Origin of the sequence: Marinobacterium lutimaris, assembly GCF_900108065.1 — a bacterium.
In the GTDB taxonomy this organism is placed as follows: domain Bacteria; phylum Pseudomonadota; class Gammaproteobacteria; order Pseudomonadales; family Balneatricaceae; genus Marinobacterium_D; species Marinobacterium_D lutimaris.
The window spans coordinates 633,552-691,222 of the sequence record NZ_FNVQ01000002.1; the positions used below are offsets into that span (position 1 = coordinate 633,552).

Below are 57,671 nucleotides of genomic sequence, written 5' to 3' on the forward strand. Positions count from 1 at the left end.
GGTTCTGGTTCCGGCTCTGGCTCTGGCTCTGGCTCTGGCTCTGGCTCTGGCTCTGGCTCTGGCTCTGGCTCTGGCTCTGGCTCTGGCTCTGGCTCTGGCTCTGGCTCTGGCTCTGGCTCTGGCTCTGGCTCTGGCTCAACAGCCTTCGATGCGACTGCATCGGCGTCAAGCGTCTTTTCTACCGAGTCATCGTCCAGTGGCATCGTGCCGGCCGCTTCTTCCGCGACGCCGTTTTCCTCCGGAATCTCCGGAGCTATCTCATCGGAAGCATCCACCATCTCAAGATCCGGGTCTGCGAGCAGCGCTTCGATATATTCGAATACGACTTTCTTCTGATCAGCCATTAGCCTGACCCTCTCTGCGCTGTTCCAGCAGGTTTCTCAACAGCTTCGCATAGGCATGAACACCGCGGCTGCCCGCATCCATCGATGAAGGCACCAGCCCCTTCAAACTGGCGTTACGGAACTTGGTATCCACAGGCACCACCGCGGTGGAGATGTTGTCTTCATAACGCTTATGCAGCTCACGCAGACTACTGACAGAAGCCTGGGTGCGGCGGTCGTAAAACGTGGGGATAATGGTGTACTCCAACTTGTTGCGACGCGCACGATTGACCATTTCAATGGTGCGCACCATGCGCTGAAGGCCTTTCAACGCCAGAAACTCGGTCTGCACCGGGACCAGCAGGTGATTGCACGCCGCCAGAGCGTTGACCATCAGCACACCGAGTACCGGCGGGCTGTCGATCAATACAAAATCATAGCTCTGCTTCTGGGTGGCAAGCGCCTTGGCCACCTGCAGCCCCATCCCCTCTTTACCTACAGCGCGACGTTCCAGAGTCGCCAGCGCGGTGGATGCAGGCATCAGGTCGATACCCGGCTGAGAACTGGGCAGAATCAGGCTTTTGGTGCGTTTCTCATCCACCTGCAGCTGCTCAAACAGGTCGTAGACACTGTGCTCGAGCTCATCCGGATCAAAGCGGAAATAACTGGTCAGGGAACCATGGGGATCCAGGTCCACCAGCAGCACCTTGTAACCCACATCGGCCAATAATCCCGCCAGGGTTACCACCGTGGTCGTTTTACCGACCCCGCCTTTCTGGTTAGCAACAGCCCACACCTGCATAGCAATTTCCCGTTAGTCTTCCGGCCTGGCCTGACGGATCAGAATGCCGTCTTGCGTTTCAACCTGTTCCAGCGCCGGCGGCGCCTTCTCTTGTTCCTGCTCGGTCAGCATTTCGCTGACTGCATCATTACTGACCTGCTCACTGCCGAAAGAGGCCACCGCCCGACGCACTTTCTCATCACGAGACACAACAATCACTATGCGCCGGTTCAGTCTCCGCCCCTCAGCGGTACGGTTGCTGTAGGCGGGCTGAAATTCACCATAGCCAACGGCAGCCATCTGCTGCGGCGATACGCCGTTCATCGCCAGCAGCCTGACCACCGCTGCCGCCCGTGCCGCGGACAGCTCCCAGTTGGAGGGATAGCGGTCGGTAGAGATCGGCTCGTTATCGGTAAACCCTTCGACGTGGATGGGGTTTTCAATTTCGCGCAGTTCTGCCGCGATCTGCGACAGAATCCTGTCGGCCTCAATAGCCGGTATCGCTCCCCCACTCCCGAACAGCAGGCTGGAACGCAGTTCGATAGAGAACCAGAGGTCAGAGCCCTGAACCTCTACTTCGCCACCGGCAATCTCCTTACTGAAGTCCGCTTCCAGTCGCGCCCGCAGGTCATTCAGCAACCGGGTCTCGCCCTCATCGGCGGGACCAACCAGAGTCGCAGCGGCCTGCTCCCGGCTCTCACCACCTTCGAGAATACCGCTGCCGCCCTCCACTGCGGGGCTTGAGCCTCGCATCACTCCCGGCCCGGAAAACACATCGGACAGAGCTTCCGTCATGCGCCGGTATTTCTCTTCGTTAACCTGGGAGATGGCGTACATCACAACAAAAAAGGCAAAGAGCAGAGTGACGAAATCCGCCCAGGAAAGCACCCAGCGATCCAGCGGAGCGTCCGGTTCAGGAGGCCTTCTTCGCGGCATAATCGGTCTCCAGGTAGCCCTGCAGGCGCTGGCGGATCACCTCCGGGCTCTGGCCCTCGGCGATAAACACCAGTCCGTCCATCAGCATCTCGTGATACTGCGCACGCCCCTGCACCAGCCGTTTAATCTTATTGGCGGTAGGGATCAGCAGCAGGTTGGCCAGGGCCACACCATAGATTGTCGAAACAAAGGCGGTGGCGATGCCGTGCCCAAGGGTTTCCGGCTCAGCCAGGTTCGCCATCACCTGGATCAGCCCAAGTACGGTACCGATGATCCCCAGCGTGGGTGCATAACCACCCAGGCTTTCGATCACCCGAACCGCCTGAAGGTCACGTTGCTCACGCGCAATCAGATCCACCTCCAGTATGGAGCGGATCATCTCCGGCGGTCGCCCATCGGCAAGTAGTTGAAGGCCATTTGCGACGAAGGCGTCCTCACACTTGCCGGCCTCGGCCTCAAGCGTGATCAGACCGCGCTTGCGGGCCTGCTGACACCAGTCGCGCAGCGCCTGGTTGCCGGCGTTGAAGTCCGGTTCATCGGTACGATAAGCCCAACCGAAGAGCCGCCAGGCACGGCGAAAGTCCTCTCGCGGCGACTGCACCATGGCCGCAGCCAGTGTGCCGCCAACGACGATCAGTGCCGCGGTGGGGTTATAGAGTTCAGACAGGTCGCCGCCGCCGACATAATTGCCACCGACTATGGCTACGAAAGCGACCAGTATCCCGAGGAATCCAAACATCAGCTTTGCCTGCACTGTTTAGCCAACAAAGGGCCTATATCCTCTAGATCAAGAATCTCGTCCGCCAGACCTGCATTCACCACAGCCTGGGGCATACCGTAAATTGTGCAGCTATCCCGGCTCTGCGCCCAGATCCTGGCGCCTTCGCGCTTGAGCAACTTGGCGCCATCGCAGCCGTCGGCGCCCATACCGGTCAGAATCAACGCCAGCACCTTGGCGCCGTATGCCTTGGCCGCTGACGCATAGGTCACATCCACACTGGGCTTGTAGGTCAGTTTGGTATCGCCTTCGAGAATACGGATGCGGTCGGTCTGGCGTGGATCGATCATCATCTGCAGGCCGCCCGGCGCCAGCAGGGCAACACCTGGACGCAAGCGATCTCCATCCGCCGCTTCTTTCACCTCCAGCGCACACTGCTGGTTAAGGCGCTCGGCAAACACCTGGGTGAAGGTTTTCGGCATGTGCTGCACCAGCAGCACGGGATAGGGAAAACCGGCCGGAATTGCTGTGAGTATTTTCTGTAACGCCGCGGGACCACCGGTAGAGGTACCGATCACGACGATTCGGCAGTCCGGAAACTTGACCTTGGCGGGGCTACTGGTCGGTACCGTCGCCACCGGAGGCGGAGCAGGCCGGGGCGCTGCGGCTCGAACGGGAACCTCCCGCGCTGCCGGCGAGGCTGTCGCAGTTGACGGAGTACGTACCGAAGTCTGGGCAGAACGCGGCACTCGGGCAGCCGGGCGCTCAGGCGTAGGGCTGTCAGGGCGGAAAACCATGCTTGACGAGGTGTTGGCTCTGGAGCGTGGATGACGATGCTCAAACACGGAGCCAGAGCGAAAACGCCGGTTAGAGCCCAGCGCCAGAATACGCTCCAGCAGCTGGGTACGGATACTCTGGCTCTTATCCATCCAGGCGCGAATATCCTTGGGCAGATAATCGGCTGCCCCCGCATCCAGGGCCTCCAGAGTGATACGGGCGCCCTCATGGGTCAGCGACGACAACATCAGTACATTCGTGGGACATTCCCGCATGATGATCCGCACCGCGTCTATGCCGTTTAGCTGCGGCATCTCGACGTCCATGGTGATCACATCGGGCTTGAGTTCACGGGCTTTTTCGACCGCCTCGCGGCCATTGACCGCGCTGCCGACCACTTCAACCCGTCTGTCGTCGCGCAAAATCTCTTCGATGCGATGGCGAAAAAAACCCGAGTCATCAACGACCAGAACACGAACCGTCATCTAGGCTCTCCAACCCGGGCTTTTCCGCGCACTCGATCAGGTCTGCGCATAACGTTTCAGCAGATTCGGAATATCGATGATCAGTGCAATCCGCCCGTCGCCGGTAATGGTCGCACCAGACAGCCCCGGAGTACCGTGCAGAATCGTACCCAGCGGCTTGATCACCACCTCTTCCTGGCCCACCAGTTGATCGACGACAAAGCCCACACGAGTGGTACCCACGGTCACGATCACCACATGGCCGTGCTCCGGCAGAGCTTCATTCTGCTTGCCATTCACCAGCCAGCGCTTGAGATGGAACAGCGGTATCGCCTGATCACGCACGATGATCGCCGCCTGCCCATCAACAATATTGGTCTTGGTCAGATCGAGGTTGAAAATCTCGTTTACGTTCACCAGCGGCAGCGCGAAGGCCTGGTTTTCGAGAATCACCATCAGGGTCGGCATGATCGCCAGTGTCAGAGGCACCTGGATCGCAATGCGAGTACCCTGCCCCATGACGGAATCGATGCTGAGTGTACCGTTGAGCTGGGTGATCTTGGTTTTGACCACATCCATGCCCACGCCACGACCGGAAACGTCGGAAACCTCGGTCTTGGTGGAGAAGCCGGCCTGGAAGATCAGGTTGAAACACTCCTGATCGCTAAGGCGACGTGCAGCTTCTTCATCCAGCATGCCACGTTTCACCGCCAGGCTACGCAGCTTCTCCGGGTCCATACCGGCGCCGTCATCCTGGATAATCAGCAGGATGTGATCGCCTTCCTGTTCTGCGGAGAGCAGCACATGGCCTTCACGGGGCTTGCCAGCTCGCGCACGGACATCCGGCGCTTCGATACCGTGGTCGACCGCGTTACGAACCAGGTGGATCAACGGGTCGGCCAGCGCTTCGACCAGGTTTTTATCCAGGTCGGTCTCTTCACCGCGCAGCTCCAGGCGAACCTCTTTCTGCAGGCTGCGGGACAGGTCACGGATCAGCCTGGGAAAACGCCCAAACACCTTTTTTACCGGCTGCATACGGGTCTTCATAACGGAAGACTGCAGATCGGCCGTCACCATATCCAGCGTACCGACCGCCTTGCCCATCTCCTCGTCTTCCTGGCTGACACCGAGACGTACCAGGCGGTTACGCACGAGCACCAGCTCACCGACCATGTTCATGATCTTGTCGAGCAGACGGGTATCAACGCGAACGTTGCTTTCCTGAGTCGGCTTATGCGCGGCTGTTGCTGCAGGAGCCGCCGCACGCGCGGCTTCAGCCGCAGGAGCTTTCGATGCCACGGGCTCTGCCGCTGCGGCCGGCTTAGCGGCTACCGGCTCAGATCGAGGAGCCGCTGCTCGCGGCGCAGGCGCACTCTCTGCAGGTGCGGCTCCGGAGAACGCCCCTTTGCCCTCTGACTGCAACTGATCCAGCAGGCTTTCGAATTCGTCTTCGGTGATCAGATCACCGTCTCCCGAAACCGCAGTTTCAGGCACACTGGCTGCCGCCACATGGGGCTTTTCATTGCCGGGAGCACCGCCGGCACCATGCAGATCATCCAGCAGAGCTTCAAACTCATCTTCGGTGATCAGATCCGATTCAGGCGTTCCAGCCGGCGCCTCGTTTGCCACGCTTTCGCTGGAGGCACCAGCGAGATCGCCAAGCAGCGCCTCGAAATCATCGTTAGGCGTGTTCGGATTCGTCGGCAGAGGCTCTTGCGGCTGAGCTGGCGGTTGTTTAGCCGCTGCAGACGCAGCGGGCGCGGAACTGGCCGGGCCACGTCCTTCCGCGAAGTCGATCAGCCGCTGTAACAGCTCGGGCGAGGCATGATCCGGCTCGATGCCGTTGCGGACCGAGTCGAACATGGAGTTGACCTCGTCCAGCGCCTGAAGCACCAGGTCCATCAGCTCCTGGGTAACGCTGAGCTCGCCGTTACGCAGTTCATCGAACAGGTTTTCAGCCTTGTGGCAGCAATCCACCATGGCATCGAGCTGCAGGAAACCGGCTCCGCCTTTGACGGTATGAAAACCGCGAAAAATAGCATTCAGAAGGTCGCGGTCTTCAGGGCGTTGCTCAAGGTCTACGAGCTGCTCGGACAGCTGCTCAAGAATCTCCCCCGCTTCGACAAGAAAATCATCGAGAATTTCCTGATCGGCATCGAAACTCATCGGGTACTCCTACTCAAAATCCTAGGCTCGAAAGCAGCTCGTCTACATCGTCCTGGTCGCAGGCAACATTGTTGTCGCCCTTCGGTACCTGAGGACCCTCAGCCTTCACTTCTTGTGTTTTCTTATCGTCACGTTTGCTGTTTTCTTGATCTTCAGCAGCGGAGTCCGATTTACCGAAAGACGCCGTGATATCAACGCCACTAAGGCGTTCCACCTTGGACGCCATGTCCATCAGCTTGACCAGCTGGCTTTCGACCTGCGTCAGCAGGGTAATCACGCGCCGAATCAACTGCCCGGTAATATCCTGAAACCCCTGTGATACGAGAATTTCGGTCAACGCCGAGCGCAGCTCTTCTATGGTCTTTTCCGATTCGTCCTTCAGTGAACAGGTACGGTCATAGACACCATCCAGCGCCTTGAACTCACCCTCAAGCTGACCGACCAGCATCAGCAGATCGCGAAAACGTGTGCTCTGCGTATCCAGGCGGTCAACGAGGGTCAGGGACTGGTCAACCCGGTCCATGGTCTTGTGCGCAGTTTCTTCGGTCAGCTCAATCACATAGGAGAGACGATCAGATGCATCGCTCATCGCCTCCTTGCCGGCCTGCTCATCGAGCTGACCGCCTACATCGCTGGAAAAGGATTTGATCGCTTCATGCAAACCGCGCGTCAGGTGACCGACTTCGTTGTAAAACACTTCATGCCGGGCGGTCTGCAGCTGATTGATCAGTTCGATAGCCAGGGGTAGTTGACCCGCTTCCAGCGCGGCCACCAACTCCTGAGCCTTGTCCTTCAGCATCTCTTCCAGTCCGTCCAGGTCTACCGTCTTATCCTGTTCAGCCATAAGCCGTTCCTCTGGTACCTAATTCAGGTCCTATCAGCCCTGCAGACGTTCGAAGATCTTGTCGATCTTCTCTTTCAGCGTCGCGGCGGTAAACGGCTTGACTACGTAGCCATTCACACCGGCCTGGGCCGCTGCAATGATCTGCTCACGCTTGGCTTCTGCGGTAACCATCAATATAGGGATATGAGCGAGGTTGGGGTCGGAGCGCACCTCTTTGATCAGATCGATACCGCTCATGCCAGGCATGTTCCAGTCGGTGATCAGAAACTCGATTCGCCCCTGTTTCAGGATCGGCAGCGCTGTTTTGCCGTCGTCTGCCTCATCCACATTGGTGAACCCCAGATCCCGCAGCAGGTTTTTAATGATGCGTCTCATGGTGGAGAAATCATCCACAACAAGAATCTTGATGTCTTTGCTCAAGACAGGTTCTCCCGGTTATTTACTCTACTTCGGCACCAGAAAAGGGTAGCCCCTTTATTGCCAGTCTCTTAAACGTGTCCTCAGCCTCGCCGCTGCCTGGCTGTGGATCTGGCTGACACGTGACTCGGTTACACCGAGCACCTGCCCTATTTCCTTGAGGTTTAGCTCCTCATCGTAGTACAACGCCAGCACCAGTTTCTCCCTCTCGGGTAGATTCTGTATTGCCTGTGCCAGAGCCGACTTGAAGGCGCTACCCTGGGTGGAATTTTCCGGCCCCGGATCATCGCCAGCGAACTGTTCCCCAACCGTGTCTTCGCCGGATTCGCTAAGCTCTTCAAAACTGAACAGCCGGCTATCCGATGAGTCCTGCAACAGGTTGTGGTACTCGGACAGCGAAACGCCCAATTCCGCCGCCACTTCTGCATCCAAGGCATCACGTCCGGTGCGTGCTTCAACCCGGGCGATCGCCTCACTTACCCGCCGGCCATTGCGATGCACCGACCGGGGTGTCCAGTCACCGCGACGCACCTCATCGATGATGGCGCCTCGGATCCTGATTCCAGCATAGGTTTCAAAACTCGCACCCTTGCCGGGATCATACTTGTTAAGCGCTTCGAGTAACCCGATCATTCCCGCCTGAATCAGGTCATCAAGCACCACACTGGATGGCAACCTCGCCATCAGATGGCGGGCTATCCGTTTCACCAAGGGAGCATACTGCTCAACGAGCTCCTGGCCTGACCTGAATTCCAGCTGGTTATACATGCAAGCTCTGCGCTCAGTACCTTAAGTACTGCCTAGACCCCTTGAACCAGACGCTCAACAAAGAATTCGAGATGCCCGCGTGATGTTGCCGATACGGGCCACTCATCTACTTTATTGGCGAGCTGCCGATATGCAAGTGCTGCCTTACTGGTCGAAAACGCTTTCAAAACAGGCGTTTGCTTCTGTACAGCCTTGCGTACCGCCTCATCATAAGGGATTGATCCCTGGTATTGAAGCGTGACATCGAGGAAGCGATCCGTCACCGTCAGCAGCTTGCTGAACATGTTCCGCCCCTCGGCTTCGCTACGTACCATATTAGCCAGCACCCGGAAACGCGTCATGCGGAAATCCCGGTTTAGTAGCTTGATCAATGCATAAGCGTCTGTGATCGACGTCGGTTCATCGCAGACTACCACAAGAACTTCCTGCGCGGCACGTATAAAACTCACCACCGATTCAGAAATGCCCGCTGCCGTATCCACGATCAATACATCGAGCTGATCGGCGATATCATTGAAGGCGTGAATCAACTCGGCATGCTGATGCACGCTCAACGCGGTCATCGCCTGGGTTCCCGAGGATGCAGGAACTATATGGAAGTTTTCACCGGCCCTGACCATCACATCCTGCAGACCGCAGCGGCCTTCAAGCACATCAACAATATTCTGTTTCGGTCGCAGCCCGAGCATCACATCCACGTTGGCGAGACCCAGGTCAGCATCCATCAACACCGTACGCCGCCCCATCTCACCCAGCGCCGCAGCCAGATTGACGGACACGTTGGTCTTGCCGACACCGCCCTTGCCGCCCGTGACCGCTACTACCTTGACCGGATGTGACTGTTTCATATTCATGCTCTGTATCAGCCGGCCCTGTAGAGATCACCGGAGCCGGACCGCGCCCGCTCGGTGTCGCGCTGAGCCGTCACCACCGCACGGCTGACCAGATCATGCCGCCGCGCCAGCCCGATATCGTCGGGGATTTTCTGCCCGTCTGCGACATAGGCGACCGGCAGCTGCTTTTCCACCGCCAGCGTCAACGCCTCGCCAAGGCTTCCGGACTCATCCATCTTGCTCAGCACACAACCGTGCAGCCCCAATGCCGAGTAAGTCTGCCAGGCACTCTCAAGCAGCTGCCGCTGGCTGGAGCAGGAAAGCACCAGTAGTTTCTTAACCCGGACCGACACGCTCTCAAGCATCTCAAGCTGCAGCTGACCCGAGGGATCCCGGGCATTCATACCGGCGGTATCGATCAGTACCAGGCGCTTGCCCTTGAGAGACTGGAGCACCTCATCCAGGCTGTGATTCTCATCCACGACCCGAACCGGCACGTCGAGAATCCGTCCGAAGGTTTTCAGCTGTTCATGTGCCGCGATACGAAAACAGTCGGTGGTCACCAGCGCCAGGCTGGAGCTGCCGTGCTGAAGCACATAGCGTGCAGCGAGCTTACCGATGGTGGTGGTTTTACCCACCCCGGTAGGACCGAGAAAGGCCAGCATGCCACCGCGCTCAATCAGCTCCTCGCCCACCACCGGAATAGAGTCAGCCAGGCGCGCCAGGGAGTTGCGCCAGGCCTTATCGATGGGTAAGCCAGGTTCAATCGACGCCAACAGCGAGCTGGTAAGACGCCCCCCCAGCCCCAGACGCTCAAAGCGATGCTCCAGCTGGCCCTTCACGCCACTTGAGCGCTCTCCGGCCCTTGCCATTTCGGCATCGCCGAATGCCTGTGAACGAGGTGAAGGCTGCGGCGCGCTTTGCTTGGCTGACAGCTGCTGCTCGAGCATTGAACGCAGCTGCTGAATTTCGTTTTGCATATTGCGGATCTGGGCGTTGTCCCGCTCATCGGCAGAGACACCCACCGATCCAAGCTCCGGCTCGTGCCGGGAAGCCTGAAGCGGCGCCGCACCGGGGCTGGCCTTGTGCGCCTGCGCCTGATGCGCATCACGGCTGCGCTGGCGTTCACGCAATGATTCCAGTATCGAGTGCAGCTCTTCGTCGTCGCCGTCGAGCTGGCGATTTGCGGTACGCGAGACCTCCGACGGCCCCTGACCCTCCTGAGCCTTGGCGATATCCAGGCGGGTGCGCTCGAGTGCCTGTTCCAGCTCACGGCGTTTGTCACCGCCCTGGCCCGCTGCGCTACCGGTCAGAATCCGCACCTGCTCTTCGCGGCGTCGGGCGCGCTCCTGCTTCAGTTCGCTCTGCGCGGCCTCGTACTCCTCTTCACGCGCAACAACGATCTCCACACCACCGGCAACACGGTGGTTGGATACGATAACGGCGTCGGGCCCTATCTCCTCGCGAACGCGACGCATGGCCTGGCGCATGTCCGGTGCAAATATGCGTTTTACTTTCATATTCGTCCCTTATCGGCCGCAAAGCGGAAAACTGTTAACCATTTTGCCCCCCGACTGTCGCCACAATGGTGACATTTTTGTTCTCAGGGACTTCCTGATAGGAAAGCACATGGATCAGCTGCTCTCCATAACGCACGAACTTGGCAAGCAAAGGACGGATCGGCGCGGATACCAGCAGCACCGAGGGCAGCCCCTTCATCTCCTGATTCTGCGCCGCCTGCGCCAGTGATCTCTGCAACCGCTCAGCCATTCCCGGCTCAAGAACCAGGCCGTCTTCACCCTGCTGACGCTGCTGCATGGAGCTAAGCAGCATCTGCTCAAGCTGCGGATCCAGCGTAATGACCGGCAGTTCGGCAGCCGAGCCATTGATCGTCTGCACAATCAGGCGCGACAGGGAAATTCTCACCGCCGCGGTCAGCGCCAGCGGATCCTGAGTGCGGTTAACCGCCTCCGCCAGAGACTCGGTGATGGTGCGAAAATCCTTCAGCGGCACCTGTTCCATCAACAGATTCTGCAATACCTTCAACAATACACTGATTGAGAGCTTTTTCGGCACCAGCTCTTCCACCAGTTTCGGCGACTTCTCGGTGAGCAGATCCAGCAGGTGCTGAACCTCTTCGTGTCCGAGCAGCTCATGCGCCTGTGCCTGAAGCACCTTGTTGATGTGCGTGGCCACCACGGTGCTGGCGTCCACTACAGTGTAGCCGAGGGTCTGGGCTCGCTCTTTCTGGGTTTTCTCGACCCAGATTGCATCCAGACCGAAGGCGGGGTCCTTGACCTTGATACCTTCAACCTCGCCGAACACCTGGCCGGGATTGATCGCAAGCTCACGGTCCGGATAGATCTCGGCCTCACCGACCACAACCCCCATCAGCGTTATCCGATAGGCGCCGGGCAGCAGGTCCAGGTTATCGCGGATATGTACCGAGGGAACAAGGAAACCAAGCTCCTGGGAAAGCTTCTTGCGTACACCCTTGATACGGTTGAGCAGCTGACCGCCCTGCATCTTGTCGACCATAGGGATCAGGCGGTACCCCACCTCAAGCCCGACCATATCCACCGGCATAACATCATCCCAGCCGAGCTCGCGGTTCTCTTCGGCCACTTCGGCCTCGCTCCGCTCCGCCGGGACGGCGGCTGCCGTTTCGGCCTCCGCCTGCTTTTTCTTCTCCTGTTCTTTGACGATATACCAGGCGATACCACCGGCGACCGCGGCCAACGACAGGAAGGCAAAATGCGGCATACCCGGGACACTGCCCATGATCGCCAGAATTATTGCGGAGACAAACAACGCCCGGGGCGAGGCAAACATCTGCCGGAACACCTGCTGCCCCATCCCCTCGTCGGAGTTGGCACGGGTCACCATGACGGCAGCGGCAGTGGAGAGCAGCAGCGATGGAATCTGCGCCACCAGGCCATCACCGATGGTGAGCAGGGCGTAATATTGCAGCGCCTGATCGAAGCTCAGCTGATGCTGAACCATACCGATACCAAAACCGCCAAACAGGTTAATTACCAGAATCAGGATGCCCGCTACCGCGTCACCACGAACAAACTTTGACGCACCATCCATGGCACCATAGAAGTCAGCCTCCTGGGTGACTTCGGCGCGGCGGCTGCGCGCTTCGTCCTGGCTGATCAGGCCGGCATTAAGATCCGCGTCGATCGCCATCTGCTTACCGGGCATGGCATCCAGGGTAAAGCGGGCGCTCACTTCGGAGATACGACCGGCACCCTTGGTTACCACGACGAAGTTGATGATCACGAGGATCGCGAACACGATGACACCGACGATATAGTTACCGCCGACCACCACATCGCCAAACGCCTGGATCACCTTACCAGCCGCCCCCGTGCCCTCATGCCCGTATAGCAGTACGACTCGGGTTGAAGCCACGTTGAGCGCCAGCCGCATCAGCGTGGCGGCCAGCAAAACGGTGGGGAAAACACCAAAGTCGAGCGGCCGCATGGCGTAGATCGCCACCAGCAGAACCACTATCGACAGCGCTATGTTGAACGTAAAGAAGACGTCCAGCAGGAAGGGCGGCATCGGCAGGGTGACCATTGCCAGCACAACAAGCAGCAACAGCGGGATACCAAGATTCCCCTGCGAAAAGCTTCGTGCATTGTTGAGTATGGCTGTACGGTCCAAAACGCCCCCAAAACGTCAAAAAAATGTCAAAACATAGCCACCCCTCCCCTATCCTGGGAAAATTCGGTCTATGCGGCGGCTAAAACACCATTTTTTTGACGGAAAATGATCGATCAAGCCTAAATGTAGCAAAAACCCCGCCAATACTTAGGGAATAATTCCGTTTATTCGTCCGGGTCCACCCTCAGTGCTTCAGGGATTTCAATATCCTCCTCGGAAAGGGGCTCCGGCTTTTCATCAAGCCGCTGGCGATAACGACGCAACTGATAAACGTAAGCCAGCACCTGAGCCACGGACTTATAGAGCCCCAAAGGCACCTCCTGCCCCTCTTCAGTCGCGTGATAGAGCGCGCGAGCAAGCGCTGGTGACGCCAATATCGGCACCTCATGCTCTTCGGCGATCTCACGAATCTTCAGCGCCAGGAAGTCCGCCCCTTTGGAAACAACAATCGGCGCATTACCACGCGACTGGTCGTAACGGATCGCCACCGAGTAATGGGTCGGGTTGGTGATCACCACATCCGCCTCGGGCACCTCTTTCATCATGCGCCGTCGGGAGATCTCACGCTGCATCTGACGGATTCGACCTTTCACCTCAGGTTTACCCTCGGTGTTTTTCATCTCATCCTTAACTTCCTGCAGCGTCATTTTCAGCTTTTTGGTGTAGCTATAGATCTGGAAGGGCACATCCACCAGCGCGATCAGAATCATCGCTGCGCTCATCAGCAGGAACGACCAGATAATGATATCGACCGCATGCGCCATGGCCTGGTTAACGGACTGCTTCGCCAGCGAGGCGATCTCGGGCCGATCCCAGAGCAGCACGCCAACCGCAACGGCCCCCACCAGCAGGAACTTGGCCATGCCCTTAAGCAGCTCGGTAAGCGCGTTAAGAGAAAACATGCGCTTGATACCCGACAACGGGTTGATACGACTTCCCTTGGGTTGCAACGCCTGACCACTGAAATTCCAACCACCCAAAGCGATAGGACCGATCACAGCGGCAGCAACCAACAATGCAAACAACCCCCACAGACTGAGAAAGCCATCAATCATCGAGCTGACAAAGTGGATAATCATCTGCGAAGGATCGGCGATGGTCGCCTTGTCGAGAGAGAGATTGAAGCGCATGAGACCAACCATGGCGTTCACTACCTGGCTGCCAAAAATAAAGGCCGCCGCCACCGCCGCAAACAGCAAAAAGGTGGTGGTTAACTCCTTGGAACGGGGCACATCCCCTTTTTCACGCGCGTCACGCAGCCGTTTCGCCGTGGGTTCTTCAGTTTTTTCCTGGCCCGTTTCTTCCGCCATGCTTAGCCGGCCTCCCTGATCACGTTGGTAATCAGCTCCAGCACTGCTTGAGCAAAGCGTTCATACTGACCGAGAAAGCCACCCAGCGACGCCCAGACGATAAAGATGCCAAGCACCATGGTGAAAGGAAAACCGATGGCGAAGATATTCAGCTGAGGCGCCGCCTTGGTCATGATGCCAAAAGCGAAGTTCACCACCAGCAACGCGGTAACCGCCGGCAAAGCCATCAACACCCCGGCAGAAAACAGCCAGCCGCCGGCCAGCACGATACGCCAGAGGTTTGACAGCGGCAGACCGCCCTCACCGATCGGCAATACCTCAAAGCTCATCGCCAGGGTTTCGATCACCACCAGATGCCCATTCATCGCCAGGAACATCAGCATCACCATCATCAGGTAGAACTGCCCCAGCACCACCACACTGGTGCCGTTGGCCGGATCGGTCATGGATGCAAAGCCAAGACCCATCTGGTTCGCGATCAACTGACCACCCACAGCGAAGGTTTCCATCAGGATATTGAGCGTAAAACCAATCACCGTGCCGATAACCACCTGTTCGAGGATCAACAGCCACATTTCACCGGAGAGGCCTTCATAGGCGGGAACAGGAGGCAGAACAGGCACGAGCACCGCCGTGATACCCAGCGCCAGTCCCAGGCGCACACGGACCGGCACCAACTGGGTACCGATAATCGGCATGGTCATCAGCATGGACGCGACACGAAACAGTGGCAGCAGTATCTGCCCCACCATCTGCTCGATCTGCGTAAGGTCGACTTCCATGACCTAACCGATGAGCCGCGGAATATTCATGAAGAGGAAGTTAAACTGGTCCATCAGCTCGGTGACGATCCAAGGACCAAACGCCATCAGCGCCAGCAGCGTGACGATCAGGCGGGGCAGGAAGCTAAGCGTCTGCTCGTTGATCTGGGTCGCCGCCTGAAAGATCGACACGATCAAGCCAACGATAAGGCCGGGAATCACGATAGCGGAGACGATCAACACCACTACCCAGATCGCGCTTCCGAAAAGATCCAGCACCACTCCGGTTGTCATGGTAGCTCCTAAATGCCAAAGCTGGCGGCTAAAGTCCCCATCACCATCGCCCAGCCATCCACCAGCACGAACAGCATGATCTTGAACGGCAGCGAGATAATCACCGGTGACAGCATCATCATACCCATGGCCATCAACACACTGGCCACCACCAGATCGATCACCAGGAAGGGGATAAACAGCATAAAGCCGATCTGGAAGGCGGTCTTCAGCTCACTGGTCACAAACGCCGGTACCAACACCTGCAGCGGAATCTCTTCGACCGACGCCACATCCGGCGTCTCCGATATCCGCATAAACAGGTCCAGGTCATTCTCGCGAGTGTTACTCACCATAAACTGGTGAAACGGCCTGCTTGCTGCTTCCAGCGCCTCCAAAGGCGCCAATTCGTCGTTCAGATAGGGCTGCACCGCCTGTTCATTCACCCGGTCCAATACCGGGGTCATGATAAACAGGGTAAGAAACAGCGCCAACCCCAGCAATATCTGGTTCGACGGCGTCTGCTGCAAGCCCAGCGCCTGCCGCAGGATCGACAGTACGATGATGATCCGGGTAAAGGAGGTCATCATCATCAGGATCGCCGGCAGGAAGGTGAGCATCGTCATCAGCGCCAGGATCTGAATAGTGACGCTGTAGTTGGTGGTGCCATCTTCGCCGGTGGTAACGGTCACCGCCGGAAACGCGGTATCAGCACCCCAGGCAGGCACACAGAGCAGCAGCAACGGCAGTAACAGCCAACGCATCAGGGCTTTCTCCCGCTCTGCTGCATCACCTCTTTAAGCCGGTTGGCGAACGCGCCTTGGGGCGCGTGGCGCGGCTCTATCACTGGAGTGTCGAACTTCTCCAGCAGCGATACCTGCGAGCTGCTGACTCCCAGCAACATCTGCTGCTCACCCACCTGAATCAGCACCGCTTTTTCACGCTGGCCCAAAGGCAGCACGGCCACTACCTGCATATCCCCCCGCTGCCCCGGCAGGACATTGAGACGCCTGACCAGCCAGGCCAGCGCGAGAATCAAACCGATTACGGCGACAAGCCCCAGTACCAGTTCGATAATGGCGCCGGAGCCAAGCGGATTGGGCATGGAGGAGGATGCGGTTTCAGTGGCGGCCGAATAGCCTGCGCGGCTGATTAACAGAAGCGTGATTGCAAAGGCAAAACGCATTACTTCAACCGCCGGATGCGTTCCTGCGGGCTGATCACATCGGTCAGGCGGATGCCGTAGCGGTCATTCACCACCACAACCTCGCCATGGGCGATCAGCGTCCCGTTGATCTTTACGTCCAAAGGCTCACCAGCCACACGATCCAGCTCGATAACCGATCCCTGATTAAGCTGCAGCAGGTTACGGATAGGAATTTCGGTACCGCCCACTTCCATGGTCATGCGCACCGGCACATCCAGAATAACGTCCAGCTTGGGATCACCCACGACTACGGATTCGTCCTTGAGCTCGTCCAGATCCACCGACCTGGCGCCGTCGTCGCTGATAGCTTCGGTGCCACCGGCGCCGCCTACCTGCTCTTCAAGGGCGGCAGCCCATTCGTCGGCAAGCGCCTGCTGGTCCTGATCGTTATTTTCGTCACTCACGTTCAATCTCTCCGCAGACGCGAATTACTCGGGCTGCTTGATTTGTTCCAGAATCTTGATCGCCAGATTACCACGGGAGGTCCCCAGCTGGCAGTTGTAGATCGGTACACCGTTGGCGTACAGCTCCAGCTTGTCCGGCAGATCAACAGGGATAATGTCACCCGCCTCGAACTCGATTACATCCCTCAGCGTCATCTCCCGCTCAGCGACAATCAGGTTAAGATCCAGCGGCGCCAGCATCACGTCGCGATTCAGCGCCGTGCGCCAACGCTCGTCCTGATGCTCCTGGGTATTCTGGTGACCCGAAACGAGAATCTCGCGGATAGGTTCAAGCATGGCATAGGGCAGCGTCACATGCAGTTCGCCGGTACCACCCTCAAGATCGACCTGAAAGGTACTAACCACCACCACATCACTGGGATTGATGACGTTGGCCATCGCCGGGTTTACCTCCGAGCCGATATGCTCGAATTTAACCTTGTAGACCGGCTTCCAGGCCTCTTCCAGATCCCTGAACAGCTGCAGCAGGGTTTTATTGACCAGCCGGGTTTCGGTCGGCGTGAATTCGCGGCCTTCGATCTTGGCGTGACGTCCGTCGCCGCCGAAAAACTGATCCACCAGCTTGAACACCAGCTTGGCGTCCATGATAAACAGGCCGGTTCCGCGAAACGGGCTGACCTTGACCAGGTTCATACTGGTGGGAACATACAGGGTATGGATATAGTCGCCGTACTTCATCACCTGCACACCGCCCACCGTCACATCGGCGGTACGGCGCAGCAGGTTGAACAGGCTGATACGGGTGTGGCGGGCGAAACGCTCGTTGATCATCTCGAGCGTCGGCATGCGGCCGCGCACGATCCGCTCATGGCTGGCCAGGTCGTAACTGCGGACGCCGCTTTCGTCTTCTTCCCCGCCTTCGTCTTCAGCGGTGTCTACGTCACCGTCGTCGACACCATGCAGCAGGGCATCGATCTCATCCTGCGAAAGCAGATCTTTTACCGACATGGCGTCTCCGCTTACTGCATTACCAGATTGGTGAACAGAATCGACTCTATACCCGGCCGACCGATCTTTTCACGCAGGATCGACTTGACCAGGTCGGTAGCCTCGGTGCGCAACTGCTGCTTGCCCTCAATGGTCATCAGATGCTCGAAGGTCTGCGTCGAAAACAGGCCATTCAAGCGCGCGACAATCAGTGGCATATGCAGAGTCAGTGCATCCGCAACCTCCTGATCACGGCTTTTCGCTTCGATGTAGGCCTGCATGTAATGGCGTTTACCGTCTTCAGCCTGCAGCGTAACCACAAACATCGGCTTGCCTTCGAGCGTACGGATCTTGGTGTAAATAGCCTCTTTACGCACAGGCTCGACCGGCGCTGCGGCTTCCTGACTATCGCCGCCCAGCAGGAAAAATGCTGCTGCGCCACCGCCGCCGATCACCAACAGCGCGACCAGCGCGATAATGATAAACAGCTTCTTCTTGGAGCCTTTCGCTCCCTGACCTTCGCTCTGTGCGTCGTCCGCCATACCTTCCCCGTAAACTACCCACGCGCCCGGAGTTCCTTTGGGCGCACGAACCTGCCGCTAATATAACACACTGATTTCAGGTCTAAAGCATCAGGCGTAATAGTCGACGAGCCCTACCGGAGCCTGGCTGACATTGATCAGATTTTCACTTGTACCGCCGCTATCGCCATAAGCCTGAGATCCGGACTGACGGTTACGGTCGCCACCGGAATCATCCTGGCGCTCACGCGCGGATTGATCCGACACCGACGACTGGTTCAGATCCATACCCTGCTCGGCAAACATCTCTTTAAGACGTGGCAACTGCTGTTCAATCGCCTCACGTACCTGCGGATGCGGCGAAGTAAAGCTGACACTGACCTGATCCTTGCCGTTCAGATGGACCCTCACCTGCATCGCACCCAGTTCCGGTGGATCCAGCTGAATTTCCGCCGAGCGCGGCCCGTACTGGGCCATCATCACCGCGCGTTGCCCCATCGCCCACCCCCAGGCAGGATCCTGTAGCCGCTGCGCCAGAGCGGCCGCAGCCGCCTCACCACGCGGGGTAGCCGCCCCCGGCTGCATAGCGCCGGCACTCTGCTGCTGAGCCTGGGTTCCAAGCGTGGCGGCATCGCCATTAACTCGGGCCTCGGTAGAGAATAGCGTGCCAGCATTTCTCGAAGAGGCTCCAGGCTGATCGGTATCAGCCGACTGAGCCTGAGCAGCCGCCCCGGATTGTGCCGAAACCGGCCCCTGCTGGGATAGCTGCTGATCAACCTGGGCAAGACCTGCATTGTTCTGGCCGCCCTGCGGGTTCTGGTTAGCCGCCGGCATCAACAGATCAGCGCCAGGCCTGGCGCCCGACTGACCGCCGTCCGGGGTTCGCGCGCCCAGCAGCGCCCCGTCGTCATTTGACTGAGTCCGTATCTGCTCAACAGCCGCTGCAGCAACGGCCGGCTGGGACTGAGCTGCAAGCTGCGCATTCGCAACGGCATCACGGCCAGAGACAAGCTGTTCCGTGCGGGCCTCTACAGTTGCGACCGCCTCGATGTTTGCAGAAGACTCGATCCCCGGAGCGATCACCCCGGGCCGAGCTCCGGCTTGCTGAGATTCAACCGGCTGAGATTCAGCTGAGCCAGGCTCTGCCTGAGCCGGTAATGCCGACGCTTCAGCGCGAGCTACCTCCGCCACAGGACTGCCGGCTCTCGGAGTGGCAGGCTCCGCTTCCTGCCGAGCCTGCCCACCGTTCTGCAGCGCCGCTTCACGCACCTCAGGACGTGCCGCCTGGCCAGGCAAAGGAGGAATTTCAGAAGTCGCCCGCCCTTTTACCGAAGTATTATTGCCTGAAGCATTAACCGAGGACTCGCTTGAAACACGGCGCTCGCCCTCCGGATGACCACCCTCAGCCACTGCTGGCACTGCGGCCTCCACACCTGGCTTAACGCCGGACTCCGCCTGACCAGGGAGTTCCTGACCCTGGCCAGCCCTGCCGGCCAACCCGCCCCCTTCCACAGAGAGTGAGACCTTTGCGTCTACCTCAGCAGCCGGCACCGCCGCGCTATGGCTTTTGCCCTCACCTTTGCCCTCAACAGCTCCGTCAACAGCTCCGTCAACAGCACCCTCGGCAGCAACAAGCCCTTGCGATGGCAGATCAATCACAGGAGTCACATTCTGGCCAGCCTCTTTGGGATCTTCCCCCGCGTCATCGTCGGCAAGCTGAGCCGAGTCGTTCGACTGCTCATCGTCCGTGTTTACTATATCAGCTGCATGCTCTGGCTCTGCTTCGCCCGTTTCACCTGGCGCTTCTGCCACTGAGCCTTCTGATCTGCCTTCTGCCTTGCTCTCTTCCGCCTTGCTCTCTTCCGCCTTGCCCTCTCCCGCCCCCTCGATCCCGGACCCTGAATCGGCATGTGCTTCGGAGCCTGTCTCAGCAGTTCCTTCAGACACTGCGACCTGTGCATCCCCCGCGGAATCCTTCGATCCCTGTTGCCGCTGCGCAGGCAGATCCTTTCCGTTAGACGGCAAGGCGTCGCCGCTCTCCGGTTTCGGCGCAGTCCGGTTATCTTCGGCATGACGCATCAACTGCTGAAAACCGGCACCAGGATCAACCGGCGTGGCAACGCCAGCCGCCGCGGGCCTCGGGGCAGATACGGAAACCGAAACACTGACGGGCGAAACGGAAACACTGGGTGACGGCATGGTCGTTCCTCAATACGAAAACTGACGACTAATACCGGAACAGAGCAATAAAAGGGCCAGATGGGAGAGTTCAACCGCGAAGAATGGGCTGATGTCGTCCAGGTGCAGCTAGATGTAGGTCGGGCGCGTATGCTGAGCGCGTTCATCAAGCTCCTGCTGCAGACGCTTGTCGCCATGCCGGCGCTGCTCTTCCTGCGCCTTATCGAGCAGTTTCTGCATCGCCTTGTGATGCGCCATCGCCTGACGCCAATAGATCTCGACCTGTTCCAGCTGAGCGCGGCTCTGTTTCAGCGCCTGTTCCTGCTGCAGACTTGTAGCACTGAGCTTGTTGATAAACGCCTGGTAGGTCTGGATACCACCACTGGAAAGGCCGTTGCGCCCTGCCGCCTGAAACTGCTGCTGGTATTCCAACTGATACTGACTGAGCTGCCTCAGACCCGCCTCAGCCTGCGCCACACGCTGCTGCGACTCGCCCAGCAGCCTTTCTGCCTCTTTACGCTTGCGCTCGGCCAGGTCCAGCAGCAGTTTGAAGCGATCAATCTTTTTCGACATCCAACCCTCTCAGCGGCTCAAGGTTTACGCCTGAGGCCTGCAGCGACGGCCTGCTGCGGCTGCGCCTGGGCCGCTTGTTCAGGCTTGGCCTGCATAATCATCACCAGTTCCTGGATTGCCCGCTTCATCGGCATCGGCTCCTGCATCCCCTGCTGTAGATAGGCACGCATGGCCGGCAACAGTTCAATGGAGCGATCGATCTCCGCATCGGTTCCGCGCGCATAGGCCCCGACAGATATCAGGTCCTCGTTCTGATGATAGCGCGCCCAGGTGCGTTTCATCTGCAGCGCGAACTGCTGGTGGGTTGGGTCGACGATCTGCGGCATGGCACGGCTGATCGACGCCTCAATATCGATCGCGGGATAATGCCCCTGCTCAGCCAGATCCCTGGACAGCACAATATGCCCGTCCAGAATTGCCCGCGCAGAGTCCGCCACCGGATCTTGCTGATCGTCACCCTCGGTTAGCACCGTGTAGAACGCGGTTACCGAGCCGCCGCCCGTCTCTCCATTACCGGCGCGCTCCACCAATTTAGGCAACTTGGCAAATACTGAAGGAGGGTATCCCTTGGTCGCCGGGGGCTCACCCACGGCGAGCGCAATTTCACGCTGCGCCTGAGCATATCGGGTCAGCGAGTCCATCAGCAGCAGTACATTCTTGCCCTGGGCACGAAAGTATTCAGCAATACGCGTCGACAGCTGCGCTGCCCGCATCCGCATCAATGGCGAGTCATCCGCGGGAGCCGCCACCACGACCGAACGCTGACGTCCAGCCTGACCCAGGCTCTGATCGATAAATTCACGCACCTCTCGGCCACGTTCACCAATCAACCCGACGACCGTAATATCCGCCTCGGTGAAACGGGTCATCATCCCCAGCAGCACCGATTTCCCCACACCACTGCCGGCAAACAGCCCCAATCGCTGCCCACGACCGACTGATAGCAGGCCATTGATTGCGCGAACACCTACATCCAGCGTGGTTTCGATGGGATGACGATTCAGCGGGTTGATGGTTTCGCCACTGAGCGACACCATGGCATCAGCCTGAACCGGTCCAAGGCCATCCAGAGGGCGCCCTATGCCATCGATTACCCGCCCCAGCAAACCGGGTCCCACCGGTACAAGACTCGCCCCCAGACGTGGCACCACGCGGGCTCCAGGGCTCAGACCGTCGATACTCTCAAGCGGCATAAGATAGATGCGATCACCGGCGAAGCCAACTACCTCGGCTTCGGCCGACACGCCCGGCGCCACCTCGACCACGCAGTTATCGCCCAGCGCAACACGCAGCCCGATCGCCTCCAGTGTGAGGCCGATCATGCGGGTAATCTGGCCCTCGGTACCGGGACGCGGAGCCTGATAAGGAATGTTGAGATACTTGGAAAGCCGCTCGTTGAGCGTCATTCGCCGCCCTCCTCGGGCGACTCATCACTGGTCGCCGGCAGCAGGCGGCGCTTAAGCTGATCCGCAACCTGGGCAAAGCGGTTCTCGACGGAGGCATCGACGCGGGAGGCTCCTGCCAGCAGTTCACAGCCGCCAGCAGTCATGGCGGGATCTTCGATCAGCTCCCAACCCTGCAGCTCGGCCTGCTTGGCCAGCAAGGCGCAATCATCGGGGTTTAGCCTGAGGCGCACCGGTCCAGAGTTCGGCGGCAGACAGTTCAGCGCGTCGCTGATCGCGGCGTTTAGCAGTTCCGGCCGGGCGATCAGCTCCGCCTGCACCACCGCCGCTGCAAGCTGCTCAACCAGCGTAAGAATCGTAGCCTCGAGCGCCTGATGCTGCTGCTCCAGCGGACGCTGCAGCTGGCCTATCAATGACTCCAGCTGTTGCAGCTGCGCATCGATCCTGGCCCGTCCCTCATCCAGCCCCTGCTGAAGTCCCTGCTCCAGCCCCTCTTTGCGGCCCGCTTCAACCCCTTCCTGCCGCCCCTGCTCCAGGCCTTCGGCACGCGCCTCTTCGACGATCGACTCCCACTGGGCGAGCGTCAATTTTTCGGCGTAGATCTCTTCCTCAACCACCTTCACTTCGGTGATCGGCTCAGGTTCGGGCTTCTGCGCCAGCGCAATAAGACGATCGCGCTCGGCATCGGTCATGTCTGGCAGCTTCCAGGCGCTGACACGACCGGCGTCACGGGCGCGAATAAGAACGGGAGTTGAGGCTTCTGACTTCATGGCATCAGATCATATCTTCACCGCCGCCGCCGAGTACAATCTCACCCTCGTCGGCCAGACGGCGCGCCACGCCCAAAATCTCTTTCTGCGCTGCTTCCACTTCGCTGACGCGCACCGGGCCCTTGGCCTCCAGGTCATCACGCAGCAGCTCGGCGGCTCGCTTGGACATATTTTTGAAGATCTTTTCCTGCAAACCGGTATCCGCTCCCTTGAGCGCCACCACCAGCACATCGGTAGAGATTTCGCGCAGGATCACCTGGATGCTGCGATCGTCCACCTCCAGCAGGTTGTCGAACACAAACATCATGTCCTGAATCTCCAGCGCCAGCCCCTCGTCGGTCTCGCGGATCGATTCCATCAGTTCCGCTTCGATGCTGGAATCCAGGTAGTTCATGATATCCGCGGTCTGGCGCACGCCACCCAGGGTCGTCGTCTGACTGGTTCGAGTGCCGGTAAACTGACTTTCGAGCATATCATTAAGCTCCTGCAACGCCTGGGGCTGAATCCGATCCAGCGCCGCAATGCGCATTACCAGTTCGATCCGCACCTTGTCATCGAAGAAGCTGAGCACGCTCGCCGCCTGATCTGGATCCAAGTAAGCAACGATCACCGCCTGTATCTGCGGGTGCTCATAACGCAGGATCTCCGCCACCTGGCGCGCATCCATCCAGCGCAGCGTATCCAGGCCGGATGTATTGGTGGTCATCAGGATGCGATCAATCAGCGTCTTGGCCTTTTCCTCGCCCAACGCCTGATTCAGCATAGCGCGGATATAGCGGTCGTTGTTGATCCCTATACCCGTCTGATCACTGACCACACCAAGAAAATCGGACACCACCGTTTCCACTCGGGACTGAGGCACGTTATCAAGCTGGGTCATCGCCTCGCCGATCTTCTGTACCTCTTTCGGCCCCAGATGCTTGAGGATCTCCGCCGCATCGGATTCACCGAGGCTGATCAGAAGGATCGCCGCCTTTTCAATATCTGTCAGCTCACTCACGCTCAATCACCCACTGCCGGACCGCCTGCGCGACTTTTTCCGGATCTTCCGCCACCAGACTGCGGATCGCATTGAGCTGGTATTCAAAGCTCTCGTTCGGCGTCGCCATCATGCTCTTGTCGATGCCGCCAAAGGTCACCTTGTCATCGGACACATCGGTACCATCAAGACCCTCAAGTTCGGCGGATACATCGCCAGCGGGGCCAAGATGGAGTTCGTTTTTCTCGCCACTGGAAGAGCTGGCCAGGCTTTTCAGAATCGGACGCAAAACGAAAAGCACCAGGATTAGCACGAACAGCGCGGCCATCAGCTGTTTGCCAAGGTCCCAGAACCAGTCCTGCTGCCAGAAGGAAAGCTCAATATCCTGCACCTGCTCCGGCGGCACGAAGGGCGAGTTGACCACGGTGACACTGTCACCGCGGGCCGCCGAATAACCTACGGCGTTCTCCACCAGAACCCGCAGCCGCTCCAGTTCATTCTGCTGCCACTGGGCGCGAGACTGGGAGCCATCGGCCGGATTGATGCTGACCAGGTCATCCACCACCACAGCGACGCTGATACGCTGGATACGACCCTGCTGATGCCGCGTATAACTGACGGAGCGATCCAGCTCGTAATTTTTCACCGACTGTTCGCGACTGCTTCCCGCTACTCCCGCGAGGCTTGCGCCGGCGCCATTGGCGCCCTGCCCGTTAACCTGTTCCGGCACACTGCTCGGGCCCGGCGGCTGGTTTGACAGAGCGCCCGGCACACCGCCGACCGCATCACCGGAAGCGCGGTTTTCCTCCAGCGTTTTCTCGCTGCGCAGCGCTGGCAGGTCCGGGTTGTACATTTCGTCGGCCTGCTCGATCTGGGTAAAGTCCACATCGGCTGAAACTTCGGCACGGAAATTCCCCAGCCCGACCACAGGCTGAAGAATACTGTTGACCCGGTTCAGCAGCGTATCTTCAACACTGCGGGTGTATTCCAGCTGCTTGGCCGCCAGTACCACGTCGGTATCAGCATCACGCGTATTGAGCAGACGCCCCTTCTGATCGACCACGGTGACATCTTTGACATCGAGCTCAGGAATGCTGGACGCCACCAGGTTGGCGATTGCGGCTACCTGATCACGCTCGAGGCGACGCCCGGAGAACATCTCTACAAATACCGAAGCACGCGGCTTGCGCGAGTCGCGGATAAATACGGATTCCTTGGGGATCGCCAGGTGCACACGGGCATTACGCACGGCGACCATGCTGGCGATGGTCCTTGCCAGCTCGCCCTCAAGCCCGCGGCGATAGCGTGCGGTTTCCATGAACTGGCTGGTGCCCAGACCCTGGTCCTGCTCCAGCAGCTCAAAACCGACCGTTTTGTCGTTGGTAAATCCCTGGGCAGCCAGACGCAGCCGGGCCTGATGCACCTGATCCTGGGGAACCAGGATAGCGCGACCGGCGGTATCGAATTCATAGGGGATCTGCAGCTGATCGAGCTGCTCGATCACTTCGTTGGCGTCAGCGAATGTGAGGTTGGAAAACAGCACACGGTAATCGGGCGCCTGTGACCAGAGCACCACGGCAAAACCTATGGCGATACTGGCCGCAAGCCCGACCATCAAGCCGAGCTGACGCAGCATGCTCAGGCCGTTAAAACCTGAGACCCAGCTGTTTTTCCCGAACTGTCCCGCCGTATCTGCCATGCAGCCTCAAGAAACCGGAGTGCGGCGATCAGATCGCCATGTTCATTATATCTTCGTACGCGCTAACCAGCCGGTTGCGCACCTGAGTCATCGCCTGAAAAGAAACCGAAGCTTTTTGCGCCTGGATCATCACCTGCGGCAGATCCACGCTGGGGTCACCCAGCTCATAGGCTGTTCTTAACCGGGAGGCTTCCGCCTGGTGATTGTTGACCTGATCGATCGCCATCTTCAGCAGGTCGCCAAATTCGCTCTTCTCGGTCGCGTTGACCTGATTTGGCGACTGGACCGGGTTCGGCATATCGATCTGACGTACGCCCTGCTGTGCCTGAGCCCTGAGCTCACGCATCTGCGCCAGAACGCCGTTGATGTCGGCTCGATCGACCATAACTCCCCCTGCCCGAGCGGCAATATTTTGACATTATAGGCTGAACACCTTGCACATCAAGCTCATCGACTCGCGAAAGCGACAAATAAACGTCACCTCAGCGCGAAAAGCCTGACCCAGATTGGATTAAAGCAAAAACCGGACCAAATGCCCGGTTTTTTTTATGGGAGGCACGACGGCGTGCCGATTCAAGCTGGCACGGCGGTCTTGCAATGCACCAGCGGGTGATCGCGGCGGGGCGCAGTTCCGCCAGATAACGACCTAATGCGTGCTGGTGGGCGCCTGACCGTGCTTGAGGCGGACATACATCAGCGCCACGGTGATGGCGTCGCCCAGCGCGGTATGGCGCTGAATGATCGGTATATCCAGCTTGCTGGCGATGGTATCGAAGCGCAGATCCACGTCGCCGCCTACGTGCTTCCACTTGATGATGTCGTGATAGACATGGGATAGCTCGATCGACTTGTTGGGTAAACCGAAGCCGTATTTCGGCCGCAGGAATTTATCGATCATGCGGATATCGTAATTCACGTAATAACCGAGGATCGGCCGATTGCCGATAAACGCCAGCAGCTTGTCCAGCGCCTCGTCGAGTTCTATGCCATCACTGAGATCGGTGGCGCGGATCTTATGTACCTTGATCGATTCCCCGGTCAGGCTTGCCGGCGGCTTAAGACGGATATCCAAGCGGTCGCTGGTCTTTACCTTTTGCCCCTTGATACGCACCGCGCCGATGGAGAGGATCTCGGCCTTGGACACATCCAGACTGGTCGTTTCACAGTCCAGAGAAACCACCTCATCTCCGCTGTAAGACTCGAAAAGTTCTGCCCATGGGCCATTTTTATGGACTCGGCGCTCCTGCAAGCGCCGGATGGTTCTTGGAATTATCATGAAAGATCAGCCTCCCAGGTGGTAGCGGAGTGACAGGTGTTTCTTAAAGCCCTTAACGATCTGCAGAGCGTCCCGCAGCAGGTCGCGCTCCATCTTGTTGAGCTTGTGCAGTTCGATCAGGTTAGGGGTCGGATCAAAGCCATCGTCGCTCTCTTCGACGCGGCGAATCTGCTGCCTCAGACGCAGCTGGATGAACAGAGATAACGCCTCGGATATATCCTTGCCGTTCTGCTCCTGGAGCTGCCCCGCATCCACCAGCGCCTGAATGCGCTCATACGTGTTGGTGGCGAGAATACGCTGCTCCAGCGCGAGGGTGCGGATGCCATGCACGATGGGAAAGATCCCGCCCTTCTTGATATCCAGCTCGCCCTTGTCGCGCAGGTTACCGAAGAAGGTCAGCGGTGTATCGAACTCGATAGCGGCCTTGGCAAAGTGAGAAAAGAACACATCGTTATTGCGCAGGTGGCGCAGAAACCAGTTTCTCGCCACCTTGTACAGCGCCTGATTACCGGCCACTGGCTTCGCATCCACGGCGATCGCCAGATTCATCTGCGCTTCGCCTTCGCAGCTTTCGGCCCAGTCGTTAAGCTTCTGGGTCCAGTCGCCCACGGAGTTCACCCACTGCGGGTTGGACACCATGATATTGCCCGGGCAAGGCGGGAAACCGAAGGAGATCAGGGTTTCGCTGAAACGATTCATTGTGGCCTGCATATCCTTCCAGGAGAGACCATCACGAAAGATCAATGCGTTGTCCTGGTCGGTTTTCATAATCTGCTCACCGCGTCCCTCGGAGCCCATCACGATCAGGCAGACATGAGGCTGCATATCGCTGGGAATCGTCAGATCAAACAGCTTGGCGATGATGCGGCCATTCATCGCCGCCAGCAGATCCATGGTGAAGCGGATCTTCACACCGGTAGAGATCAGCGCCTTGATCAGATCGTGCAGACCCTGGGCCGCTTCTTTCAGCTCACCGATGGAGGAGGCGCGTTCGATACGCAGGCCGATCACATGGGAATGGCTGGAGAAGTAGCTGAGCACATCGGTCAGCTCGACGATACCGACCATCTGCTGGCCGGACATGACGACCACACGCTCGATCTGCTGCTGCGTCATGGTAATCAGAGCGTTGAACAGGTAATCCTCGGGGTCGGCCGTCACCAGGCGATACGAGGCGATCTGGGAGACATCGCTATCCAGGGGCATCTCTTTCAGTACAACCGCATCCAGCAGGTCGGTGCCGGTGACCATGCCATAGCGACCGCCCTTACGCGCCAGCACACAGTCCGCCTTGTGCTCCCGCATCAGGCGGGTCGCATCGCGGATGCTGGTACCCTCTTCCACCACCAGCGGCTCACGCACGGTGGCGCTGCTGATCTTGGAAAGCATGAACTCAGCCATATCCTGGTTACGGCTGTGCTGCTCGACTAGCTCGCTTTTGGCGCTGAAATTCTGCTGGAAGTAATCGGCGAACAGGGCGTTACTCTGAATCAGCTCCACCAACACCTGGGTCGGCAGGATATGACAGATCGTCTCCTCTTCGGCGGTAAAGTCGTGAATCGCCCGACCTCTCAGGGATGACCAGCCACCGAAGTAGTCCTCGTTCTGGTAGTGCACATAGATGTGCTGTTCCTCATCGGCGCCCTCACTCTCGCGAACCCGCCCCTTGAGGATGATATAAACACCTTCCGGCGCCTCGCCGGCGGTAATGATCTTCTCGCCCTGCTGGTAGTATCCCAGGTCAAGACTCGCTTCTACCGTCGCCTGCTCCTGGGGCGTCAGCAGACTGAACGGGATGTTATCCATCTTGAATGAATCGGACATCGGCCTCGCACCTCTCCTCGCACCGCTGCATCAAACCCGTCCGGTATAACCCGGCTCTTGTTGTTTTGTTCTTTTCAGCTGGATCACGCCAGTTTTTTCCAGCCGCCACATCGAACGGCAATCCATCAAATATAGAGGCTGGAAAACCCTTGCGTTGGAAACTCTCGCTAATAAAAAGCGCTCGTTAGTAAAAAGGGCACGCCAACTTCCGCCGGCGCGCCCTTTCCGCTTTTACCTACTGATCAGCGATCAGTGAGAGTGTGCTGCACCAGCGCCACGCGGGATACGGATATCCTCAACGATATGCTGGATTTCAGCCGGCGGCGGCGCAGTCACTTTGGAGATAACAGTGGCTACGACGAAGTTCAGGATCATACCAACGGTACCGAAACCTTCCGGAGAGATACCCATGAACCACTGATCGGAAGAACCGCCCATGAACTTGAAGTAGATGATGTAAGCCATGGTAGAGACCAGACCCACCAGCATACCGGTCACTGCGCCCTGGGTATTCATACGGGTATTGAAGATACCCATGATGATCGCCGGGAACACCGAAGATGCCGCCAGACCGAAGGCCAATGCCACCACCTGAGCCACGAAGCCCGGCGGGTTGATACCGAAGTAACCGGCCACCAGGATTGCCACGACCGCCGCAAGACGTGCGTACATCAGCTCCTGTTTGTCGGTGATATTCGGGTTGATGGTCTTCTTCATCAAGTCATGCGAGATCGAGGTCGAGATTACCAGCAGCAGACCCGCCGCGGTGGACAGTGCCGCCGCTACCGCACCCGCGGCCACCAGGGCGATGACCCAGTCAGGCAGCTGCGCGATTTCCGGGTTAGCCAGTACCATGATGTCGCGGTCAACGTAGACTTCGTTCACGCTGTCGGACGCATTGGTAGTGATACGCTGCATGTTCGGATCGCCGTTGACGTTACCTTCACCGAAGGCTGGCTTGCCGTTGAACGCGTTACCCGCTTCGTACTTGACCTTGCCATCGCCGTTCTTGTCAGCCCAGGCGATAAGGCCTGCAGCTTCCCAGTTTTTGAACCAGCTCGGCATTTCAGCATATTCAGTACCCGCGTTATCCGGACCGTTAATGGTCTGAATCAGGTTTACACGACCAAAGCCGGCAACACCCGGTACGGAGGTGTACAGAATCGCAATGAACAGCAGCGCCCAACCAGCGGAGATACGCGCATCCTTAACTCGCGGCACGGTGAAGAAACGTACGATTACGTGCGGCAGACCCGCAGTACCGCACATCAGAGCAGCGGTGAAGAAGAACATATCCAGCGTGGACTTGGTGCCCGCGGTGTACTGCGCAAAGCCCAGTTCCTGAGACAGCTCGTTCAGCGTGGTCAGTACCGACTTACCGTTATCCAGGGTTGCACCCAGACCGGTCTGCGGCAGGAAGTGTCCGGTTACCTGCATAGACAGGAAGATCGCCGGCACCATGAACGCCAGGATCAGTACGCAGTACTGCGCCACCTGGGTGTAGGTAATACCTTTCATACCGCCGAGTACGGCGTAGAAGAACACGATCGCCATACCGATGATAACGCCGGTATTGATATCCACGTGCAGATAACGGGAGAACACGATACCGACACCACGCATCTGGCCCGCCACGTAGGTGAAGGAGATAACGATGGTACAGATAACCGCGATGGTACGCGCAGTGTTGGAGTAGTAACGGTCACCGATGAAGTCAGGCACGGTGAACTTACCAAACTTACGCAGGTAAGGCGCAAGCAGCATCGCCAGCAGCACGTAACCACCGGTCCAGCCCATCAGGTAAACCGCACCGTCGCGTCCGATGAACGAAACGATACCGGCCATGGAGATAAACGATGCAGCGGACATCCAGTCAGCGGCAGTCGCCATACCGTTAGCCACCGGCGGTACACCGCCACCAGCCACGTAGAACTCTTTGGTGGAACCCGCACGCGCCCATATCGCGATAGCGATATACAGTGCGAACGACCCCCCGATAAACAGGTATGTGAGCAGATCAAGACTCATGGTGAGCGTCCTTCGTATTTATTTATTGTTATTCGTGAACGTCATACTTCTCGTCGAGCTTGTTCATGCTGAACACGTATGCCCAGATCAGCCCGAGGAAGACGAAGATTGCACCCTGCTGAGCAAACCAGAACCCCAGCGGGAAGCCGAAGAACTGAATCTGATCGAGAGCGTCAACGAAGAGGATGCCGCATCCGTATGACGCGACGAACCAGATCGCCAGGTAGGTCATGATGATTCGCAGGTTTTCCTTCCAGTACGCCTGCGCACTGCTGTTGTTGCTAGACATGGCACCATCCTATCTATTGTTTTTATTTCAGTTGGTGGAAGCAGACAGGCTGAATCTAACAAAGGAGTCGCAAGATAAAATCCCCGACTTTAGTCGGATTCATAGTGTCGACAATCCAATCCCCAGCGCCGCAACTACCGCGCCAGTAGCATCAATCACAGATTAGATGTCGATCTGGTCAAAAAACAACCTAGACCAAGGTCTTACGATATGTAGGGCTTTGCACTCAGGCTTGTTTCGCGACAGTCCCCAGGCAGACCTTGGCGAGTTACACTGTGTGCCATATTCACGTTGAACAGATTGGAAATTGTCGACATGTTATCGGGCTGGACCATCATACTGATCTCCCTCGCCTACCTGTGCCTGCTGTTCGGGCTGGCCTACTACGGCGATAAAAGCGATGCGGGTAAAAAGTGGGCGAGCAATCCGGTGGTCTACTCCCTGTCGCTGGCGGTGTACTGCTCTTCATGGACCTTTTACGGCGCGGTAGGCCGGGCTGCGTCCACCGGCTGGGAGTTCATGGCCACCTACCTGGGCCCGGTGCTGGTGTTTCTGCTGGCGTGGAGAGTGATCGAGAAGATCATCCTGATCAGCAAGCAACAGAACATCACCTCGATCTCCGACTTTATCTCCTCCCGCTACGGCAAGAGCCAGAGCCTGGCGGTGCTGGTCACGCTGATCGGCGTACTCGGCACCATTCCCTATATCGCGCTACAGCTGAAAGCGGTGGCGATCAGTTACAACGCCCTGGCGCCAGGGGCCACCGAGGCGCTCAGTAAGGGCAGCGACACCGCTCTGTTCGTGGCGCTGGCGATGGCGGTATTCGGCATACTTTTCGGCACCCGCCATATCGACGCCACCGAACATCATGAAGGCCTGGTACTGGCGGTCGCCTTCGAGTCGATCATCAAGCTTACCGCGTTTCTGTCGGTGGGCCTGTTCGTCACCTTCGGTCTGTTCGGCAGTCTCGATACCATGCTGCACAGCCTGCAGAGCCAGCTGGTGAACAACCCTAACTTCACCGCACCGCTGGGCGACAGTTTTTTGACGGAGATAATTCTCGCCTGTGGCGCGGCGATCTGCCTGCCACGTCAGTTTCACGTCACCATCGTGGAGAACACCCGCAACCGTAACCTGCGCACGGCGCGCTGGCTGTTCCCGCTCTACCTGATACTGCTGTCGCTGTTTGTGCTGCCCATCGCCACTGGCGGCATCATGTTCTTCGGCCCGAATAGCGCCGATGCGGATATCTTTGTCTTGCTCCTGCCGCTGGTTGGCGGTCATGAATATCTGGCCACCTTCGCCTTTATCGGTGGCCTCTCCGCCGCAACCAGCATGGTCATCGTTGCCAGCATCACCCTGGCCACCATGGTGTGTAACGATATCGTGATGCCGGTGCTGCTGAGGATCCCGCGACTGCGGCTGGCGGAAGCCGCAGACCTGGGCGCACTGCTGCTACGGGTACGCCGCATCACCATCGTCACACTGCTGCTGCTCGGCTACTTCTATTACCGCATTCTCGGCGATCAGGGTTCGCTGGCGTCATTCGGTCTGCTGGCCTTTGTCGCCGCCATTCAGTTCCTGCCCGCCATCCTCGGAGGTATCTACTGGAAACGTGGTAACCGACGCGGCGCCCTGGCTGGACTGAGCGCCGGGTTTCTGCTCTGGGTCTATACCCTGGTTCTGCCGGCCATGCAGTCCGCACATCTGATTCCCACTCAGCTGCTGCCGGGCTGGGACACTCCCTTCTGGGCGACACCAACTTCGCTGTTTGGGCTGCAATTTTTTGACCCTCTGACCCATGGCGTAATCTGGAGCCTGAGCATCAACCTGCTGCTCTACATCGCGGTGTCCATGCTCACCAACCAGCGTCTGGTGGATCGCATCCAGGCCAGCGCATTCACCAATGTGCACACCAAGCATTTTGCCGAACCCGGGCGTATGACGCGCCAGGTTTCCGTGGGCGATCTGCAGATGCTGACTGAGCGTTTCCTCGGCATCAGCCGCACCCAGCACGCCTTTACCACTTACGCCCTGCACCGCGGTGAAGACCCGGCCCTGCCCGGCGCCAAGGCGACACCGGAGCTGATCCAGCACACCGAGCGTCTGTTGGCCGGCGCCATCGGCTCCTCCTCCGCCCGCATCGTGATGGACTCGACCCTGCGCGGCAAGGAGATGGAGATCGGCGATGTGGTGGCAATTGTCGATGAGGCCTCCCAGGCACTGAGATTCAGCCGCTCTCTGCTGCAATCAACCATCGAGAACATTAGCCTGGGCATCAGCGTGGTCGATCAGAACCTGCGCGTGGTGGCCTGGAACCAGCGCTATATCGATATGTTCAATTACCCGGAAGGGCTGGTCTGCGTGGGGCGCCCTATCGAGGAGATCTTCCGCTATAACGCCGTGCGCGGTGAATATGGCCTCAGCAACGGCCCACTCGACGACCAGGTCGCCGAACGCCTGGCGGTGATCAGCTCCGGCGAGCCGCACGCGTTTGAACGCTACCGCCCCGATGGAACGGTGCTGGAGGTGCGCGGCAACCCCATGCCCAACGGCGGTTACGTCAACACCTACATGGATATCACCGAGCATAAGCGCACCGAAGAGGCACTGCGTGAGAGTGAGCAGAACATCCGTGTCTACACCGATAACGTGCCGGTACTGATCGCCTACCTGGACCCGGACCGCAACTTTCTGTTCGTTAACAAGGCCTATGCCGATACCTTCGGTATCGACCGCCACACTATCGCCGGCACCCCCTCACGCGCGATTCTGCCGCCGGACGAGCATGAACATCGCCACCACTATATTCGTAAGGTGCTTAACGGCGAGCGCCAGCGCTTTGAAACCCGCATGCCCACCAGAGATGGCTCTGAGCGCTATGCCGAGGTGACCTATATTCCCCATGTCGGCGAATACGGCGACCTGCTCGGCTACTTCACGCTCTACCAGGACATCACCGAACGCCGTAAGGCCGAGATCGCGCTGCAGGAAACCAACGAAAACCTGGAGCAGCGCGTGCGCGAACGTACCCACGCCCTGTCGGTGGTCAATAAGGAACTGCGCAAGGAGAACACCGTACGTGCCCTGATGGAGGATGAGCTGCGCCAGGCCAAGTCCGATGCAGAGGCCGCCAACCTGGGCAAGACCCGCTTCCTTGCCTCAGCCAGCCATGACCTGCTGCAGCCTTTGAACGCCGCTCGGCTGTTTACCTCAGCGCTGGCACAGCAGTCCCATGAACCGGAAACCACCCAGCTGGTCAGCAACCTGGACAACGCCCTGCACGCGGCCGAGGAGCTGATCACCGCAATTCTGGATATCTCCAAGCTCGATGCCGGTGCGCTGGAGCCAAACTTCAGTCACTTTGCGCTGGATTCGATGTTCCAGCACCTGTCCACCGAGTTCAACGCAGTGGCTAAAGAGAAGGGGCTGAACTTCCACCACGTCAACTGCAAACAGGTGGTCTACTCCGACCAGGCGTTGCTGCGCCGCATTCTGCAGAACTTCCTCTCCAACGCCATCCGCTACACCGCCAAGGGCAAGGTCCTGCTGGGTGCGCGCCACCAGGAAAACAGCCTGCGGCTGGAGGTCTGGGATACCGGTGTGGGTATCCCGGAAAGCAAGCTCTCCGAGGTGTTCGAGGAGTTCCGTCGCATCGACAACCCGAAACACAGCGAAGTCAAAGGGCTGGGCCTGGGTCTGGCCATCACCGAACGTATCGCGCGGATGCTGGACCACAGCGTTAACGTACGCTCCTGGCCCGGCCAGGGCACGGTATTCAGCGTCAGCGTGCCTCTCGGTGATCCCAGCAAGGCGCAGAAGCCGAAACCGGAGCAGCGCGGCTGGATCCGCAGCAAGGGACTCAACGGCATCAAGGTGCTGGTGATCGACAACGAGCCGAAGATTATCGAGGGGATGTCAGCCCTGCTGAAAGGCTGGTCCTGCGAGGTGATGACCGCACTCTCCGGCCCCGAAGCTTTGCAAAAGGTGCAGGCGGAAAACTGGGAACCGGACATCATGCTGGTGGATTATCACCTGGGGGAAACGGAAACCGGCATCATGGCGCTCAACGACCTGGCGCCCTGCTGGGAGCAGCCGATTCCCACGGTGGTGATCACCGCAGACAGAACCGATGAGGTCCGCGAAGAGATCCTCGCCTGCGGCGCCCAGCTGCTAACCAAGCCGGTCAAACCCGCCGCCCTGCGGGCGTTGATCAACAAGATGATCGCTACAGCGCGCGCCTGAGGCAGGCTTCACACCCTCAGGCGCAGTGTTTAAAGTTAAGGCATATCAATTACCTGCCACTGCTGAATTGCGTATAGTTGGGCCGGTAAGAGGTGAGCGCCAATGGATGGCGCTCACATAAGTGCAGCAGAAAGCACGCACAAGACTAAATGGACTTAGATGACCCTCTACGACTTGAAACCCGCTTTTCAGAACCTGCTACGCCCCTTGGTCGGTCGGCTAGCCGCTGCAGGTATCACTCCCAACCAGGTGACGGCTGCGGCCTGCATAGCGTCGATCGCTTATGGGCTGGCACTCTTCTTTGTCGACACACCGCTCCTGTGGCTCGGCCTGCCCGTGTTTCTGCTGTTACGGATGATGCTGAACGCCATCGACGGCATGCTGGCCCGAGAGCACAACATGACCAGCCGCGCCGGCGTCGTCCTCAATGAAACCGGCGACCTGATCTCCGATGCCGCCCTCTACCTCGCCTTTATCGGCATCGCCACGTTGAACGACTTTTCAGTGGTACTTTTCGTACTATTCGCCTGGCTGGGTGAGGTGGTGGCCATTCTCGGCTACAGCCTGTGCCAGCAAAGAATCAATTCGGGTCCGCTGGGCAAAAGCGACCGCGCCTTTGTGATGTCCGCAATTGCCCTGCTGTTCGCCGTTGCACCAGACCTGCTGAACAGCATCGTCAATTTCCTGTTTATCGCTCTGAATATCCTCGCAGCTCTCACCCTCATCAACCGCAGCCAGAAGGTGATTAAATTCCATGGATAAGGACAAACTTGCCACCCCGCTTGAGGACAGGCTCGACCAGTTTTACGCGGCAGACGGCACCAAGATCGTATTTCGCCACTGGCATCCTGAAACATTTAACCAGCGTATTCTGGTGCTGCTGCATCGCGGCCATGAGCACTCTGCCCGCATGGCGGAGATGGCCGATTTTTTCGTCCAGCAGGGCTACAGCGTTTACGCCTGGGATGCGCGCGGTAACGGCCTGTCCGAGGGTGAACGGGATCACGCCGACAGTTATGCCCAGCTGGCGCACGACCTGGATCTGTTTATCCAGCGCATCGAGGAAGAGAGCGGTATTAACCGCGATCAATTCGTAGTGATCGCCAGCAGTGTGGGCGCGGTAATAGCCACAGCCTGGCTGCACGACTACGCACCGAAGATCCGTGGCATAATCCTCGCCACTCCAGCCTTCAAGATTCGCCTGTACATACCGTTTTCAGAACCGTTGCTGGCAGTGGCGCAGAAATTCAAACTCATGCCCCGGGTCAGCAGCTACGTAAAATCGCGCATGCTGACCCACGATCGCCAGCAACAGCAGATCTATAACGAAGACCCGCTGATCTCCACGTCGATCTCTACGCCCCTGCTGCTGGATACACTGAAAACCGGCCGTCGGCTGGTGGATGACGCCGGCGCTATCACCACCCCGCTGTTACTGCTCTCTGCCGGCAAGGACTGGGTGGTGCACCGCTCACCTCAGCGCAGGTTCTACGAGCGCCTGAGCTCAGAACACAAGGAGTGGCACTACAACCCGAACGCCCACCATGCCCTGTTTATCGAAGATGACCGCAACGCCACCTACCAGCGCTGCCTGACATTTATAGAATCGGTATTTGAGCGCGAACCCCGGGTGCCCGACCTGTGCAACGCCGATCAACACGGTTACAGCCGCGATCGCTACGATGCCATGGCGCTACCCTGCTACAACCCGTCTTATCCGCTAATGCGCTGGACGATCAAACAGTTCGGCGGCATTAGCCAGGGGATTAAAATCGGCCGCGATCTGGGGTTCGATTCCGGCGCTTCGCTGGAGTACGTCTACAACAATACCGCCACAGGCAAGAGCCCCATCGGCCGCTGGATCGACCGGATCTATCTGGATTCACCAGGCTGGCAGGGCATACGCCAACGCAAGGTGCTGCTGAAACAGCAGATCAACCGGTGTATCGACTCACTCAAGGCAAGGCAGGAAAACGACGACTCAGCACTAATCCGCATCGTTGATATCGCCGCCGGTAACGGCCAATACCTGTTCGAACTCGCCGCTCAGCATGCCGATATGGAACTGGAACTCCGCGACCTGAAGAGCAATAACATCGATATCATGTCGCGCGTTATCAGCGAACGAAACCTCGACGAACGCGCCCAGGCGGTAAAGGCCGACGCCTTTGCCGCTCAAACCTATTCCAGCGAAGAGCGCTACCAGATCGCCGTGTCCTCCGGCGTATTTGAGCTGTTCAGCACTAATGCCTTTATCACCGCCGCCATCAAAGGTATCCACAGCCAGCTCGGTGATAACGGGTTTTATGTTTATACCAATCAGCCCTGGCACTCGCAGCAGAAGCTGATCGCCAAGACGCTGAACGACCACCAGGGCAAGCTCTGGAGCATGCGCTGCCGTACTCAGGCGGAAATGGATGCCCTGGTTGAAGCGGAAGGGTTTAAAAAGATAGGCATGCTGATCGACAACACCGGCATGTTTACCGTATCGATCGCTCGGAAAGGCTAGCTCAGAACGAGGGTTTGTAGACAGCACGCCCCGTGCCGATTGAGTTGGCGCGGGCCAATCAGAACCACCCAGGCTAATCGCGACGGGGCGTCGCTCCTACGAATAGTGTGATAACACCATCGCAGGAGGCGTGCCCTCGCGCCGCTAAGACTTGGCTTAAACCTGGGTCTTCGGCGGCTCGACACCAAGGCGCTGCGCCGCGATCACGGCCTGGGTGCGGCTATGGACACCCAGTTTGCGCAGGATAGCGGTAACGTGTGCCTTGATCGTGGCTTCGGATACGCTGAGCTCGTAGGCGATCTGCTTGTTCAACAGGCCTTCGGTCAGCATGGTCAGTACGCGGAACTGCTGCGGTGTCAGGGATGCCAGCGCTGCAGCAAACTTCTGATCTTCTTCGGTGACCAGGTCATCCAGGGTGTCGGAGATCTCCTGCGGCAGCCACTCATCCCCCTGGAGCACAGCGGTAATCGCTTCAGAGATCACTTCCAGCGGTGCTGATTTGGGAATAAAGCCGGAGGCGCCGTAATCGATCGCCCGCTTCATCACGTTGGGCTCTTCGCTGCCGGAAACAACCACGACGGGAATTCCAGGATGCTGACCTCGCATAAAGACCAGGCCAGAAAAACCCTGGGCGCCGGGCATGTGGATATCGAGCAAAACCAGGTCGGCATCGCCATGCGCCTCAGCGGTTTCTTGCACGGCTGCCAGTGTATCCGCTTCCAGAATGGCGACTCCCGGCACTGCCTGCATCACCGCCTGCTTCAGTGCTGCACGAAACAGCGGGTAGTCGTCAGCAATGATGATCTTCTGGGCCAGCTGCATACCTCGTTCCCCTTTGCCTGCGATCCTGCTTCGGGATCTTGCCTGATTCCGGAATTTCCAAGCTGAGGATCATATCAGGATTGAAAAAAAAACGCCCTGTAGACAGTGTGTCTACAGGGCGTTTTTATCTGCAAAACTGTGAGCGACTAGACGCCTGTCAGCCTTTGCGGTTCATACGGTGCTCGATCAGTTCATCGACCACGCTCGGATCAGCCAGGGTTGAGGTATCACCCAGAGCACCAAAATCGTCTTCAGCGATCTTACGCAGGATACGACGCATGATCTTACCGGAACGGGTTTTCGGCATACCCGGCGCGAACTGAATCAGGTCAGGAGAGGCGATCGGTCCGATCTCCGAACGTACCCAGTTGCGCAGCTCCTTCATCAGCTCGTCGGTGGGCTCGAAGCCTGCCTGCAGCGTGACATAAACGTAGATACCCTGGCCTTTGAGGTCATGCGGGTAACCAACCACTGCCGCTTCTGCGACCGCTTCATGAGCTACCAGCGCGGATTCAACCTCGGCGGTACCCATACGGTGGCCGGAGACGTTGATGACGTCATCGACGCGGCCAGTGATCCAGTAGTAGCCGTCAGCATCGCGACGGGCACCGTCACCTGTGGTGTAGTAGCCCTTGAAGCTGGAGAAGTAGGTGTTGGTGAAGCGCTCGTGATCACCCCAGATGGAGCGGCTCTGGCCGGGCCAGGAGTCCTTGATCACCAGGTTACCCTCTGCGGCACCTTCAATCTCGTTGCCTTCGTTGTCTACCAGCGCCGGCTGCACACCGAAGAACGGCATGGATGCAGAGCCCGGCTTGGCAGCGGTAGCGCCCGGCAGCGGCACGATCATGATGCCGCCGGTTTCGGTCTGCCACCAGGTATCGACGATCGGGCACTTACCTTTACCGATCACGCGGTTGTACCACTCCCAGGCTTCCGGGTTGATCGGCTCGCCGACCGAGCCCAGCAGTTTCAGGGTGGACAGGTCGGAGTCACCCAGTACATCTTCACCCTGCTGCATCAGCGCGCGGATAGCGGTCGGTGCGGTGTAGAACTGGTTAACCTTGTGCTTCTCGATAACACGGCCAAAACGGCTGTTGTCTGGGTAGCTCGGCACACCTTCGAACATCAGCGTGGTCGCGCCGTTGGCCAGCGGGCCGTAAACGATGTAGCTGTGACCGGTCACCCAACCCACGTCGGCAGTACACCAGTAGATATCGCCATCGTGGTAATCGAATACATATTCATGGCTCATGGAAGCGTAAACCATGTAGCCACCGGTGGTGTGCTTGAGGCCTTTCGGCGCGCCGGTTGAGCCGGATGTGTAAAGAATGAACAGCGGCGCTTCCGCTTCCATCTCTTCCACCGGGCAATCGGTGGATGCTGCCGCTACGGCTTCGTCGTACCAGACATCGCGGGCGTCATCCCACTCGGTTTCCTTATCGACGCGCTTGACGACGATGACCTTCTCGCAGCTCTTCTTGGCGCCAGCGTGGGTCAGTGCCTTGTCGACGTTGGCTTTCAGCGGAACGGCCTTGCCGCCACGCAGAGAGTAGTTGGAAGTAACCACCAGCTTGGAGTTCGCGCCTTCGATACGCGCTGCCAGTGCTTCCGGAGAGAAACCACCGAATACGATGGAGTGAACCGCACCGATACGGGCGCAGGCCAGCATGGCTACGGCTGCTTCAGGGATCATCGGCAGGTAAAGCGTAACCACGTCGCCCTTTTCAACGCCCTGCGCCTTCAGCACATTGGCGAAGCGGCAGACACGCTCATGCAGGTCTCGGTAAGTGATTTTCTGATCTTCGCTGGGGTCGTCGCCTTCCCAGATGATGGCGACCTGATCGCCGCGGGTTTCCAGGTGACGGTCGAGACAGTTGTAGGAGGCGTTCAGCGTGCCATCTTCAAACCATTTGATCGAGACGTTGTGCGGATCGAAGGTGGTGTTCTTGACCTTGGTGTACGGTTTGAACCAGTCCAGGCGTTTGCCCTGCTCGCCCCAGAAGGCTTCCGGCTCATTCACCGACTGCTCATACATGGCCGCGTATTTCTCAGCGTCGATATGTGCGTTGGCCGCGAACGCCGGATCAACCGCGTAGATTTTCTCTTCACTCATGGTTTTGCCCCTAGCCTTGGTATTTTGTTTTTATACAGATCTGGCTCTGGTCTTATGTTGTTATAGGTGACCAGAGATTGAGTGTTCATAATCTGCATAGAGTTATACTTGAGTGGTGCTAAGCCCCTGAATTAGACATTGGTCTATCGATTCTTAGACTAAAGAACTTGGTTATTGCAAGTATGTGAACACTTACAAACAGAGGTATAGCGCTCAAGCCTGACTATGAACAACATTAATGACAAACTGAGTTAGAACTCGATCCCTTCCTCCCGCATCCTTGCCAGTTTGTACCTGAGGGTGCGTGGACTGATCCCCAGTTTCTCCGATGCATCCTTGCGACTGCCACCACAAGCGTTGAGCGCATCGATGATCAATTGATATTCACGCTGACGCAGATCCTGGCCGAGTACACCGGCCTGCTCCTCGGTTTCTGCCGCTACAGCGGGTGCTGAGACGGCCGCCACTGAACCGCCGGCGAGCGGAATCGCTCCGCCGGACAGATGCAGGTCAGCGCCATCGATCAGGCTGGCCGGCTGCAGAATCAACGCTCGCTGAATCGCGTTATCCAGCTCCCTCACGTTGCCGGGCCAGTCGTGCTCACGCAGGATCGCCTCAGCCGCGGGGGTCAGCTGCACCCGGCCACGTTTCATCTTGCCGCCATGACGGGCAAGAATTCTGCGCGCCAGCGGAACGATATCCTCGCGCCGCTCACGCAGCGGCTGCCACTGCAGCGGGAACACGTTCAGACGGTAATAGAGATCCTCGCGGAAGCGGCCCTCGGCCACGTACTCCTCGAGCTTGCGGTTACTGGTGGCCAGCACGCGCACATCCAGCTGAATCGTCTTGCGCCCACCGATCCGCTCCACCTCCTGCTCCTGCAGCACGCGCAACAGTTTCGCCTGCAGGCCAAGATCCATCTCACTGATCTCATCAAGCAGCAGCGTGCCACCGTTAGCCTGCTCAAACTTGCCGGGAGCGCTGGTGTAGGCGCCGGTAAAAGCGCCCTTCTCGTGACCGAACAGCGTGGCTTCGAGCATATTTTCCGGGATAGCCGCACAGTTAATCGCCACGAAAGGCGCTTTGCAGCGCGGAGAGTGGTCATGAATATAGCGCGCCAGCACCTCTTTACCGGTACCGGATTCACCGGTGACCAGCACGGTGGAATCGGTCTGCGCCACGCGCTGTGCCAGTTGCAAAAGCTGCTGGCTACCGGCCGACTCCGCCACCGGTGCTTCTCGTTCGCCACGTTTATCACTGCCCATGCCGGCATGGTTGTGGATCAGCTCGATCAGCTGTTCCGGTTCGAAGGGTTTCATCAGGTAATCGACGGCGCCGTTGCGGATCGCATCCACCGCTTTTTCCACCTGTCCGAACGCAGTGATCAGCGCCACGGGGATCGCCGGATAATGTTTACGCACCTGCGCCAGCAACTGATGGCCGTCGATACCCGGCATGTTCACATCGGAAACCAGCATCTCAACGGGCTGCTTTTTCAGCAGCTCCAGCGCTTCCTCACCACTGCCGGCGGTCAGATGCTCGATATCGGCCAGCTCCAGCGTGTCCGCCAGCGCTTCGCGCAGTTCCAGATCATCTTCGACGATGAGTACACAAGGTGTCATAAATCCGTTCCGCTCTCTTCAGCCGCCGAACCGTCGGCAGCCATTTCCATAAGGGGTAGTAAAAAGGTAGCGCAGGTGCCAGTACCGGGCTTGGACAGAATCTGGAATTCACCGTGATGGGCACGGGCGATCACCTGGGCCACGGCCAGGCCCAGCCCGGTGCCATGGGATTTTGTGGTGTAAAACGGCTCCAGCGCCTGGCGCACCTGTTCCGGGCTCATACCCGGCCCGGTATCGACCACATCCAGACGCAGCCTGCTGTTCTCTTCGGCCAGGCGAATGGTCAGTTCGGCCCCGTCACCACCGGCCTGGAGCGCATTGTTGACCAGGTTCATAACCGCTCCCAGCAACGCTTCCAGGTTGCACTGGACCACGGCATCAGGAGCCTGATTGACCAGGTGGCAGTCCGCATCGGCGCTGGCCAACGGCATATCCAGCAGATCATCGATACGCATTTCCAGTTCTCGCCCGGTCACCCGGTTTTCAAGCTTGGTTTCACCGCGGGCAAAGATCAGCATATCGCGTACCTGCTGCTCCAGGTGAGTCAGGCGTGACTTCACCTTGCCGGCAAAGCGTATCCGCTTGTCATCATCCAACTGGGGCGCGCCAAGGTGGCTGGCGTAGAGCAACGCAGCCGAGAGCGGTGTGCGCACCTGATGCGCCAGCGAGGCCATCATCCGGCCCATTTCGGAGAGGCGCTGATAGTGATGCAGTTTATTCTGCAAAAGACGTGTATCGGTCTGATCCGAGAGAAAGACGAGCTGGCCGGGCTCTCCCTCCAGCGCCCGGGTGGCGAGGCTGACCCTCTTGCCGTTTTTCAGCGAAACTTCGTGGCCATCATCGGGCCGCGGCGCAAAACAGGCGTTGATCACATCCACCCAGCGCTGGCCGCTGAGCTCGACACCCAGCAGCTCCCGCGCGGCAGGATTGCTCTCGGTCACCAGACCGCGATTATCGATTACCAGCACACCACTGGGCATCTGGTCGATCAGGCGTCTTAGCCGCGCTAAAGCCTGGCGCTCCTGTTTGAGACGGGCAACCTCCGCTTCCAGCTCGGCGATCCGCTGTTTGTCACTCATTGCATAGAACTCATTCTGCGGCGCTCACTGCTCGGGAATTCTCACCGGATACCTATTAATTTAGCCAAATAATTTAGGCGAATAATTTAAGCGAAAGTACCTTGGGCGAAAGTACCTGGAACTTAAGTACCTGGGGCGTATTAGTTGGCACTTATTGCCGGGAGATGCCGTATTTGCGCATCTTCTCCACCAGGGTGGTGCGGCGAATCCCAAGCTCATCAGCGGCCCGGGCCACCACATTGGTACAACGCTCCAGCGCCTGATTGATCAGCGAGCGCTCCAGTTTTTCCAGGAAACGCTTCAGCTCTATCCCTTCAGGAGGCAGCTGTACCCCACCGGAAGCCGGCAGAGCCTGGGTATAAATCTGCGTTTCCTCCACCAGAGACAACTGCCTGGCATCCTGTGCATAACGACCAGGATCAGGTTCTTCAATATGGCGGAATTTTGGCGGCAGTTCAGAAACCCCGACAATCCCATCCGGATAGATGATAGCCAGACGCTCCAGCAGGTTGGCCAGCTCTCGCACATTACCCTGCCAGGGGTGCTTTTTCAGAGATTCAAGCGCCGAGGGGTGAAAGCGAAAACTGCCGATACCTTCAAGCTTCAGACGCTCGATCAAACCATTGACCAATAACGGCAGATCATCAAGGCGCTCGCGCAACGCAGGCATCTCGATGGGAAATACATTCAGGCGGTAGTAGAGGTCCTCGCGGAACTCGCCCGCCTCGATCATCGTTTCGAGATCCTTATGGGTCGCCGCGATAATACGTACGTCGGCTTCCTGGGTTTTAGTGCCGCCAACACGCTCGAACTGGCGCTCCTGAATCACGCGCAGCAGCTTCACCTGCATCGGTAGCGGCATATCGCCGATCTCATCCAGAAACAGTGTGCCGCCTTGGGCCAGCTCAAAACGCCCTGCCCGGCTGGAGATCGCACCGGTAAAAGCACCCTTCTCGTGGCCGAACAGCTCACTCTCCAGCAGTTCCGCAGGAATGGCGCCGCAGTTAACCGGCACAAAAGGCCCTTCCGCCCGGGCCGACTGCTCGTGCAGACAGCGCGCCACCACCTCTTTACCGGTACCGGATTCGCCGGTGATCAACACACTGATATCGCGCGGCGCTACCTGTGCGATCAACCGCTTTACCTCAATGATCGACGGGCTTTGACCAACCAGGGATGAGAGTTCAGGGTGGGACGGGGAATGCTGCTGCGTGGAAAACACATAGCAGTGATGCAGCAGATCAAGCATAGCCGCGTAGCTGTAAGGCTCCTGTAGATGCCCCACCCCGCCGGCGTTTTCAAAGTCAGATTCGGACAGCTCCGGCCAGTCGCACACCAGCACCTTGGGCAGAATCCGCTCCTGATCATTGAGATCGGCAATCAGCTTGTTAAGAGAGATCGGCAGGCTACTTTCGCCAAGAAACACCACCGAAGTGGTCGACAGATCAAAGGACTTGCCCTGCTGCAGCCAGGTCACAAAGTCAAAAACATGACACTGGAGCTCGAGGAACTCGCAGATCCCCTGCAGATGGTCGCGCCGCTCCAGGGCATCATCGATGATCAGAACATTAGATCCGCTGAGGTGCATCGGTCGATCCGGGTTGCGTCAGTATTCTGACAAGTTACTCGACCTCAGGGGATTGTCAAGGAATTGACAGATTAAAGCGGACGCCCGTGTAGAAGCAGCGCCCTCGCCGCGATACCCTCTGCGGGTTGAACAACCACCCCGCCTGCTTCAACCGGCGCGAAGCGCGCCTCCTACAGCAGCCCCCGAAACCTCGGCAGAGCACCTTATCGGTAGGAGCGGCGCCCCCGCCGCGAACACTGTCAAAGGCTGTCTGACTCAATCACTGCTGGTAGCAATCAAGCTGGCAGGGTCAAAGCTGTGAGCAGAGCCACTGGCATAGCTGCCCGGCAGAGCGCTGTTAAAGATATGTGGCTTGATCTTGCCGACCACATGCATTTCACAGGGCTTGCAGTCGAACTTCAGGGTCAGCACCTCATCACCATGAACCAGCTGCATATCGCTGACCTTGGTTCTTACGCCGGTCACGCCCTTGGCCTGCTTGGGGCAGAGGTTGAACGAAAAGCGCAGGCAGTGCTTGGTGATCATCACCGGCACATCGCCGGTTTCCTGATGGGCTTCAAACGCCGCTTCAATCAGCTGTACGCCAAAACGTTTATAAAAGGCGCGGGCCTTGTCGTTATAAACGTTATCGAGGAACGACAACTGAGTATCCGGGTATACCGGGGCCGGCTCGCTCACCGCCTTGCGGAATCCGCGCGGGTGAATTTTCAGTCGCGCCTCTGAAAGCTGCTCGATCATATCCCGGCGCAGCGCTTTCAGCTGTGAGCCTGGAATAAAGCGAGCGTCCCCGCTGATACTGATCTCTTGAGCGTAGTAGATGGTATTGCCCAGCTTGGCGAAAGCATCGTGCAGTTGCTGCTGCGCCTTTTCGACGTTCTTGGCAGCTTCAAACGGACCGGCCAGTTCTGCGCTAATCTCAACGCCCTCTTCACTGACCAGCCTTGCGCTGAGCCTCTCTTCGCTGGAATCCAGCTGCCAGTTCACCAGCACCTTGCGCTCGGCAGAGGTCTTGGTCAGCGCCTGCTGCCAGTCATGGTCCAGGTTGCGGTTCAGTTTCAGCGGCGGGCGAACCTTTGCCAGCTCCTGCGGCATTTCATTGGGCACCACCCGGTACTGCCAGAAATGGACGCCGTCATCCTCACCGGAGGGGAAGTCACACAAGGGGTAGACGTTATTCACCCGGAAACCCACCACCTCGCGCTTCACCAGCACATTGAGGCCATCGCCGTTGTTAAGCTGCGTCGTGGTCTGAACGGTCAGATCCTTTTTGCCAACACCGATCAGCTCACCAACCGGCAGCCCCACAAACTTGGGTGAATCGAAGGCGCCGATATCGATCTTGCGCTCGGAGACGAAATAATCGGTGCTACCGCGATGGAAGGTCTGGTCCGGATCCGGCTCGAAAAAGTGCTCGGTCACACCGCTCGACGCCCGTTCAAGATCAGGGCGCTCCGCCAGGATCTCATCCAGCAGTTTGCGGTAATGGGCGGTGATGTTTTTGACGTAGCTGACATCCTTGTAGCGGCCTTCGATCTTGAAGGAGCGTACACCGGCATCAACCAAGGCACGCAGATTGTCGCTCTGGTTGTTGTCCTTCATCGACAGCAGGTGCTTGTCATAGGCCACCACCTGCCCCTTGTCGTCTTTCAGCGTATAGGGCAAGCGGCAGGCCTGGGAGCAGTCCCCACGGTTGGCACTGCGGCCGGTCTGGGCGTGGGAGATATTGCACTGCCCCGAGAAGGCCACGCACAGAGCCCCGTGGATAAAGAACTCAACGGCCGCATCAACGCTGTCGCTGATATCACGAATCTGCTGCAGGTTCAGCTCACGGGCCAGGACGATCTGCGAGAAGCCAGCCTGCGACAGAAACTCCGCCTTCTCCTGACGGCGGATATCACACTGGGTGCTGGCGTGAATCTCAATCGGCGGGATATCCATCTCCATGATACCCATATCCTGCACGATCAACGCATCGACGCCGATGTTATACAGCTGATGAATCAGCGCCCGTGCAGGCTCAAGCTCGTCTTCATGCAGGATGGTATTTAAGGTCACGAACACCCGCGCGTGATACTGATGGGCAAACTCCACCAGCCCGGCGATATCCTCAACAGAGTTAGCCGCGTTATGGCGGGCACCAAAACCCGGACCACCGATATAAACGGCGTCAGCACCGTGAAGAATCGCTTCCCTCGCGATACCGGCATCGCGGGCGGGGCTAAGGAGTTCGAGCTGGTTTTTCTTGAGCATGGGTCCACCGGCAGCCAAGGGTGTGGCCGCATCTTTGTTGAGGTATCAGGATGTGGGCAATTTTAGCTGGATTTGCGGTGAAACCCTAACCCGGTGTTTGAGGAGCCGCACACCCGGCCTCGTACCCATAAACGAAAGCCGGCTCACAAGGAGCCGGCTTGGGATATCGCAGCAGCCAGAACGTTTTACTTTACGGAGGTCTTGTTGTGCTCTTCCGCCGGGATGGCAGCCCAGCCCTGAAAGACCTCAGATAGGAGACCTGCGACTTCAGTGACTTTCTCCGCACTGTTTTCGCGATTTGCCTGCATCAACGTAGTGACCATGTAGTCGTAAAGTGTATCCAGGTTAGCGGCAACTTCTCCGCCATTCTCAAAGTCCAGCGAGCCTTTCAGGTTTACGATAATAGAGGAAGCCTTGTTGATCTGCTTAACTCGCAGCTCAACATCCTTACGCTCAATTGCACCGTTCGCCTTGGCAAGTGCTTCCAGCGCGCCCTTGAACAGCATACTGATCAATTCATGAGGGCTGGCAGAGTTAGCAGCAGTATTCAGATCGATGCTCTTGTATTGAGCCAGGGGGCTTGTATTCATTTTCACTCTACCTTGTTGACCGGTGCCTACGCACCGGATTATCAATTCTGTGCGGTAAAGGGCAGTCGGTCCAGAAGCCCTTCCAGCGAATCACCGGTATCATTCAGGCTGCTGACAATCTGCTCCATCGCGAGAAACTGCGCACTCAAACGGGCTTCATACCTTTCCATTCGGCGATCGAGTTCATCCCTGTCCTCTTCCAGCCCATCCAGCTGGTTACTCATATTCTCTTCACGCAGAGCGATAACACCCTCGTTTGACATGAAGCGACTGAGCAGGCTGTCCATGGTACCGGCCACGCCCCTCGAGAAGCTGATATCGAACGGCCCGGTTCCCGCAGCGCCCGGGGACACCGTCAGGTTTAAACCGTATGCATCGGAAGATAGCTCAGGTAGCAGAACATTGCCGGATCCAAACGCGGCCACACCATTTATCGTGCCCTTTACGTCTTGCCCATTTTCAGCGGTTATCGCAGAGGTCGCACCCAAGCCAATGCTGGCCATATCGGCCCCCTGAAGACTCAGAGTCACCTTGGAGTCCTGACCAAATTCCCTGGATTCAAAAGAGAACTGCCCGGTAGCCTCATCAAATCGAACATCCACTGCTGCGTTGACGCCTTTGATATTGTCGTCACCGTTGATCTGCGACTGCAGATCGCTACGCAGCTCTTCAGCGTTCGCATAAGTGCCACTGAGCTGGATGATACTGGATATAGTTCCGTTAACGTTGACGCGGAAGCTGTAATCACCGGCGCTGGCATCAATCGGGCCTCCGCCGAACAAGGTCGCTGCATCGAACGCTTCGCCTGTCAGATAACCTTTGGCCGCGTCCTGAGTCACTTCCACTTCGTACTTGCCGGGCTGGGTTGCACCGATACGCGTTCCCATCCCCACTTCAACATAGCCGTTTTCTGATGACGTTTTACGTGCAAACAGATCGGCGACCTCGTCAAAATTATTGCTGATGGCAGAGCTGAACTCACTTTCTTCAATGGAAAGCGTGCCATCTCTTTCAGTACGAATACCCAGGTTGGTCAAGGCGGTGAAACCAGACTCAAGTCCCGCAACTTCAGACGTAAGGGAGCTTCGTAACTGACGCACCAGCGACTTGGCTGAGCTGTCTGAAGCCAAATCGCCACGCACCAACACGTTCTCTTCATCACGACTGTAGCCGGTCAGGTTTTCGGCCACTTCCTGAAATGCGTTATAGGCATCGACGAAATCCCGGATCGCCTGTTCAGCCACCGAAGAATCTGCCTCTACCGAGAAATTAATCTTCTCGCCAACAGATGCCTTGTTCACCGTGAAATTGAAGCCCTCGATAACATCAGTCATCTTGTTGCTTTCGCGACGGATCTCAAGGCCGTTCACCTTCAGCACTGCATCACTGGCCTGCTGGGTTTCGGTGACGCTGGCGGATTGGCCACTCTGATTGAAATTGAAACCCTGCAGCAGCGCCGGCGCAGACCCCGTTCCATCATCATTACCGGTGACAGACAGCGCGTTGGCTTCTCCTGAAGGAGAACTCAGCATCAGCTGATACTGATCACCCACACGCATAACGCTGGCCTGAATACCTGAATCCGTGCCGTTGATCTTATCTGCAATATCCTCAAGAGAATCGGACTCCTGGATCTCGATACTCAGCGCGGGCTTATCTGCATTGGCTGCGAAGCTATCAGGATCTGTACCCGCATATGTCCAGGTGCCAAACTGAATATCCAGCGTACCGCTGCCACCGAGCGCGGCATTTGCATCGCTATTGCTACCCATGACCAAAGTCTGGGCACTGGCAACGTCAAGGACTTCGATCTGGTAACTGCCGGTCTGAGCCCCGGGATCGAGCGAGTCTGGAGTAATCAGATCGGTTTCTGGAAACGCCACCGAGCGGGCCGAAAAAGTATTAGGGTTGGCCAGCGGTGAAAGCATGCTCTGAAAATCGGACAGTGCACTTTTCAGCGTTCCATAAGCGGAAATCTGGGCACTGAGTTCTTCCGACTTTCTATCGATCCTTTGTTCCTGCGGGGCTCGTTCGGCTTCTACCAATGAGGTAACGAGGTTAACGGTATCGATACCGGACCCTCCCCCAAGGGAAGAAATAATGTTATTCGCCATAACGAACCTCCTTCAACGCTTCGCCTTTCAATCAGGCGCGTTCATCAAATATCAAGCCAACCATGCCCTCTAGAAACTCAGAGAACTTGAGCTGCTCTTCCGTGGGAATCTGACGTACTACTTCATCCGTGGTCATATCGATCACTTTGACAACCATTTCGCTCGTGGAATCATCCACAGCAAAACGCAGCGATCGATTAGTATTATCCATCAATTGATTCATCTTCTCGACAGCAGCCTGCAGATCCTCTGCTGTGGGACCAGGCTGCTCAGCAGCTCCGCTTTGCTGAACCGCCTCGGTGGACGCATTCAGGGTACGCACGGGAACACTGGCATTGCTGGCTATATCCGCACTTTCAGGCAACTGACGGGAAGACACACTCGATTGCGGTAAAAGCTGAGTGTTGTTGCTGTTTAGGCCGGAGGCATCGATGGTCATAACGCTTACCTCTTAGGTTAGAAAGGCCGCCCTCCACTGGAGGGCAGCCTCTATTACATCAAGAGTACACTACCCTGATGCTTACTGGAGCAGTGACAGTACCTGCTGCGGCTGGGCGTTAGCCTGGGCCAGCATTGCGGTACCAGCCTGCTGCAGCACCTGCGCACGGGACAGGTTAGCCGACTCTTTCGCGAAGTCTGCATCTTCGATTCGAGAACGTGCAGCTGCCTGGTTCTCGGAGATGTTGGACAGGTTAGTCATGGTGGAATCCAGACGGTTGCTCACCGCACCCAGATCACCACGGATGGAGCTGACCTGTTCCAGGGCTTCATCAAGAATGTCGATCGCTTTCTGAGCACCGGCGACGGTAGAGATATCGATATCTGCTACGGAGTTGCCGACGGAGTCTGCGTCATTGGTTTCCAGAAGACCGGTGGTAGCAGTGGATGCTGTACCATCTTCACGGAAGGAGATAGACATCTCGCTGCCATCAACGGTTTTCAGACTCAGCACACCAGAAGCTGCAGTGGCAACGACACCGGTTTCAGCGCTTTTTTCGTTGATTGCATCTGCAAGGTTATCAGCCTGCTCGGCACCATCGGCACCAGCGTCTACTGCACCGATTTCAACACCATTGATAACCAGGTCACCCTCAACGATATCCGCGACATCTGCATCCGCAATAGTGAAACCTGTAATCTCACCACCATCTCGGGTCTGAACACCCACTGCTGTCAACATAGTCGAGGTCACAGTACCAGTGGTACCGATATCTACACTGTCAACGTTGCTGTCTGTGATGGTGAAGGAAAGCTGCGCATTCTGTGTAACATCAGCACCATCAGTCAGCCCTGCGGCTTGCCCGCCAGTGCCATCGGTCACAGTAATCGTAGCACCGGTTTCGCTAGTCAGCTGCAGCTTGCCGTCCTCGTTCAGCGAGGCGCTGATCATGCCTTCACCCTGTTCATTGATCTTGGCGACCAGCTCTTCCATGCTACCGGTGTCGGTAATCTGCAACTGGTTGGACTCAGCTCCCGGGCCGATCAAGTTAATTTCAAGCACAGCGGTGCCGCGGATTACACCGGTACCTTCATCAGCAGCGGTCATCTCAGTGAACGCGGAAACTTCGACACCGGAAATGTTGGAGTTGATCGTATCCAGCGCTTCCTGCAGGTTTGCGGAATCGGACAGATCGCCGACGCTCTGGTTATTAATTGTCAGAGTTCCGGTGCTGTTAAGTGCTGTCAACCCGGCAAGCAGAGTGCCACTAGCTTCAGTTCCGACCACGTCACCGGCCGCAGTGCCACCGAGACCCTCAGCATCAAGTTTGCCGATCGTGGTGGAGATAGTCTGGTTCGCTTCCGAACCAACCTGCAAAATCAGGTCGCCCATGGAACCGTCAAGCAGGTTCTGGCCGTTAAAGCTTGTAGTCTCAGCGATACGGGTCAGCTCTTCCTGAAGCTGAACAACCTCAGCGTTCAGGGTCGCACGGTTACCGGAATCGTAAGTACCGTTCGCAGACTGGATTGAGAGCTCACGCATACGCTGCAGGATATTGGTAGTCTCATCCAGCGCGCCTTCCGCGGTCTGGATAAGCGCCTGACCATCGTTAGCATTTCGAACAGCCTGGTCGAGGCCACGAATCTGAGAGGTCATACGGTTTGCGATAGCCAAGCCAGCAGCATCATCCGCTGCAGAGTTGATGCGCTTACCGCTGGTCAGACGTTCCATGGAAGTATTGAGGTCGTTCTGACTCTTGGTCAGCTGGTTTTGCGCGTTGAGCGACATGATATTGGAGTTGATTACCATAGCCATGAGAGTTTCTCCTCAAAAGTTCGGCTAGTCTGAGCGGCGTTAGCACTCGTTCTGTAGGTTCAAAGCAATTACTGCCTGTGAATTCTGTTATCGGCGCCCAGACCACAGACTTTAAATTTTTTTTGTCGCTTTTTTAGACCAACTGAACGGCCTCTGAAACAGCCGCCTTATCTGGTACTTGGAACTGAGATTGTCTAGGATGGCTTCAAACCGGCTACAAGGTCCCGCACCCCCATGTCAAACAAGCGAAAGCACCCCGCCACCTCTGCCAGAACAAATTCCGATAGTAAAATTATCCAGTCCTGGTTGACTCTGGCGCTGCAAGCGATGAATAGCGCCGACTGGAACCAAGCGCAAAATCTGCTGCAGAAGATCCTTGATATATCGCCGAAGCACGCTCGTGCACTGCAGCTCATGGGACAGGCCCAAATTAACTCTGGTGATTATATCGAGGGGCTCAGCACACTCAGCAAAGCTGTTTCCGTCGACCCTGGCAATGCACAGAATCAATACCTCCGCTCATTCGCTCTGGAACGCCTGCGCCGGTTACCCGAGGCACTGGAGGCGATCGAACAAGCTTTGACAAAGGTACCCGACAGCGAGACATTCCTTGCACACAAGGCAGTGGTCTTACAAGCGCTGAATAGAGAGGCCCAAGCCTTGGATGTGCTCAAAGGCCTACTTGAGCGATACCCACAAAATTCCCGTTACTGGAACAATGCTTCCAACCTGCACAACATCTTGGGCCAGCCAGAAAAAGCGCGGAAGTGCTTGCAAACAGCAGCCGAGTTAGACCCACAAAACGCTTATATTTTTAGCAATCTGATCACTAACCGCCACTACAACCCCCAAGAGACCCAAGCATCGATTTACGAGGCATGCCTGGAGTGGGACAAGCGCTTCCCACCAGCGCCGAGCAACACCCAGACAGACCCTGTCCCCTCACGAGTATTAAGGCTCGGCATGATATCTGAGGGGTTTCAGTTTCATCCTGTCGGCCAGATGATTATTGCCGCACTGGAGCAGTTGCCCACTTATGCCTATGAGTTTTACGCATATAGCATGTTCTCTGGCGAGGATGCGATTACCCGGCGCTTTAAAAAGATATGCAATTATCGCTTGGTCAATCATATAACTGACGATGCTTTGGCTGATCAAATTCGCGCGGATCAGATCGATATACTGATTGATATGGCAGGACATCACAGCGGTTCACGCATGCTGACCCTGACACAAAAGCCCGCACCGATTCAGATCAAATGGGTCGGCGGGCTGATCAATACCAGCGGCTCAGAAATTCTGGATTACCTGTTGAGCGACCGCTATGAAACGCCCGAGGGCACGGATTCAATGTACTCCGAAAAGCTGGTACGCCTGCCCGGTGACTACATCTGTTATGAGCCGCCCTCCTATCTCCCTGAAGAGAACAGTCTGCCAGCTAAGCAAAACGGTTACATCACGTTCGGCTCTTTCAATAACGGTATGAAGGTTAACGCTGAACTGATCGAGCAATGGGCGGGCATTCTAGGCGCGGTGCCCAACTCACGCTTATTCCTGAAAAGTAAAAGTTACGGTGCTCCCGAGTTCTGCGAGCATATTCTGGCGCAACTCGAAGACCGAGGCATCGCCCGTGAGCGGATTATGCTGGAAGGGACCTCACCTCACCAAGAACTTCTCAAGTGCTACCACCGCGTCGATATCGCACTGGACACCTGGCCGTACTCTGGAGGCTTAACAACCTGTGAAGCGTTTATCATGGGTGTTCCAGTCGTCACTATGCCCGGCCCCACGTTCGCGGGTCGCCACTCGACTACACACCTCATTAACGCAGGGATGCCAGAACTTGTAACTCATAGCTGGAAAGAGTACCGCGATCGCGCCATTGAGCTTGCCTCTGACGTCGACAGTCTCGCCGTGATTCGCACTCATCTTCGGGAAGTTCTGCAGAAATCGCCTGTCTGTGATGCAGCGACCTTTGCAGGCCACCTCAACAACGCCCTACGGGCGATTTGGCAGCGTCATTGCGAAAGCAAGACACCCGCCGCCCTTAACTTTAACGAGAACGGTGAAGTGCTCTTTCAAGGTGAGCCAGAGCCAGTGATACTCCAACACCCGGAGCCTCCTCCCGAAGATGAAGCAAGAACCTATCGTTGGGAATTCGAAGGCAAGGTCATCGCCATTGATCATGGTGCCCAGCTGCTGAATGTACCCGTGATTAAACAGATGCTGGAGCAAGGCACACTTGAGCTGATTGCGTTTGATCCCGCAAGCAACAAGTTAAAGCACCCTCTAAGGCAGGCGCAGGGAGTACATTACTACCCCAATATTTTGCTGGGCTCAGGCAGCCCAGCAACACTCTATGCCTGCCAGGATGCCAAACTAAGCGGAACGCTTAAAGCGAAAGGTGACGCTCACTTTACCGAGAAACTAAAGAACTCGTTAACAACCTTGGCAGAGTTACCGATCAATACCCTGGAGCTCGATAAAGTCAGTGAGCTACCGGCAATCGACTGGCTGATACTCGACAACCTGAACAATAGCGTTGAGGTACTGGAGCATGGCTCTGAAGCATTGAAGGACACCCTGCTGATTCAGGCTGACATCGTGTTTCAGGCAACTCATGATCGCCAGCCAAATTTAGCTGAAGTATCACATTGGGCGGCAAGACACGGTTTCCGGTTCTACTGCTTAAATCAGGAAGAGAGCCGCACACCTGTGCCTCAGAACATTATTGGCGCTAACAACTACGCCGACGAACTGGTTTCAGCGACCGCACTTTTCATCCCCAGCCATGAGCGTATGGAGTCACTCTCGACGAACCAGCGCAGAAAGCTCGCCTTCATTGCGGATACGGTATTTAGTCTGGAAGGGCTTGGCTACGAAGTGCTTGGCCGCAACTCCGACGAAGAGGCCGAAAAGTACATCCAGTATAAAGTCCGGCAAGAAGTTGCTAGTAAGCAGCCGCATGTGCCTGCGTCTGGTGTTCGCCAAAAACCACGCTTTATGCCTTCGCAGGCTCCAAGCCCACAGCCAACCGACACGGGTGCAGAAACAACATCGACGTCGATAAAACGACCTGATTTGACTCTACCCACAGAGGCCGCCAAATATCTTAAAAAAGTTTACTCAGATGCTACCTGCATCTTGGAGTACGGCAGTGGCGGCTCAACTGTCCTTGCCTCTGAGATGGAAAACAAGCAGGTTTTCACAGTCGAAAATGACCTGAACTGGGCAGCTAACATCATTCAGTATCTTGAGCAGGCAGCGCCTCCCTCTCCCGCTATCATTCACACCGTAAACGTTGGAAAGACAGGCCCCTGGGCTTATCCAGTTAACGATTCAAGCTGGCGTGACTTCCACAAATATCCCTTAAGCGTCTGGGATAGAGACGACTTTACTGAACCTGACGTCATTCTGATTGACGGCCGTTTCAGAGTTGCTTGCTTCGTGGCTGCCGTCATGAAAATAAGAAAACCAACCATCGTTCTGTTCGATGACTATGGTGACCGTCCGTACTATCACGTGGTAGAGCGGCTGGCAAAACCGGTCAAAATGGTTGGCAGGATGGCCTATTTCGAACTAACACCCGGCAATTTCCCTCCAGAAGAACTGACCTGGATGATTGCGAGCTTTAATCAAGTGACCTACGCCAATCTTACGCGCCCTTAAGCGGAGTGCCCCGAGATGCAGAGTTTAAATCAGCTAGCCTTGGAACTGCTTCAGATAACCCAGGCTCTCTACGACAAAACCCAGGCTGGAGAGCTGGAGCCCATTACCGGCCTTCAGCAACAGCGGGCCACTTTGGTTGCCGAGTTGGATAAAGCAAGTAGGCAACAGTGGCCGGATGAAGAGGTAGCGGAAGCCAGAAAGCTTATTGCGCAATCGCGGGAGCTGGAAAAGAAAGTCTTGCAGCTATTGACTCAAAAACGCGATGAGCTGGGTAAAGAACATAACCAGCTGATGCGCAGTAAGAAGGCCAGCAAAGCCTATGGTCAGTTCAAATAAGGCTTCAGTTAGTTAGCGGCCGGTAGACTCAAGTTCAACCGGCCAGTCCCTCAAAACCTACTTCCAATGATGCCCTACCGGGTTACCGGATATAATCGAACAGACTCAGACTCTGAATCCGGTTAAAGCTGGCATACGCTGCTTCCAACGCCAACTGGCGTTTAGCCAGTTCAGTCGATGCGGCCGCGTAGTCCAGGTCCTGTACCGATGACAGGGTGGACTCAGCCATCAGTTGAAAATCCATATTGCTGGACTCTGCGTTATCCAGCTTATTGAGGCGCGACCCTACTGTCGCATTCGCCTCCGATAAACGCTCCTGCGACATCGTCAACTGATCCAGCGTGAGGGCAAAACGCTCCTGTAGCTTGGTCAGCCCTTCCGGGTAACCGGCAATCGGTTCGCGCATCAGCTCAACGGTATCCAGCATTTCGTTGAGTATATTGGTAGGTGGCTGATCAAACTGAAGCGTCGTTTCATCCGCAGGGATAAAAGAGAGTGTTACCGGCCCGTTTGTATCATCGGTCGCGACATTGCGAGTGATATCCAAGGCGGGCACAGAACCCGCTCCAGAATCCACTGACACGGTAAACTGCGGCGGCGTGCCTGATACCGTTACACCGGCCAGGCTCGAAACCGGGTCTCCAGCCGAATCGACGAGCGAATAGGTAAAACCGCTGGTTTCATCCCCTGCTGTCTGGATACTGACCTCGCCACCCGCAAGGCGCATTAAATCAGAATAAGCCTGGTTGTCAGAGATGGTCACCGAGTCAATCAACGCACTATTGCTGATGCTGTAGTCTGGATTATCAACACTGTCCGGTAGTTGAACCTGAAAGGAGATACCCTCCAGCTCAAAGGTTTCAACCCGATCTTCTGCAGTGGCGGTTTCGTCGTACGCGCCCTCCGCCAAAACCTGACCCGCGCTATCGATCAGCGCATAGCGGTAGACTGAGGTCCCGCTGCCATCATCCTGGCCACTGGTTACACTGAGCTTCAAATCTCCATGCTCGCGCATAAATGACTCGTAAGCCTCAGCGTCGGTTACATCAAACTCAAGCAGAGAGCCCTTTAATCCAGGGTCATCACCACCGACCTGCTTGATCCCGGCCTCACTCAGTACCGACTCAAACAGAAACTGCCCCGAGTCCGTTGACTGAGCGTAGAGCGCGCTGGACACCTGAATCGAGCGGGAGCTGCTGTCACCCATATATTCGTAACGGCCATCGACCCCTTTTACGTAGGTTTGGGTGCTGCCCTGAGAGCCGGAGAACAGGTACTCCCCCTTGGCATCACGGGTGT

The 57,671-nt window shown here is 57.4% G+C and carries 47 protein-coding genes (2 of these 47 cut by a window edge); 5 read left to right on the plus strand and 42 right to left on the minus strand.

Going from position 1 to position 57,671, the window contains the following annotated elements:
• The 31 genes from C4S72_RS25925 to C4S72_RS13485 all read right to left on the minus strand — a co-directional run.
• Positions 1-344, minus strand: the 5' end (the start) of a protein-coding gene (locus tag C4S72_RS25925; RefSeq protein WP_104003637.1) for a hypothetical protein. 538 nt of this gene lie to the left of the window's left edge; the window shows 344 of its 882 coding nt (coding positions 1-344); the start codon lies at positions 342-344; its stop codon lies beyond the left edge, outside the window.
• Entirely contained in the window at positions 337-1,125 is a 789-nt protein-coding gene (locus C4S72_RS13340) for a ParA family protein (protein ID WP_104003638.1), read from the minus strand. Before C4S72_RS13340 ends, C4S72_RS25925 begins: the two co-directional genes overlap by 8 nt.
• Before the next feature lie 12 nt (positions 1,126-1,137).
• On the minus strand, positions 1,138-2,040 hold the full coding sequence (locus tag C4S72_RS13345; RefSeq protein WP_104003639.1) for a flagellar motor protein MotB: 903 nt from the start codon (positions 2,038-2,040) through the stop codon (positions 1,138-1,140).
• On the minus strand, positions 2,018-2,779 hold the full coding sequence (locus C4S72_RS13350) for a flagellar motor protein (RefSeq protein ID WP_104003640.1): 762 nt from the start codon (positions 2,777-2,779) through the stop codon (positions 2,018-2,020). Before C4S72_RS13350 ends, C4S72_RS13345 begins: the two co-directional genes overlap by 23 nt.
• Positions 2,779-4,020: a protein-glutamate methylesterase/protein-glutamine glutaminase gene (locus C4S72_RS13355; protein WP_104003641.1), complete on the minus strand. Its 1,242-nt coding sequence runs from the start codon at positions 4,018-4,020 to the stop codon at positions 2,779-2,781. Before C4S72_RS13355 ends, C4S72_RS13350 begins: the two co-directional genes overlap by 1 nt.
• A gap of 36 nt (positions 4,021-4,056) precedes the next feature.
• A complete protein-coding gene (locus tag C4S72_RS13360) occupies positions 4,057-6,165 on the minus strand; it encodes a chemotaxis protein CheA (protein WP_104003642.1) in 2,109 nt (702 codons plus the stop codon).
• 13 nt (positions 6,166-6,178) lie between these two features.
• A complete protein-coding gene (locus C4S72_RS13365; protein WP_104003643.1) occupies positions 6,179-7,009 on the minus strand; it encodes a protein phosphatase CheZ in 831 nt (276 codons plus the stop codon).
• Between the two features lie 33 nt (positions 7,010-7,042).
• A complete protein-coding gene (gene cheY / locus C4S72_RS13370; RefSeq protein ID WP_104003644.1) occupies positions 7,043-7,429 on the minus strand; it encodes a chemotaxis response regulator CheY in 387 nt (128 codons plus the stop codon).
• A gap of 54 nt (positions 7,430-7,483) precedes the next feature.
• A complete protein-coding gene (locus tag C4S72_RS13375; protein WP_104003645.1) occupies positions 7,484-8,194 on the minus strand; it encodes an RNA polymerase sigma factor FliA in 711 nt (236 codons plus the stop codon).
• 32 nt (positions 8,195-8,226) lie between these two features.
• Positions 8,227-9,042, minus strand: a complete 816-nt coding sequence (locus tag C4S72_RS13380) for a MinD/ParA family protein (RefSeq protein ID WP_104003646.1) — start codon at positions 9,040-9,042, stop codon at positions 8,227-8,229.
• Positions 9,043-9,056: 14 nt separating this feature from the next.
• Positions 9,057-10,547 carry a flagellar biosynthesis protein FlhF gene (flhF, locus tag C4S72_RS13385; RefSeq protein ID WP_104003647.1) on the minus strand — a complete coding sequence of 497 codons (1,491 nt, stop codon included), beginning with the start codon at positions 10,545-10,547 and terminating at the stop codon, positions 9,057-9,059.
• 34 nt (positions 10,548-10,581) lie between these two features.
• Positions 10,582-12,699, minus strand: coding sequence for a flagellar biosynthesis protein FlhA (flhA, locus tag C4S72_RS13390; RefSeq protein WP_104003648.1), 2,118 nt, complete (start codon positions 12,697-12,699; stop codon positions 10,582-10,584).
• 164 nt (positions 12,700-12,863) lie between these two features.
• Entirely contained in the window at positions 12,864-14,009 is a 1,146-nt protein-coding gene (gene flhB / locus C4S72_RS13395) for a flagellar biosynthesis protein FlhB (RefSeq protein ID WP_104003649.1), read from the minus strand.
• Between the two features lie 2 nt (positions 14,010-14,011).
• On the minus strand, positions 14,012-14,791 hold the full coding sequence (gene fliR / locus C4S72_RS13400) for a flagellar biosynthetic protein FliR (protein ID WP_104003650.1): 780 nt from the start codon (positions 14,789-14,791) through the stop codon (positions 14,012-14,014).
• Between the two features lie 3 nt (positions 14,792-14,794).
• Positions 14,795-15,064: a flagellar biosynthesis protein FliQ gene (gene fliQ, locus C4S72_RS13405; RefSeq protein WP_104003651.1), complete on the minus strand. Its 270-nt coding sequence runs from the start codon at positions 15,062-15,064 to the stop codon at positions 14,795-14,797.
• Between the two features lie 8 nt (positions 15,065-15,072).
• Positions 15,073-15,807: a flagellar type III secretion system pore protein FliP gene (fliP, locus tag C4S72_RS13410; RefSeq protein WP_104003652.1), complete on the minus strand. Its 735-nt coding sequence runs from the start codon at positions 15,805-15,807 to the stop codon at positions 15,073-15,075.
• On the minus strand, positions 15,807-16,229 hold the full coding sequence (fliO, locus tag C4S72_RS13415) for a flagellar biosynthetic protein FliO (protein WP_104003653.1): 423 nt from the start codon (positions 16,227-16,229) through the stop codon (positions 15,807-15,809). Before fliO ends, fliP begins: the two co-directional genes overlap by 1 nt.
• Entirely contained in the window at positions 16,229-16,654 is a 426-nt protein-coding gene (fliN, locus tag C4S72_RS13420; RefSeq protein WP_104003654.1) for a flagellar motor switch protein FliN, read from the minus strand. The genes fliO and fliN overlap by 1 nt, the downstream gene beginning before the upstream one ends.
• Before the next feature lie 24 nt (positions 16,655-16,678).
• The gene (gene fliM / locus C4S72_RS13425; RefSeq protein WP_104003655.1) at positions 16,679-17,662 is read right to left on the minus strand and encodes a flagellar motor switch protein FliM; all 984 of its coding nucleotides are present in this window, start codon (positions 17,660-17,662) and stop codon (positions 16,679-16,681) included.
• Between the two features lie 11 nt (positions 17,663-17,673).
• The gene (locus C4S72_RS13430; RefSeq protein ID WP_104003656.1) at positions 17,674-18,183 is read right to left on the minus strand and encodes a flagellar basal body-associated FliL family protein; all 510 of its coding nucleotides are present in this window, start codon (positions 18,181-18,183) and stop codon (positions 17,674-17,676) included.
• 90 nt (positions 18,184-18,273) lie between these two features.
• Positions 18,274-20,361 (minus strand): flagellar hook-length control protein FliK, encoded by a 2,088-nt coding sequence (locus C4S72_RS13435; protein WP_104003657.1) that lies wholly within the window; start codon positions 20,359-20,361, stop codon positions 18,274-18,276.
• 108 nt (positions 20,362-20,469) lie between these two features.
• Entirely contained in the window at positions 20,470-20,913 is a 444-nt protein-coding gene (fliJ, locus tag C4S72_RS13440; protein ID WP_104003658.1) for a flagellar export protein FliJ, read from the minus strand.
• Between the two features lie 17 nt (positions 20,914-20,930).
• Complete coding sequence (gene fliI, locus C4S72_RS13445) at positions 20,931-22,319, minus strand: flagellar protein export ATPase FliI (RefSeq protein ID WP_104003659.1); 1,389 nt, start codon at positions 22,317-22,319, stop codon at positions 20,931-20,933.
• On the minus strand, positions 22,316-23,086 hold the full coding sequence (locus tag C4S72_RS13450) for a flagellar assembly protein FliH (RefSeq protein WP_104003660.1): 771 nt from the start codon (positions 23,084-23,086) through the stop codon (positions 22,316-22,318). The genes fliI and C4S72_RS13450 overlap by 4 nt, the downstream gene beginning before the upstream one ends.
• A 4-nt stretch (positions 23,087-23,090) precedes the next feature.
• A complete protein-coding gene (fliG, locus tag C4S72_RS13455; RefSeq protein WP_235009143.1) occupies positions 23,091-24,086 on the minus strand; it encodes a flagellar motor switch protein FliG in 996 nt (331 codons plus the stop codon).
• Entirely contained in the window at positions 24,079-25,764 is a 1,686-nt protein-coding gene (fliF, locus tag C4S72_RS13460) for a flagellar basal-body MS-ring/collar protein FliF (protein WP_104003662.1), read from the minus strand. The genes fliG and fliF overlap by 8 nt, the downstream gene beginning before the upstream one ends.
• A gap of 28 nt (positions 25,765-25,792) precedes the next feature.
• Positions 25,793-26,149 carry a flagellar hook-basal body complex protein FliE gene (fliE, locus tag C4S72_RS13465; protein WP_104003663.1) on the minus strand — a complete coding sequence of 119 codons (357 nt, stop codon included), beginning with the start codon at positions 26,147-26,149 and terminating at the stop codon, positions 25,793-25,795.
• Positions 26,150-26,410: 261 nt separating this feature from the next.
• Positions 26,411-27,040: a 3'-5' exonuclease gene (locus C4S72_RS13470; protein WP_104003664.1), complete on the minus strand. Its 630-nt coding sequence runs from the start codon at positions 27,038-27,040 to the stop codon at positions 26,411-26,413.
• 6 nt (positions 27,041-27,046) lie between these two features.
• A complete protein-coding gene (locus tag C4S72_RS13475) occupies positions 27,047-28,864 on the minus strand; it encodes a putative nucleotidyltransferase substrate binding domain-containing protein (RefSeq protein WP_104003665.1) in 1,818 nt (605 codons plus the stop codon).
• A gap of 249 nt (positions 28,865-29,113) precedes the next feature.
• Positions 29,114-30,892 carry a sodium:solute symporter family protein gene (locus C4S72_RS13480; protein WP_104003666.1) on the minus strand — a complete coding sequence of 593 codons (1,779 nt, stop codon included), beginning with the start codon at positions 30,890-30,892 and terminating at the stop codon, positions 29,114-29,116.
• 28 nt (positions 30,893-30,920) lie between these two features.
• The gene (locus C4S72_RS13485) at positions 30,921-31,181 is read right to left on the minus strand and encodes a DUF4212 domain-containing protein (protein ID WP_104003667.1); all 261 of its coding nucleotides are present in this window, start codon (positions 31,179-31,181) and stop codon (positions 30,921-30,923) included.
• A 315-nt stretch (positions 31,182-31,496) separates the two neighbouring features.
• Between C4S72_RS13485 and C4S72_RS13490 the strand changes: the two genes are divergently transcribed.
• From C4S72_RS13490 to C4S72_RS13500, 3 genes are all read left to right on the plus strand, one after another.
• Positions 31,497-35,426, plus strand: coding sequence for a hybrid sensor histidine kinase/response regulator (locus C4S72_RS13490; protein WP_104003668.1), 3,930 nt, complete (start codon positions 31,497-31,499; stop codon positions 35,424-35,426).
• A gap of 159 nt (positions 35,427-35,585) precedes the next feature.
• Positions 35,586-36,188, plus strand: coding sequence for a CDP-alcohol phosphatidyltransferase family protein (locus tag C4S72_RS13495; protein WP_104003669.1), 603 nt, complete (start codon positions 35,586-35,588; stop codon positions 36,186-36,188).
• A complete protein-coding gene (locus tag C4S72_RS13500) occupies positions 36,181-37,935 on the plus strand; it encodes a bifunctional alpha/beta hydrolase/class I SAM-dependent methyltransferase (protein WP_104003670.1) in 1,755 nt (584 codons plus the stop codon). The genes C4S72_RS13495 and C4S72_RS13500 overlap by 8 nt, the downstream gene beginning before the upstream one ends.
• 156 nt (positions 37,936-38,091) lie before the next feature.
• Here C4S72_RS13500 and C4S72_RS13505 read toward each other — a convergent pair whose 3' ends face one another.
• The 10 genes from C4S72_RS13505 to C4S72_RS13550 form a co-directional block, all read right to left on the minus strand.
• Complete coding sequence (locus C4S72_RS13505) at positions 38,092-38,757, minus strand: response regulator transcription factor (protein WP_104003671.1); 666 nt, start codon at positions 38,755-38,757, stop codon at positions 38,092-38,094.
• A gap of 157 nt (positions 38,758-38,914) precedes the next feature.
• A complete protein-coding gene (acs, locus tag C4S72_RS13510; protein WP_104003672.1) occupies positions 38,915-40,870 on the minus strand; it encodes an acetate--CoA ligase in 1,956 nt (651 codons plus the stop codon).
• Between the two features lie 251 nt (positions 40,871-41,121).
• Complete coding sequence (locus C4S72_RS13515; protein ID WP_104003673.1) at positions 41,122-42,492, minus strand: sigma-54-dependent transcriptional regulator; 1,371 nt, start codon at positions 42,490-42,492, stop codon at positions 41,122-41,124.
• A complete protein-coding gene (locus C4S72_RS13520) occupies positions 42,489-43,571 on the minus strand; it encodes a sensor histidine kinase (protein ID WP_104003674.1) in 1,083 nt (360 codons plus the stop codon). The genes C4S72_RS13515 and C4S72_RS13520 overlap by 4 nt, the downstream gene beginning before the upstream one ends.
• A 151-nt stretch (positions 43,572-43,722) precedes the next feature.
• A complete protein-coding gene (locus C4S72_RS13525; RefSeq protein WP_104003675.1) occupies positions 43,723-45,159 on the minus strand; it encodes a sigma-54 dependent transcriptional regulator in 1,437 nt (478 codons plus the stop codon).
• 255 nt (positions 45,160-45,414) lie between these two features.
• Positions 45,415-47,409: a peptidase U32 family protein gene (locus tag C4S72_RS13530; protein WP_104003676.1), complete on the minus strand. Its 1,995-nt coding sequence runs from the start codon at positions 47,407-47,409 to the stop codon at positions 45,415-45,417.
• 185 nt (positions 47,410-47,594) lie between these two features.
• Entirely contained in the window at positions 47,595-47,999 is a 405-nt protein-coding gene (gene fliS, locus C4S72_RS13535; RefSeq protein WP_104003677.1) for a flagellar export chaperone FliS, read from the minus strand.
• Positions 48,000-48,040: 41 nt separating this feature from the next.
• A complete protein-coding gene (gene fliD, locus C4S72_RS13540; protein ID WP_104003678.1) occupies positions 48,041-50,113 on the minus strand; it encodes a flagellar filament capping protein FliD in 2,073 nt (690 codons plus the stop codon).
• 31 nt (positions 50,114-50,144) lie between these two features.
• A complete protein-coding gene (locus tag C4S72_RS13545; RefSeq protein ID WP_104003679.1) occupies positions 50,145-50,552 on the minus strand; it encodes a flagellar protein FlaG in 408 nt (135 codons plus the stop codon).
• Positions 50,553-50,633: 81 nt separating this feature from the next.
• Positions 50,634-52,367 (minus strand): flagellin N-terminal helical domain-containing protein, encoded by a 1,734-nt coding sequence (locus C4S72_RS13550; RefSeq protein ID WP_104003680.1) that lies wholly within the window; start codon positions 52,365-52,367, stop codon positions 50,634-50,636.
• A gap of 234 nt (positions 52,368-52,601) precedes the next feature.
• Here C4S72_RS13550 and C4S72_RS13555 point away from each other — a divergent pair, with 234 nt between their 5' ends.
• Positions 52,602-56,036: an O-linked N-acetylglucosamine transferase, SPINDLY family protein gene (locus C4S72_RS13555; protein ID WP_104003681.1), complete on the plus strand. Its 3,435-nt coding sequence runs from the start codon at positions 52,602-52,604 to the stop codon at positions 56,034-56,036.
• A gap of 15 nt (positions 56,037-56,051) precedes the next feature.
• Positions 56,052-56,372, plus strand: a complete 321-nt coding sequence (locus C4S72_RS13560) for a flagellar protein FliT (RefSeq protein WP_104003682.1) — start codon at positions 56,052-56,054, stop codon at positions 56,370-56,372.
• 82 nt (positions 56,373-56,454) lie between these two features.
• Here C4S72_RS13560 and flgL read toward each other — a convergent pair whose 3' ends face one another.
• Positions 56,455-57,671, minus strand: partial view of a flagellar hook-associated protein FlgL gene (gene flgL, locus C4S72_RS13565; protein ID WP_104003683.1) — the 3' portion only. 376 nt of this gene lie beyond the right edge of the window; the window shows 1,217 of its 1,593 coding nt (coding positions 377-1,593); its start codon lies off the right edge, out of view — the gene reads right to left on this strand; it ends in the stop codon at positions 56,455-56,457.

Coding starts and splice junctions, on each gene's coding strand:
- C4S72_RS13340 (WP_104003638.1), bottom strand. CDS start 1,125: ATGCAGGTGTGGGCTGTTGCTAACCAGAAAGGCGGGGTCGGTAAAACG.
- C4S72_RS13345 (WP_104003639.1), bottom strand. CDS start 2,040: ATGCCGCGAAGAAGGCCTCCTGAACCGGACGCTCCGCTGGATCGCTGG.
- C4S72_RS13350 (WP_104003640.1), bottom strand. CDS start 2,779: ATGTTTGGATTCCTCGGGATACTGGTCGCTTTCGTAGCCATAGTCGGT.
- C4S72_RS13355 (WP_104003641.1), bottom strand. CDS start 4,020: ATGACGGTTCGTGTTCTGGTCGTTGATGACTCGGGTTTTTTTCGCCAT.
- C4S72_RS13360 (WP_104003642.1), bottom strand. CDS start 6,165: ATGAGTTTCGATGCCGATCAGGAAATTCTCGATGATTTTCTTGTCGAA.
- C4S72_RS13365 (WP_104003643.1), bottom strand. CDS start 7,009: ATGGCTGAACAGGATAAGACGGTAGACCTGGACGGACTGGAAGAGATG.
- C4S72_RS13375 (WP_104003645.1), bottom strand. CDS start 8,194: ATGTATAACCAGCTGGAATTCAGGTCAGGCCAGGAGCTCGTTGAGCAG.
- C4S72_RS13380 (WP_104003646.1), bottom strand. CDS start 9,042: ATGAAACAGTCACATCCGGTCAAGGTAGTAGCGGTCACGGGCGGCAAG.
- flhF (WP_104003647.1), bottom strand. CDS start 10,547: ATGAAAGTAAAACGCATATTTGCACCGGACATGCGCCAGGCCATGCGT.
- flhB (WP_104003649.1), bottom strand. CDS start 14,009: ATGGCGGAAGAAACGGGCCAGGAAAAAACTGAAGAACCCACGGCGAAA.
- fliR (WP_104003650.1), bottom strand. CDS start 14,791: ATGGAAGTCGACCTTACGCAGATCGAGCAGATGGTGGGGCAGATACTG.
- fliQ (WP_104003651.1), bottom strand. CDS start 15,064: ATGACAACCGGAGTGGTGCTGGATCTTTTCGGAAGCGCGATCTGGGTA.
- fliP (WP_104003652.1), bottom strand. CDS start 15,807: ATGCGTTGGCTGTTACTGCCGTTGCTGCTGCTCTGTGTGCCTGCCTGG.
- fliO (WP_104003653.1), bottom strand. CDS start 16,229: ATGCGTTTTGCCTTTGCAATCACGCTTCTGTTAATCAGCCGCGCAGGC.
- fliM (WP_104003655.1), bottom strand. CDS start 17,662: ATGTCGGTAAAAGATCTGCTTTCGCAGGATGAGATCGATGCCCTGCTG.
- C4S72_RS13430 (WP_104003656.1), bottom strand. CDS start 18,183: ATGGCGGACGACGCACAGAGCGAAGGTCAGGGAGCGAAAGGCTCCAAG.
- C4S72_RS13435 (WP_104003657.1), bottom strand. CDS start 20,361: ATGCCGTCACCCAGTGTTTCCGTTTCGCCCGTCAGTGTTTCGGTTTCC.
- fliJ (WP_104003658.1), bottom strand. CDS start 20,913: ATGTCGAAAAAGATTGATCGCTTCAAACTGCTGCTGGACCTGGCCGAG.
- fliI (WP_104003659.1), bottom strand. CDS start 22,319: ATGACGCTCAACGAGCGGCTTTCCAAGTATCTCAACATTCCTTATCAG.
- C4S72_RS13450 (WP_104003660.1), bottom strand. CDS start 23,086: ATGAAGTCAGAAGCCTCAACTCCCGTTCTTATTCGCGCCCGTGACGCC.
- fliF (WP_104003662.1), bottom strand. CDS start 25,764: ATGGCAGATACGGCGGGACAGTTCGGGAAAAACAGCTGGGTCTCAGGT.
- fliE (WP_104003663.1), bottom strand. CDS start 26,149: ATGGTCGATCGAGCCGACATCAACGGCGTTCTGGCGCAGATGCGTGAG.
- C4S72_RS13470 (WP_104003664.1), bottom strand. CDS start 27,040: ATGATAATTCCAAGAACCATCCGGCGCTTGCAGGAGCGCCGAGTCCAT.
- C4S72_RS13475 (WP_104003665.1), bottom strand. CDS start 28,864: ATGTCCGATTCATTCAAGATGGATAACATCCCGTTCAGTCTGCTGACG.
- C4S72_RS13480 (WP_104003666.1), bottom strand. CDS start 30,892: ATGAGTCTTGATCTGCTCACATACCTGTTTATCGGGGGGTCGTTCGCA.
- C4S72_RS13485 (WP_104003667.1), bottom strand. CDS start 31,181: ATGTCTAGCAACAACAGCAGTGCGCAGGCGTACTGGAAGGAAAACCTG.
- C4S72_RS13490 (WP_104003668.1), top strand. CDS start 31,497: ATGTTATCGGGCTGGACCATCATACTGATCTCCCTCGCCTACCTGTGC.
- C4S72_RS13495 (WP_104003669.1), top strand. CDS start 35,586: ATGACCCTCTACGACTTGAAACCCGCTTTTCAGAACCTGCTACGCCCC.
- C4S72_RS13500 (WP_104003670.1), top strand. CDS start 36,181: ATGGATAAGGACAAACTTGCCACCCCGCTTGAGGACAGGCTCGACCAG.
- C4S72_RS13505 (WP_104003671.1), bottom strand. CDS start 38,757: ATGCAGCTGGCCCAGAAGATCATCATTGCTGACGACTACCCGCTGTTT.
- acs (WP_104003672.1), bottom strand. CDS start 40,870: ATGAGTGAAGAGAAAATCTACGCGGTTGATCCGGCGTTCGCGGCCAAC.
- C4S72_RS13515 (WP_104003673.1), bottom strand. CDS start 42,492: ATGACACCTTGTGTACTCATCGTCGAAGATGATCTGGAACTGCGCGAA.
- C4S72_RS13520 (WP_104003674.1), bottom strand. CDS start 43,571: ATGAGTGACAAACAGCGGATCGCCGAGCTGGAAGCGGAGGTTGCCCGT.
- C4S72_RS13525 (WP_104003675.1), bottom strand. CDS start 45,159: ATGCACCTCAGCGGATCTAATGTTCTGATCATCGATGATGCCCTGGAG.
- C4S72_RS13530 (WP_104003676.1), bottom strand. CDS start 47,409: ATGCTCAAGAAAAACCAGCTCGAACTCCTTAGCCCCGCCCGCGATGCC.
- fliS (WP_104003677.1), bottom strand. CDS start 47,999: ATGAATACAAGCCCCCTGGCTCAATACAAGAGCATCGATCTGAATACT.
- fliD (WP_104003678.1), bottom strand. CDS start 50,113: ATGGCGAATAACATTATTTCTTCCCTTGGGGGAGGGTCCGGTATCGAT.
- C4S72_RS13545 (WP_104003679.1), bottom strand. CDS start 50,552: ATGACCATCGATGCCTCCGGCCTAAACAGCAACAACACTCAGCTTTTA.
- C4S72_RS13550 (WP_104003680.1), bottom strand. CDS start 52,367: ATGGCTATGGTAATCAACTCCAATATCATGTCGCTCAACGCGCAAAAC.
- C4S72_RS13555 (WP_104003681.1), top strand. CDS start 52,602: ATGTCAAACAAGCGAAAGCACCCCGCCACCTCTGCCAGAACAAATTCC.
- C4S72_RS13560 (WP_104003682.1), top strand. CDS start 56,052: ATGCAGAGTTTAAATCAGCTAGCCTTGGAACTGCTTCAGATAACCCAG.